The organism is Pseudobacillus sp. 179-B 2D1 NHS (assembly GCF_045370945.1).
In the GTDB taxonomy this organism is placed as follows: Bacteria; Bacillota; Bacilli; order Bacillales; family Domibacillaceae; genus Pseudobacillus.
The window spans coordinates 56,663-114,333 of record NZ_JBIQDP010000005.1 but is presented as its reverse complement, the minus strand read 5'-3'; the positions used below and the strand labels follow the sequence as shown (position 1 = coordinate 114,333).

The following is a 57,671-nucleotide window of genomic DNA, read 5'->3' as shown; positions in this document are numbered from 1 at the left end:
AGCGGTCGATTATGCGTTGTTTGGAATTTTCTTTGGAGCCGGCCAAGTTTGTTCTGCCGGAAGCCGCATTCTCGTGGAAGAGAGCGTTCACGATCAATTTGTTGAGAGATTTATCAAGCGGGCAAAAAGAATTAAAGTAGGGCCTGGTCTTGAAGAAGGATCAGAAATGGGAGCTATCGTTTCGGAGGAGCAAATGGAAAGCATTTTGAAGTATATTGAGATTGGCAAACAGGAAGGAGCGACGCTAGCTTTAGGCGGAAAGCGCCTGACTGAAAATGGCCTTGATAAAGGTTACTTTATTGAACCTACTGTTTTCACAAATGTCACTTCGAATATGCGCGTTGTCCAAGAGGAAATTTTCGGGCCAGTCGTCGTGATCCAAAAGTTCAAAGATGAGGCCGAAGCGATTCAATTGGCCAATGACTCTGATTTTGGTCTTGCAGGCGGCGTATTTTCACAAGACGGGGCAAAAGCATTACGGGTGATTAAAAAGGTTCGCTCTGGTATTACTTGGATTAACGCTTATCACCCAACCTATGTAGAAGCGCCTTGGGGAGGCTACAAGCAAAGCGGGATTGGCCGCAGTCTCGGAAAGTACGGACTTGAGGATTTCCAGGAAATTAAGCAAATTAATATTAACCTGGCTGTTGAGCCAGTAGGCTGGTTTTCAAATTAATAGAAGATAGTAGAAAGGAGCTGCTTCAGAGGCCGGTCAGTAACCGGTTGTCTGGCAGCTCCTTTTCGAATGTTTACAATTTGAAGTTATATAATGCTGCGATTTCCTGACGGTACTTATCAAATGTCTTGATGCCTTGAAAGTTTGAAAGCATTCCCTGGATCACGGGAATTCGCGGGTTCACTTTAGCTGCTTCTGCTGCCAGTACTTCCAATGACACATCCAAGCCGTTTTTATCATCCATGTTCTCTAATTCTTTCTTCATTGCTTGCAAGATCGTGTGAAGGGTACCGTTGCTTGGCAAAAAGATCGCTTTTGTTTTATTCAGCAAATCAGTGACTGTTTGTTCGGAAAGGAGAGGAAGATCAGTAGAAAGCCCCTCTGCCAAGCTATCCATTCTTCTCATAATGTACTCAGCAATTTCCTGAAAGTTAAAGCTGTCTGCATCCACTAATATGACCTTTATATAAGAGTGGAAAATCCCGTCCAGCATCGTAGATAAGTCCCAAACAAACGGTTCGAGCTTTTCGCCATAAATAGAAAGCAAGCCCTCCCGATAAAACATTTGAGATTCCATATGCATGCGGAAAAGCAGTTCTTTCACGGTATCATTTAAAGGGATCGCCTGTTCACGAGCCTGCATAATGATAAATTCTTTATGCTCGCTTAATGCTCCGATTAATTCTTTTAATTGATATACAAATTTTTCTCGCGGCGACAAGGCTTGATCTTCATATAGAGAGAGCCTTTTTTCAATAATATTAAAGTAATATTGAAGGGTGGAATAGAGCAAATCATCCTTGGATTTAAAATATAAATAAAAAGCTCCTTTTGATATGCCGGCTTCATCAGCAATTTCCTGAATGGACGTTGCGGCGAATCCTTTTGCAGCGAAGAGCTTAATAGCAGTCTCGATAACTAATTTTTCTTTCTCCTTCAACGGGCTCCCTCTTTCACTGTTATTTCAGGCTGTTCTTATGAAAAGCAGACTTTATCTACACTCAATAGTAGTTATAGTTATTATGCTTATTTTCACGGTTTTGTAAAACTTTTTTCAACTTTTATAAAAAAAAAGTAAAAGCAATTGACTTGTGACTGACTGGTCAGTTACATTTAAACAGTCAAATTATATAGTAAAGAAAAGTCCGAAGTCAATAAGAAAAAATAAGGAGAAAAAGCATGCAAAAAATCATTCAGTTTTCCTTGAAAAATAAGTTTGCTGTCTGGCTAATGACCATTATTGTGGCAGTTGCAGGGTTATATGCCGGAATGAACATGAAGCTAGAGACGATACCGGATATTAACACACCGCTCGTTTCTGTTACCACCATCTATCCTGGCGCTACGCCAGAACAGGTAGCTGAAAAAATATCAGAACCTATCGAAAAGAGAGTACAAAATATGGATGGGGTTACAAATGTAAGCTCATCATCTTTCCAAAATGCTTCTTCTATACAGATCGAGTATGATTTCGATAAAGATATGGAAAAAGCACAAGCTGAAGTACAGGAAGAACTGAGTAAGATAGAACTTCCTGAGGGTGTGGATGATCCCGATGTATCCCGTCTGAGTATTAATGCATTTCCAATTATGTCGCTAAGCCTTTCCAACAGTAAGCAGTCATTGGCCGAGCTGACAAAAACAATGGAAGATACAATTTTGCCAGAAATTGAGGGGATCGAGGGAGTATCAGCTGTTCAAGTTTCAGGTAGTCAAGTGTATGAAGTAGACATCAAGTTTGATAATGAAAAGATGAAGAAATACGGACTTGATGAGGAAACTGTTAAAAACCTGATTAAAGGCTCTAGCGTGACTATGCCGCTCGGTCTTTATACGTTTAAAGATGCGGAGAAATCCGTTGTAGTGGATGGAGAAATTGCCAATCTGAAAGATTTAAAAGCAATGAAAATACCAGCAATGCCAGCTGGAGCTGGCGGCGGACAGCCACAAGGTGCAGCTGCAGCCAACCCGGCACCGGGAGCAGCAATCCCAACAGTGGAACTTCAGGACATTGCCGATGTGAAGTTAAATGGCAAAGCAGATTCAATATCTAAGACAAATGGTGAAACATCCATCGGTATGCAAATTGTTAAGGCTGCTGATGCGAATACAGTGGATGTAGTAAATGCAGTAAAAGATAAGTTGGATGACCTGGAGAAAGAAATAGATGGCCTACAGGCGACGCCGATTTTCGACCAAGGAAAACCAATCGAACAATCCGTAGAAACGATGTTAAGCAAAGCCATATTTGGAGCCTTCTTTGCTGTTATTATTATTTTGCTGTTCCTGCGTAATTTCCGTACGACAGTGATCTCAGTCGTTTCGATTCCTTTATCCTTGCTGATTGCCATTTTGTTGTTGAAGCAAATGGATATCACGCTGAATATGATGACACTTGGTGCCATGACCGTAGCGATCGGCCGGGTTATTGATGATTCTATTGTTGTCATTGAGAACATTTTCCGCCGCATGTCTCTGAAAGACGAAAAATTGCGCGGCAAGGAACTCATTGTGGCTGCTACGAAGCAAATGTTCATTCCTATTGCTTCTTCGACGATTGTTACGATTGCTGTTTTCTTGCCACTCGGTCTTGTGAAAGGGCCAGTCGGAGAAATGTTCCTGCCATTTGCTTTAACCATTGTTTTTGCTTTGCTTGCTTCTTTATTGATTGCCATTACGATCGTGCCAATGATGGCCCATTCTTTGTTCAAGAAGGAATTAGAAGGTAGCGCCAATCATAAAGAAGAAAAGCCGGGAAGATTGGCTGCCTTTTATAAAAAGGTGCTTAACTGGTCTCTAAATCATAAGATTATTACATCAGCTGTAGCGGTCCTGCTGTTAATCGGCAGTCTGGCGCTAGTACCGGTCATCGGTGTTAGCTTTCTTCCGTCCGAGGAAGAAAAAATGGTGATAGCAACGTATAAACCAGAACCTGGACAGACGCTTGCGGATGTAGAAAAGATCGCCGGAAAGGCAGAAGGTATGCTGCAAGATCGCGATGGGGTGAAAACGTACCAATTTTCTGTTGGTGGGGAAAACCCGATGAACCCGGGAGATTCTAATTCAGCGATGTTCTTCATTGAATATGATCCCGATACAAAAGGGTTTGATAAAGAAAAAGAAGCGGTTATCGATGATCTTCAAGAATTGACATCTAAAGGGGAATGGGCGAGCCAAGACTTCTCGGGAATGGGCTCAAGCAATGCTATGACTCTCCTTGTCTATGGTGAGGAAGCAAAAGATATTGAGCCAGTTGTTACAAAGCTAGAGAAGGTTCTTCAGGAGAATAAATCGTTAACAAATGTCAAAACAAGCTTATCTGATACGTATGATGAATACACGCTCGCTATGGATCAGGAAAAGCTGAGTCAGCTTGGTCTAACGGCCGCACAAATTGGCATGGAGCTCTCAGGTGCAGGACAGAATCAAGTATTGACTACCATTAAAGAAAATGGAAAAGAAGTCAATGTATATGTTGAATCAGAAAAAGAAGATTATAAAACAATTAATGATTTAACCAAGAAGACTGTTCAGTCACCACTTGGCATGGAAGTGCCGATCAAGGAAATCGCAAAAGTAAAAGAAGGCAGCACTTCTGATACGATTACCCGTCGCAATGGCCGCATTTATGCACAGGTAAGCGGGGAGATCACTTCCAAGGATGTAGCTAAAGTGTCAGCTGATGTCCAAAAAGAAGTGGATAAAATTAAATTGCCTTCCAATGTTGAGATTTCAATGGGCGGAGTAACAGAAGATATCGCTGATTCATTTAAGCAGCTCGGTCTAGCCATGCTTGCCGCTATAGCGATTGTCTATTTAATTCTTGTTATCACATTTGGTGGAGGGCTTGCTCCATTCGCCATCCTATTCTCCTTGCCATTCACAATTATTGGCGGTCTTGTCGGTCTGTTGATCGCTGGCGAAACATTGAGTGTCTCAGCTATGATTGGTGCCTTAATGTTGATTGGCATCGTCGTAACAAATGCGATTGTACTTATTGACCGTGTGATTCACAAAGAGCAGGAAGGCTTATCTACACGAGAAGCGTTATTGGAGGCTGGCGGCACACGGCTGCGTCCAATTCTCATGACAGCCATTGCAACAATTGGTGCTCTCGCTCCGCTTGCGGTTGGACTCGAAGGAAGCGGACTGATTTCTAAAGGACTTGGTGTTACTGTTATCGGCGGATTAACAAGCTCTACGCTGTTAACTCTGCTCATTGTACCGATTGTATATGAAAGCTTGATGAAGATTAAGAATCGGAAAAAGAAGATCTAAACAACAAAAAAGCCCGCAATTGGGCTTTTTTGTTTTTCGGAAAAGATTCTTTGCTGCTAATAAGAAATTATTAAGAAGATACTATGCCTGGGAAGTGATTGGATGCTGAAAAACTGCTGGGAGTGAAAAGCTATCTTTGGTACGAACAAACAGCTGATCTTTTGTCGTGTAGGCCTGTTTGCGCAGTTTGCTGTCTTCTAGATCAGGAGTGAAATAAAAAGAAATCTCGGTTGTATTTTCACCTGCTAGCTTGCTTATAATTTCTTCTATATTAAATGCTTTTTTGCTGATCAAGTCATAAATTTTTAATTGCTGTCCTTGCTTTTCAAAAATGGCTATCATGTCTTTCTCCGGCAAGTAATAAATATGTTCCGGAAAGATGTTCATGCAATGAAACATGAACAGGTCTTCTGCTTGTACCGTTCCAAAAACTTGCGAAACCGGCACGCGTTCTGCTGCAAATTGATAAATGAAATTCAAGTCTTTAGAGTTTGTCCCATCGAGTTGCTTCATAGAAACGGGATTCTGTCCCGTTGGGAACCATTCCATGGAAAACTGGTAATCAGTTGTTCGGATAAATCCAAATTTCGGATAATAATCCAATACCGTTTTATTTGCAAACAAATAGATAAAGTCACATTGTTCCTCGTATTCTTGCAAAACCCGGTTCATCAATTTAGCTGAAAGACCGTTATTTCGATGATCAGGATGAGTCATGACAGTGCCGATTTGAATGGCACTTTTTTTCTTTCCTTCAATGATTGTATCCAGTACATTAACAGACACATTAGCAATAATTTGATTGCCTAAAGCATAGGAAAATGGAATATAACGATGGCCCCAGTAGCCTTTTTCATACCAGCTTTTTAATTCAAGGCCGAACACGGAGTACGCAAGCTTAAAGAAGCTGTTTCTCCATCCTTCATTTTCTTTGTAATCTTTTGCAAATTGAATATCCATTCGCGACATCTCCTCTTTTTGTCAATGTATGTTAAACATGAACAAAGGGTAAGATCAAGCCTCCAATAGAACCAGCCAGCACCACAATCCATGGGGGCAGCTTCCAATAAGCTAGCATGCTAAAGAGAATAGCTGCCAAAGCAAAATCACTAGGTTTTAAAATAGCGCTTGTCCAAATAGGATCATAAAGAGCGGCAGTTAGAATACCGACAACAGCAGCATTCACTCCCATAAGAGCGCCCTGGACGTGTTGGTTGCGGCGCAGGGAATCCCAAAAAGGCAAAGACCCCAAAATAAGCAGAAAGGCCGGCAGGAAAATAGCAAATGTCGCGAGCAGACCGCCTTTCCAGCCGCTGATCACAGTCCCAATATAGGCAGCAAAAGTAAACAGTGGACCGGGAACTGCTTGGGTTGCTCCATATCCGGTTAGAAATTGGGCCTCGCTTAGCCACCCGCCGGGAACGAATTCTCTCTCAAGTAAAGGCAGAACAACGTGCCCTCCACCAAATACTAACGAGCCGGCCCGATAAAAGCTGTCCATCATAGCGAGCCAATTCCATGGGAGAGCTTCCCGCAACAGGGGCAAAGCGATTAACAAACCTAAAAAAAGGCTAAGGCAAATGGCTCCGAACCTGCGGGATAGAGGAAAGGACAACGGTGTCAGTTGATCACAGGAGCTTGATTGTTTATACAGTAGGTAACCTGCTAGCGCACTGATTAAAATAAGGAGGATTTGGGCAAAAACTGTCTGCCAAAGCAGAGTGACGGTTAAAGAGAACAATAAGATAGTTTTTCTATACAAATCAGGTGACAGCTTTGCGGCCATTCCAGCAACAGCATGGGCAACTACTGCTACAGCAACTAATTTTAAGCCATGAACCCAGCCGGCATTTTTAATCTCCGAATTCTGAAGAACAAGAGCGAAGAGTATCAATGCAAGGACAGAAGGGAGGGTAAAGCCGATAAAAGCCACGATGCCTCCTGGTATACCTGCACGTATGACGCCAATGCCGATGCCAACTTGGCTACTTGCTGGGCCAGGAAGAAATTGGCACAATGCTACCAAATCGGCGTAATCTTTTTCATTGAGCCACTTTCTGCGTCGTACATATTCCTCATGGAAATAGCCTAAATGGGCAATGGGCCCACCAAATGAAGTGAATCCCAGCCGCAGAGAGACGAGCAAGATGTTTAGCAGTCCGGGTTCATTGGATTTTTCGTTAATTATAGTCAATTAATCTAACTCCTTTATGCTAGTCTCCAATTTCTTTAAACAGTTCATATGCCTTTTTTCGCGCTTCCTTTAAAGTGGTTAATCCCTTTGCAGATGTTGTATAATACTTACGGATTTTCCCTTCAACGAGACGGTCTTCCCGGGTTAGAAGGCCGTCACGTTCCATGGAGTGAAGGATGGGATAGAGGGTACCCGGGCTGATTGTGTAGCCATGTTCCCGTAATTCCTCTACCATCCAGGCACCAAAAACCGGGTGTTCCTTCGCATGATGTAAAATGTGAATGTGAATAAAACCTAAAAATAATTTTCTTAGTATTTTTTCCTCCACTTAAGGGTACCTCCTTTTGCCGCTTGCTAATTACGAAAAGCGATATCGAAAGTTATAATTGATTGTAATGTCTTCCTTCGAATAAATCTATGACATGCCAAGATTTTTACAAAATATTTACAAACCTGAAAGGCGAGAAAGCAGTAGAGAGGATGAAATCAAGCCTGCTTTCTTGTGTAGAATAGTCAGAGAGGAAGGAGCTAGGACCCGGTATCTTGAAGGAAATCAAATTCCTTGTTTTGACCTAATTTATAAGATATAACGGTAGGGAAGTAACAATAATTTCCGTACACCTTCAAGAGAGTTTTACAGGTATAATGGATAGTATGATTACTGGCAAAAAGAAAGCTGACAGCAGTTTTATTTATAAATAAAAGGTTGGAAGGAGACTTCGTGAATGACACGGGATCGTGTAACAAAGACACAAATCAATGTGGACGGTATTGATTTTAAATGGGATGTTGAAAATGGAGTTTTCGATTACAGCGGTGGCGATGCTGTTCTTTTCTGGATTACGAGCGCCATGAAAGTATTTTTTGATACAATTGAAGAGGTGTCCGGAGAGGAAGCTGCACAAGTTGTACTTGAAGCGACTGGTTTTCGCCAAGGGCTTGTTGTCAGCGAATACTTTAAAAAGATGCAATTAACGATCGAGCAAGTAGCAGAGGTTCTTCCTATTACATATGCTTCGGCTGGATGGGGAAAGTTGACTGTCGATCGCCTTTGTGAAGCGGAGAAGTTGGCTAATCTGCAAATTAAAAATAGCTGGGAATACAGAATCAATATAGAGCAAGGGAAAACGGAACCTGGGTGCTTTATTCCTGGTCATTTTTCTGGCCTCTTATCTGGTTTATTTGATACAAATATGACTTATCGTGTGATAAAAAGTGAAATCAAAGACGATGAGACATGTGAATTTGAATTTTTCCCTGCACAGCACTCTATGGATCAAAATATTCACACGTTAGCGAGAAGAAAAGAAGCGGAAGAGATTCAAAAGCTAGAGGCTGTAGTTGAAGAGAGAACGAGAGAGCTAAATGAATTAGTGAAGGAGATTTCTTCGCCGATTATTCCAGTGCTAGAAGACATTGTTGTTGTGCCGTTGCTTGGAAAATATGATGAAGCGCGTTCGCAGGAATTAATCGAAAAAACATTAACAAATCTTCCAAAGCATAAGGCACAGTACCTGGTTCTTGATTTGACAGGTTTGGAAAAAGATGTAAGTGGAATAACGGTAGATTTTATTGGGAAATTGAGCGCAGGGGCCTCACTCATCGGTACAGAGACCATTCTTGTCGGTATATCACCTGAGATCAGTATGGCTATCGCTTCGTCTAACTCCCATTTGTCTTCCTTTAATTGTTTCCGCAGTTTGCAGCATGGTATTTTATTCGCTTTATCGCAGCAAGGCAGACAGATTATTTAATTGAGAAAATTTGTTAGCTTTAAGAGAAGAAAGATTCTCTTAAAGCTTTTTTTTTAGTTAAATAGGCCTTAGAACTTTGAAATAATCAAGCCAAAACAGTAAAAACTCCCCATGGTTTCCATCTTGTTCTATTTAGAATGATTCTTTATCATGAATAGAGGAAGATAAATCTAAGAAAAAGCAACTTGTATAGAGGGGAGAACATAATGAAAAAGAAGATTAGTATATTGGCACTCGTGTTTGCTATTATGCTTGCTTTGGCCGGCTGCGGCGGATCAGATGCCAAAGAAGCAAGCGGAGGAGGAGCTGGCGAAAGCAAGGTAGCTGAAGTTACTATTGAAAAAGCTGAATATATATTAGCAGGAGATGACGGAGAATCCGAAGGCGAGGAAACCGGTTTGCTCGCTGTTGATTTAAAAGTAAAGAATAAATCGAAGTCTACTATTAATGTATCCTCATACGATGGCGTATACCTGTATGATGGGGATGAGCAGTTAAGCCCAGAGAAAAGTGTATATGCGCGCGGAATAGACCTTAAAGACGGAGGAAGCAGTGATATTGGTGCGGGCAAAGTAAAAACCATTCCTTTTTACTTTAATGTTGAAAAAGACAAAAAGTATGAAATTGGTGTAAAACCGCGTCTATCCGAACCAGGAGAAGAAGCGGATGAAATTATGCTTGGCCTTGACACAAAGAAATATGCAGAAAGTTTTGATGAAATTCAAGATCCTGCTAAAGCATTAACTGCTTACATCGATGTTATTTACCTTGGAAAAGACAACAGTGATTATGAAAAGCTAGTAACCGCTGATAAGGAAGATGTTCAGGAAACAGCTAAAAGCAAATTTAAAAAGCAGTTGGATCTTTCTTTGCCAGATATGGTAACCGATGCGGATATTGATAAGTACTATAGCAGTTATAAGACTGTTCTGGGAGAAAAAGCAGAAGTGCAGACTAAAACAACGGCAAAAGCAGGTGATAAGGCCGTTGTAAAGCTCGACTATTCTACGGTTTCAACAGATGATCTTTACGATAAGCTCTACAACTATCAAAAAGAGTACCGGGAAAATACAGGCGGCTATGACACAGAGAAAGAAAAGCAATACGCACTTTCCAAGTTCGATACAGTTGTTCAATCCCTGGAAGTTGCTAAGAGTCAAAACGGAGCAGAAATTAGCATGATCAAAAAAGACGGAAAATGGACAGTGAATACTTCTGACCACTATTCTGACTACCTTGTACAGGCGTTTGCTGAAGGAAGAGCTTACTAGACAGGAGAGAAAGCTATGAATAAAAAAAGCTTGATTATTATTCCGGCTGTGATCCTACTTCTTGTCATCGGCGGCTTGTTTTTTGCTTTGAAGCAGGCAACTGCACCAGAAAAAGCGGTCGAAACATTAAAGAAAGCTGTTGCAAACGATGATCCGGCTCTGCTGCAAGATATGATTGTACCAGATAATAAGCAGGCTTCTGTAAACAAAACATCCGTTCAGGCGCTTATTACCTATTTAAAAGAAAATAGCAGCAGCTACGACGTGATTAAAGAGGGACTTGATGAACAAATCCAAGAGGATGATTATACAACAACCACTCAACAAGTTACCTTGACAGAGGACGGAAAGAAGTGGGGAATGTTCCCTCAATACAAATTGAAGGTGAAGACGGCTGCTATTAAAGTTACCGGTCAAAATGAAGACGATCGAATCAGCCTGGCTGCCGGCAAGTCGAACCAAGCAATTAAGAAGCAAAAAGACAATAACTACGGCCCTGTTATCCCTGGGACGTACAATTTAAAAGTTAAATTGATGAATGAACTTGGCACCTTTGAGAAAAAAGAGAAGAAGGACGTATGGGGCAGCCCGGAAGTCAGTGTGGTTATTGACAGCAACGCGTTGGCAAGCTCTGATAGAGGCATCCAAAAAGATGTCATCAAGGCAATGGATGTTTTTAATAATGATATCGCTGTATACCAAACGTCTGGCTTTAATAAAAGTAAGCTGACAAACGTGACAGATACTATTCTTGAAGGGTCTTTTACACTTCAGGAGAGTTTTAAAGCAGTACAAGGATATATTGATGAAATTCATGCGCAATATAATGGTGCTGTCGTTAATATGGATGACTTCTCTGTTCATTATTTTGATGGGCGCTGGTCGGCTGATGTAACGGCCCTCATCGCTTATCATAACAAAGTAAAGTACCGTGACATTCAGCAATTTGAGGATACTTCTTTCAAGGCCGTTAATACGTATTCATTGTCCTACGATCGAGCACAGAAAAAATGGTTGATTGACGACGTGAAAAATCGTGAGCCAGTTGGGAAAGAAGAAGAGTATTGGAAGAACAAACAAGAAGTAAAGGTAAGTAATCCGCCACTTCTGAAATGGAAGCGTGAAGGCGTAACAGGAACAGATATTGTCTTATAGAAAAAGAGGCTGCCTTGAAAAAATTTTCAAGGCAGCCTTTTTTCTTTCGTAAAGAAAGTAAGTGAAAGTCCCTCCGTAGTTATGATTTTCTCGATTTCTTTGAATCCACAATGCTTGTATAGTTGGACAGCAGGAGAATTATCGGTTCCGGTAGAGACGAGGATATCTTTTTTACCGGCCGCTAACTGCTCCACATGATGAAGAAGCGAACGGGCCACTCCTTGCCTGAAAAAATGAGGGTGAACCATCAGACGATGAATATGAAGCTTTGCCACTGTAGTTTTAAAAGACACAGCTCCGGCCAGTTGACCGTTGATGAATCCGCCATAAAAAGTTTCTCCGCATTGCTGCAGCGAGGCTGCTGTCTCTCTCAAAGGAGGAAGGTCCCAGAATTTGATGAGTTCTGCTTCTGCTTCATAGGCAGGTATTTGGATAGTCCATACTTTTTCAGCTATCTCCGAATCTTCGATATTCAGCTGCTGAATAGATAATCCATTATTTTTCTTTTTCATCTGCATGGCCTCCCGATACATTACTTTCCATGTCCTCACAAATGGAATCAATATGGCTTTTTAGCACATTGATAAGCCGTTCCCGACTGGTTCTATTCGGATCCAGCATAGCATGAAGAGCTAGCCCGTCAACGAGCGCATAGAGTTTTTCTGTTTCTATGCTGACATCCAGTCCTTCCTTCAATAGCTTTGATTCACGCAAGTAGTGAATCATCCGGCTGATGCCATTAAAAATGCCATCGTGCAAGACGTTAAAATCTGCTTCTTTATGACGGTTATAGGCAATAAAGGCAAACCAGATTTCCATTTCTGCCATCGTTTCTTTAGTGATTGGAACAAGCTCTATCAGGATCTTCAACATCATTTCTTTTGGCGGCAAATCCTCTACTACAATTTGATTAATTCTTGCCTCTGCCTGCTCTTTAACGAGTTCCATGGCATAAATGAGCAACTCATTTTGCGTAGAGAAATAATGGCGCAGGGCCCCGAGGGAGAGTCCAGCTTCTTTAGCGATGTTTCGCACAGTCGCCCCCTCCATTCCCTGCTCCAGAATGACTCGCCATGTGGCTTCAGCAATATGTTTTTTTCGTTTGTCGTGATCAACTAGTTTTGGCATAACTATATCTTATCAGGAAAAAAAGATTCAAGCAATTTTATAATACAGTTGTATTATAAAAAAAGAGGTGTTACAATTATTTTAAATAATACAATTGTATTAAAAAGAGAGGGGTTATGGTGTGATTGTTGGGCTGATTATTGCCTGTGAAGTCGCATTTTGGCTAGTCATTATAATGGGACTGACAGCTCGTTACTTGTTCAAACGGAAAAAACTTGGGCTGCTATTATTAGCCTTAACACCTTTAATTGACTTAATTTTAGTGGTGGCTACTGGGGTGGATTTAATGAGAGGTGCAACGGCTACTCAGGCACACGCACTTGCAGCTGTGTATATTGGTGTCTCCATTGGATTTGGAAAAAGCATGATTCAGTGGGCAGATGAGAGGTTTTTGTATTACGTAGTAAAACAAGGATCAAAACCAGCAAAAAGATATGGAATGGAATATGCCAAACATTATTTCTCAGGATGGCTTCGGCATGTAGCAGCCTACTTAATTGGTGCAGCCTTGTTAGTAGGATTGGTTTTTCTGGTTGGAGACCCTTCTAGAACAGAAGCGTTAAGCGGCATATTGCAAATATGGTCACTTGTATTAGGGATCGACTTTTTAATTGCTATCAGTCACTTTATTTGGCCGAAAAGAGCAAAAGCATAAGAGAAACATTGATCGCCGGCTGTATTTTGCAGCCGGCTAATTTATTGTGTAACGAAACAAAGACAAGATTTCTAATTTTCAATTTTATTGTGTTGCCTATATGGTACAATATGGACAAGATTTTTTAAAGGAGACATAGCAGGATATGCCCTTTTCAGTTCGATTATCCATATTAGTTATAGGTTTCCTCTTGCTTTCGAGTTATTCCCTCCATTTCGCTTCGGCTAGTTTACTTCACCATCCTGCCAGCCAGGTAGATCAGCGGCCCGTCAAAAAAGTGTATCGGATTGCAGGAGAAAAAAATCTGCCTCCTTTCTCTTATATCAATAAAAAAGGAAAGTTTACTGGCTTCAGTGTAGAGCTCTTTCGCTCTATTTCTGAAGAAGCAGGAGTAGAGTTTCGATTTTATCCAATGAACTTTTATGAAGCGGAACAGGCGCTGAAAGCGGGTAAAGTAGATGCCATTATGGGGATGAGATATTCCGCCGAGCAGAGCGAGCGTTTTCAATTTTCGGAGTCCTATTTTACGATGACAGATGTTCTTGTTGTACCGAAGGAAGCAACCACAGAGATCAAAAACTTAACAGATTTGCGGGAAAAAACGATTGTTATGCAGGAAGAGCCGGCGTCATTTGATCTATTGCTGAATATAAGAAGAGTGGAATTTCAACTAGCATTTAATCCAAAAGATGCATTTAATTTCTTGCTGCTAAAAAGAGCAGATACCTTTTTAACAAACAAATGGACGGCAGAGTTTTATTTAAAGCAATCAGGTGAACAGGATCAATATCGAGTGCTTGAACATATCGGCGTGCCTTCTGATTTTGCGGCGGCCGTCCGTCCGGGAGAAACAGAACTTTTTTCGCTCATCAATCACTCATTGATGAACATGCAGGAGAACGGGGATTATCAAACTTTATATTCACAGTGGTTTGGTCTATATCCTGACGGTCAATTGAAAGAAATGCGCAATTGGATTATTGCCTTGCTGATTCTCAGCAGTTGTGCTGTAGCCGTTCTGATTTTTACTTATTTATGGAACAAGCGGCTGCAAAAAGAAGTAGCCAGGCGAACAGCGGCCTTGGCAGCAGCAAATGATCAATTAGAAGTCCAGCAGCGCGCTATTTCCGAAGCTTATGCTTTCAAGACCCAAATTATTCATCATATGTATTATGGGATTTTAACATTTGATGATTCCCTGCAGCTGACAAGCTTGAATGAACGGGCAAAAGCTATGCTCGGTCTTCAAGAGAAAGAATATGTCGAAACAGAGGATATTTTTGGGCAGCCGCAAATTGCCGATATTCTTCAGCATTACAAATATTTCGAGGATAATCAGGACAAACAGTTATTTTCAGAAGAACTAGTATTTGAAGCCGATGGAAACAAGCGGTTTATTTTATTCCGTCTCATTCCATTATATGAAGAAAGCGGAAAGAAAAACGGCTGCCTGTTGACATTAGCTGATCGGTCAGAGGCAAAGATGTTGGAGGAGAAGCTCGCAACCCAGGAGAAAATGCGGGCGCTCGGACAGCTTGTTGCGGGGGTGGCTCATGAAATTCGCAATCCGCTTACTTCCATGAAAACCTTTATTGATCTTTTGCCAAAGAAGTATGAAGATCAGTCATTTCGCCAAGAGCTTGTTAAATACGTACCGGAAGCGTTAAAGCGGATGAATACCATTGTTGAATCACTTCTTGATTATGCGCGGCCTAAGCACCCGCAAAAACAAAGGTTGCCGGCTGCTGCTTTTATCCAATCTGTGGTGGCAATCATTGAACCAACATTGAAAAAAAGCCATGTGCATTTGAAATTAATGATGGAACCGGAAGTGGAAATTATTTGTGATCCTGATCAGTTAAAACAAGTGCTGCTGAATTTACTGTTAAATGCATTGGATGCTATGGATAAGGTACCGAAGAAGCAGCTAACGGTAAAGATTCAAAGAATGGAGGCCATGGGAGTGATTCAAGTAGCAGATACTGGAATTGGCATGGATCAACATAGCGTTTCTCATATCTTTGAGCCTTTTTATACGACAAAGCCGCATGGAGTCGGGCTCGGATTAGCCCTATGCTATCAATGGATCAAAGAAAATAACGGTGATATGCAAGTGGAGACGGAGAAGGAGAGGGGGACGACTTTTACCGTTACACTGCCTGCCGCACAGAAAGAAGGGGAGAAAGAATGAAGCCTGTTGTCTTAATCCTGGATGATGAGCCGGCGATCGGGGCATCGCTGCGATTCGCACTTGAAAATCAATATGAAGTGATGGCAGCTACAAGAGTAGAGAATGCAATGGACGTGTTGCAGAAAAATCAGGTGCAGGTAATGCTATTGGATTGGCGGCTTGGGGAAGCGGACGGTCTGCACGTATTGGCTGAAGTGAAAAAGACTTACCCGCATATATCCGTTATTATGATGACGGCTTATGGCACAATTGAATCGTCTGTTGAAGCCATTAAGCAGGGAGCTTATCATTATATTACAAAGCCGCTCGATATTGATGAGCTGCATTTATTGATTGAAAAAGCGCTTGAACATCAGACGTTGTACAGCAAAATCCGGGAATTGAATGAAACCATTGAGAAGATTAAAGGCTATGATCAGATGATTGGCGAGAGCCCAGCAATGAGGGATATTTTTTCAATGATTGAGCGAGTGAAGGATATTGACTCAAGCGTTCTTATTTTTGGAGAAAGTGGGACAGGAAAAGAACTTGTGGCTAGGGCTTTACATAGACAGGGAAAAAGAAAGGACGGCCCATTTGTTTCGGTAAATTGCGCAGCCATCCCGGAGTCCTTGCTGGAGAGTGAACTGTTTGGCTATGCGAAAGGGGCATTTACTGGGGCGGTGGGCAGCCAGGAGGGAAAAATAGCCGCTGCGGATAACGGCACACTATTTCTTGATGAAATCGGCGACATGCCCGCCTCCTTACAGGCTAAAATGCTGCGCGTACTGCAAGAAAAGGAATTTACGCCGCTTGGCTCTACAGAAGTGAAAAAAGTAAATGTGCGGATCATTAGCGCAACAAATAAAAACCTCTCACAAATGGTGTCAGAAGGCTCTTTTCGAGAAGACTTGTTTTTCAGACTGAACGTCATACCGATCGAACTGCCATTATTAAGCGAGAGAAAAGAAGATTTGCCAGTGCTTATTCCCTATTTTCTCAGAAAGTATGCGGAAGAAATGCAGCGGCCGCTTCCATCCCTGTCAGAAGAAGCGTGGAATAGGTTGTTGGCTTATGATTATCCGGGGAATATTAGGCAATTGAGCAATATCCTTGAGTATGCTGTAGCGATGACAAAAGGAAGAGTCATTTCGGAAACTGATTTGCCGATTGCCATCCGTTCTGAAAATGAGACAGTGAAGCCGACGGTTAATTTTTCTCCTTCTATCATCCCTGTTCCTTTGGGTGCTACGATGAAAGAAGCCGAGAAAATGATTATTGAGTCTTCGCTGAAGCATTGCCATGGAAGTAGAAAAGAAACGGCAAAAATGCTTGGTATTAGTGAGCGCAGTCTGCGCAACAAGCTTCAGATTTACAGGGAAGAAAGTACATAAGAGAAAAAAATGCCGGTTAGGAATATTTTGCCGTTCCTAACCGGCATTTTTTGCCGCTTCTTAAAACAAACAGCTAATTTAACTGAATTTTAAAAATGGTATGAATGTTGCATTATGAAGAGTAGAACAGACAAAGGGGTGAGAAAATGAAATATCGTACAGGATTTATTTTACTTTTAGTTACCGTTCTTATAATGATGGCCGCCTGTAGCAATTCTGCTTCTTCGAAAGATGAGAAGGCAGAAGGGACAGGCAAGGCAGCCGGACCGCTGGCGGGGCAGCCGGTAACGATTTTAACTGGTGGAACATCAGGGATTTATTTTCAACTCGGCAATGCGCTTGCCAAGATTTATGGAGAAGAACTTGGCGCCCAGACAAGTGCCCAAACTACGGGAGCTTCAGCAGAAAACACAGCTAAGCTTTCGAGAAAGAAAGCAGAACTAGGCTTTGCCATGGCTGATACAGTAACAGATGCTTATCTGGGAGAAGGGAACTTTGCTAAAGCAGGAGCGCTTTCGAATGTTCGAGCTGTCGCTTCGCTCTACCCTAACTACATGCAAATTGTAGCTCCTAAAAAGCTCGGCATTAAGACTCTTAAAGATTTAAAAGGAAAAGATCTTGCTGTTGGTGCTCTTGGAAGCGGTACCGAAATTATGGCCAAGCGGATTTTGGAAGAAGCAGGCATCACTTACGATGATGTAAATGCAGACTTTTTATCCTTCTCTGAAGGAATTGAGGGCATCAAAAACGGAACGACGGATGTCGCTTTTCTATCTTCCGGTTACCCAAACTCAGGCATTATGGAGCTGGCCGCCACAGATGAAGTAGAAATCATCCCAGTGCCGAAAAAGATTACGGAAAGCCTTCAAAAAAAATACCCAGCCTTTGAAATCGGCAGTATACCCGCCAATACGTATAAAGGCGTAAAAAAAGATAGGGAGACAGTAAAAGTAAATAACCTACTAATCACTCACAAAGATTTGCCTGATGAAGAGGTTTATTTGTTAACAAAAACATTGTTTGAAAGTCTTGATCAACTCCAAAATGCCCATAGCTCAGCTAAGCATATCGAATTGGAAAAAGCAGCTGAGAAACTGCCGTTGCCGCTGCATCCAGGAGCGGAGAGATACTTTAAAGAGCAAGGTGTTTTGCAATAAGGAATAAGGGAGGGACATATAAATGGCAAACGCAACAAAAGAGATTCCTGAGACAGTAGAAGGCCAGGAGGAGATTCTGCAAAAGTATGACAGTGAATCACGATTCCGGAAAATTGATCATGGTTTTTGGCGTTGGGCTGTCTTTGCACTGAGCGTTGGTCTTGCCGGTTATCATTTGTATACTGCTTATTTTGGACCGCTTGATGCACTTCGCCATCGCTCGCTGCACACAGCCGTAATCGCCGCACTTGTGTTTATTTTATATCCTGCCTTTTACAAAAAGGGAACAAACAAAGTGACTCCAGTTGATGTCATTTGGATGGTTGCTGCGCTGGCGACTGGCGGTTATATGATTATCGATTATCAGGGAATTGCTGAAAGAATGTCGATTTATATGCCGAGCGGGGTGGATATTGCTTTTGGATTGCTCACGATCGCTGTGGTGATTGAAGGGGGCCGCCGTGTAGCTGGAAATGCTTTAACGATCTTAACAGCATTATTTCTGGCTTATGCCTTTTTCGGCCAGTACTTTCCTGACTTACTCAAGCACTCGGGAAAAGATCTAGAAGATATCGTGACCTATATGTATCTGTCAACAGAAGGAATTTATGGCATTGCTATTTCTGTATCTGCGTCTTATATTATTCTCTTTATTTTGTTCGGGGCTTTTTTAAACCGTTCAGGAATGGGGCAGTTTTTCACTGATATTTCGCTTAGTGTAGCGGGGCACACATCCGGCGGCCCGGCAAAGGTAGCCGTTGTTTCAAGCGGGCTACTTGGCTCAATTAATGGTAGTGCACTGGCAAATGTAGTAACGACAGGAGCTTTTACAATTCCGCTCATGAAACGCGTTGGCTATAAGCCGGAATTTGCTGGTGCGGTGGAAGCCACTGCTTCTGTCGGTGGGCAAATTATTCCACCGGTCATGGGAGCGACCGCGTTTATTATGGCAGAAACGCTGGGTATGCCGTACAACCAGATTGCCCTTGCTGCCATTTTGCCGGCTTTTCTCTATTATCTTGGCATTATTTGCATCGTTCATTTCCGGGCAAAAAAATTGGGCCTTCGCGGCATGTCTAAAGAAGAACTCCCGAACCTATGGCAAGTATTCAAAAAAGGCGGCCATCTGCTCATTCCGATTATTGTGCTGATCGGGATGTTGATTGCCGGAAAAACCCCGCTATATGCTGCTTTTTATGCGATTGTTCTTTCGATCGTTGTCAGCTGGTTTAATAAAGAAACACGGATGGGGATAAAGGAAATTCTAGGAGCGATGGAGGACGGTGTCCGGTCGGCGCTTGGTGTGGCAATGTCGTGTGCCATGGTTGGTTTAATCGTTGGCGTAAGCACGCTGACTGGACTAGGACCGAAGCTGACCCAATCCATCCTTGTTCTTGGTCAAGGAGAAATGTTCCTGACACTCATTTTCACAATGATTGCCTGTATTGTTATGGGAATGGGGCTCCCATCTATTCCGACATATATTATTACAGCTACAATGGCTGCACCGGCCTTGCTTGAACTGGGTGTTGCACCATTCGTTACTCATATGTTCGTCTTTTATTTCGGTATTTTAGCTAACGTAACGCCACCGGTTGCTCTTGCGGCATTTGCGGGAGCAGGTATCGCTGGTGCCAGCCCGAATAAGACAGGTTTTGAAGCACTGCGGCTTGCCTTGTCAGGGTTTATCATTCCTTATATCTTTGTATTTTCACCTGTTATCCTTATGCAGGATGTCACCAGCCCGCTTGAAGTTGTTTGGGTAACTGTGACAGCAATCATCGGTATTCTCGGGTTGAGTGCCGCATTGGAAAGATATTTAATCGCGGACTTGCCGCTGCCACTTGCTGCTTTATGCTTTATCGGCTCGATCACTTTGATTATTCCAGGCATCTGGACGGATGTGGTTGGACTAGGCATACTGGCCCTTGTGCTGATTCAGCAGTTCATCGCCCGTTCTAAAATTCGTTCCGATATACCAACTTCCAAAATTGTTTAAAGATATTCCGCTCGCGAAACAATAGAATGTATCCATAATAAAACCGCTGTAAGTATTCCTTACAGCGGTTTTATTATGGATACAAGTTGAGGGTTAAAAAGTCTGAGTTTTTCAGCTATGCTAAAAGCAGTTTTTATTTTTTTTAGATAGGAGTTCAGCTATTGAATAAGAAAAAAAAGTATTGGATCATGTTCATTTTAGGAGTGTCTCTATTCATAGGTGCGATGTTGCTGTCATTTCATTTACCAAGTTCTAAAAAAGAGACGGCAAAGGTAACTTCACAGAAAGCCGAAAAGGTGAAGACGGTGGAAAGCGGGGGGAGCGATCTTTTGAAAAAACCCGGTCAAAAAGTGAGGGAGAAAGATTGGGCGACCCTTGAATTAAGAGATTATTTCAATGTAAAAAAAGAATATGTTGTTGACCGTATGCACATTTACGTTAAGGAAGTTAAGCTGATTAAAATGATGGATATGGAAGACGAGGAAAAAGAGTATTTAGGCTATTTTAATAATAAAACAAGGAATGATTTGCTAAGAGAAGGAAACAAGTATGCAGACTGGGACGAGCTTAATGAAGCAGTGAAGCAGTCTGGGTGGAAAGTTAAAGAAAAGGTGTATTACATGGAGATTTCTTATAACGTGACTAATCAGTATGGAAAGGAGGTCCAATTTTTCAGCTTTCTGGATGTGCGGTTTGGTGGAGAAACATTTTTCGTGCCAAGGAGAAGCTTTATCGCGAGTGATGATACATTTGTAGGCGAAAGCAGCTTTTCAAGGGTCGACTACCGCAAGGGGGAAAAAAGAGAGGGGAAAATTGGTCTGCTGCTGAGAAAACTGCCTAAGCAGATGGAAACCATACAATTTTCAACAGATGATGTGCTGGATGGGGAAACTCATGAGTTGATAAGTCATGGAAAAACCTTTCAGATTGATTTAAAGTAACCAAGCAAAGGAAGTCTTAAAGAATTCTTGAGTAGGCAGGCAGCGGATGGGTATATATTAATCATAAAAGGAAGAGGATGCATGATCGCTTAGCAGGTGCTCAGCCACTCGCTGCTGGTTGAGGGTCTAATGATAAGTATAAGCTGGAAAGGAGAAATGCATCATGCAAATACCGGAGTGGCTTGCGGAGCTCGGGAAAAAGAGAATTTACCCTTATCCTGTTGAAGGATTCGTTTACGGCAAGGGCCCTGAAAAACCGAAGCTAATGCTTGTCGGAGAGGCGCCGGGAGAGACAGAAATCCATAACGGCATTCCTTTCAGCGGCAGGGCCGGCAAGGAATTAATGAAGTTCTTGGAGAGGGCTGGAGTCTCCAGAGAAGAAGTGTACATAACTAGTGCAGTTAGAAGCCGTCCATACAAGTGGGGGGAGAAGCGAACACGAACAGGTGAAATAGTTAGGAGAAAGTATAATCGTGCGCCAACCTCCGCAGAGATTTTAGCTCATGCGCCTTTGCTTGATTATGAAATTGAACATGTCAAGTCGCCTGTCATTGTGGCTCTCGGCAACATCGGTTTGAAACGGTTATGCGGACCTGATGTAAAAGTAACCGAAGCGCACGGCCGGTTCATTAAGCAGCCTGTCAGACGGCTGAAGAACGTGGAAAGCAATGAATATGAATGGACAGAAAAGGAATATGTTATTTTTCCAACATTCCATCCAGCTTCCATCTTCTACAACCGTCGTCTGCTAGAGCTTATACATGAAGATATGGACAAGCTCGGAGGATACCTGAAAAACCTTGGCAATGACTCCCTTTTATATACGAATGCGACGGTGAACGACAAGGCCGATGAGAACAAGAACCATTAAAGAGCCTAGAGCTGTACGACTGGCTATATTTCCGTAGTCGGCAAGGACAAGTGTAATTGTGCCGTATAGAAATGGACCGACCATAGCGGAAATCTTGCCGGAAAAAGCAAACAAGCCAAAAAATTGTCCTCTTTTTTCTTCTGGGGTGTGTTCAATAATGAATGTTCTTGATGTTACCCAAACGGCTCCGAGAGATACGCCAAACAGACTGCCAGCAGCCCAGAACATCGCTTCATTGACAGCAAATGTGCCAATGAACAAAGCGGCGAGCAAAATTATCCCAACGACGTTTACGGCTTTTTTTGCTCCAAGGGCTTTCGTAATATAGCCAAATAGAAAAGAACCAATAATGCTCGCAATGGTGGAAACGAGATAGAGCAGAATGAATTGACCTGAAGAAAAGCCAACAATCGCTTTGGCATAAACAGCCATCATGGCAATCGCTGTAGCGATGGCATCATTCAAGAAAAAATAGACAATCATAAATAGAAAGATGATTCGGTGAGCTTTCATTTCTTTAAATGTAGACATTACTTCCTGATAGCCGCTAATAAATGACTTTTTTTCTGTGGAAGTCGGCAGTCTTGTTTCCCGTCCGGCGAGCATAAGCGGCAGGGAAAAGAGAAGAAATAAAATCGCTGTTGGAATAAACGCTCGGTGAAAATGGCCATCACCAATGAATGGATAAATAGCAAGTCCGGCCAGGGTGCCGATATAGCCAACAGCTACTCCGAAGCCCGATAACAGTGGGATCTCTTCTTTCGTTCCCAAGTCGGCCAGCATTGTGTCATAAAAGATCAAGCTGGAGTGATAAAAAAACTTTGCTGCTACAAACAAAAGAACAACAAAAATGAGGGCCGCCGGCAGGCCGAATAATTCCTGTTGTGAATGAGTGGAAGCCGCAAGCCCCATACCTATCGTGCAGGCTACGCAAATGAGTGTGAACGGGATAATATAACGTTTTTTCTTTCCTGTCCGGTCAATGAGGACACCAAAAAGCGGAGAAAATAACACGAGCAGCAAGCTGGCCGCTGCGTTCGCATAAGAAATAAAAGTGCTGGCTATCTGGTTAAGCTGATCGTTGCCGCCGATGGTTTCCTGAAGGTAAAAAGGAAAGAAGATCGTAATGATATTGGAAGAAAAAATCGTATTGGCAAAATCATAAAGTGCCCATGATAAAATCGGCAGGGAAAAGTACAATCCCCATAATGGCCGTTTTGTTGCTGTTTCACTTCGTTCTATTTGAGCCATCATCCCACCCTCTTTTTTACAGTTTCCTTTATTGTAGTTGAAGCTTATCCAAAAATAGCAAGAACTTTGTCGAATACAAAAAGAGTTTTATTAAAAATAATGAGGGAAAAGAGTTTTATATACATGAGAGGAGGGAAATCGATGGCCAATAATGACCATAACCATCTCAACGAAAAAGAAAGAAAGAAGCAGGAAGAACAGCAGCAGGAAAATGAATTTAGAAATCAAGCACGCTAGCCCGATCAGCAAAATCGTTTAAAAGACCAAGAAAACATGAGAAAGTAAAACAGAAAAAGCTGTCTTGGACAGCTTTTTTGCTTGCAACGAAGAGGAAGACAATAAAGAATAAACTCAGTAAGCCAATCAATTTAATTAAATTTAGAAAGTTAACGAGAAATTTCAGTTGATTTGCGTTAAAATAGGAGCGTGAAGTGAAAGCAGGACCTAAAGGTGCTGCTCCCTATTATTTATATAAGTGAGGAGTTAAATAATGAGTAAAGTGCTTATTTTCGGACACAAAAATCCGGACACAGATTCTATTTGTTCTGCGATTGCGTATGCGGCTTTGAAAAAAGAATTAGGAGTAGAGGCAGAGCCTGTTCGTCTTGGTGAACTGAATGGCGAAACAGAATATGCATTAAATCAATTTAATGCCGAGCTTCCAAGACTAATTGACAAAGCAGCTCCAGAAGCAGCGCACGTTATTTTAGTAGACCATAATGAGCGACAGCAAAGTGTAGACGATATTAATGATGTGCGTATACTCGAAGTAATCGACCATCATCGAATCGCGAATTTCGAAACGAGTGACCCGTTGTACTATCGCGCTGAACCAGTAGGCTGTACAGCTACTATTTTAAATAAAATGTATAAAGAAAACGGCGTCGCTGTTCAAAAAGACATCGCGGGCTTGATGCTATCTGCGATTATTTCCGACTCGCTTTTATTCAAATCTCCGACATGCACAGAGGAAGATGTAAAAGCTGCTCAAGAACTGGCAAGCATTGCAGGTGTTGATGCTGAGGAGTATGGGCTTGCTATGTTAAAGGCAGGTGCTGATTTAAGAAGCAAGTCAACAGAAGAGTTGGTCTCACTTGATTCCAAAGTATTTGCGATGGGAGACTATCAAGTAGAAGTTGCACAGGTAAATGCTATTGATGTATTGGATGTATTGGCACGCAAAGAAGACATCGAAGCGGCTTTAGAGCGCACAATTGCAGAAAAAGGCCTCGATTTATTTTTATTCGTGATCACAGATATTTTAAACAGCAACTCCGTCGCAATTGTAGCGGGTAAAGAGGCAGCAGTTGTGGAAAAAGCATACAACACACCGATTTCTGATGACAGAACGATCATCCTTGAAGGTGTGGTATCACGAAAAAAACAAATTATTCCAGTTTTAACGGATATTTTTCAGGGTATGACAAAATAATAAAGACAGAAGCATGACCGAGCTGAGGCTTGTGTCATGCTTTTTTTTGAAAAGAAAAATTAGATAGAAGATTAAAATTATTTAGAAATAATAAAATTGGATTGACAACTTAAGTTAAACGCAATATGATTAAGTAGTTTCACTTTTTCGAAATAATTTATGCCTATTAAATTTTTTGATAATACTGCAAATATAAACTGGGCATGAGAAGGAAGGAGATCTTAAATTGGATAGCAATCAAAAGAAGAAGATTGCCGAAAGTGTACCTCAGACTGGCTTTTTTGGTCATCCTAAAGGTTTATCCACTTTGTTCTTTACGGAGTTTTGGGAGCGTTTTTCATATTATGGAATGAAAGCGATTCTGCTTTATTATATGTATTACGAAGTTTCTAAAGGCGGGTTAGGTCTTGATCAAGGCACGGCGGCCGCTGTTATGGCAGTTTATGGCTCACTCGTTTATATGTCTGGAATTATCGGAGGATGGCTTGCTGACCGCCTGCTCGGTACATCGAAAACCGTCTTTTATGGCGGTGTGCTTATCATGCTTGGACACATTGCCCTTGCTTTCCCGGGTGGTGTAACCGCTTTATTCATTTCTATGGGATTGATTGTTATTGGTACGGGCCTTTTGAAACCTAATGTATCAAGCATTGTCGGAGATATTTATGCTGATGAAGGTGCGCGCCGTGATTCTGGTTTTAGCATTTTCTACATGGGAATTAACGCTGGAGCGCTGATCGCTCCATTAATCGTTGGTACAGTTGGTCAGGAGTATAATTTTCATTTGGGCTTTAGCCTTGCAGCTATCGGAATGTTCTTAGGCTTGGTTGTATTCGCTGTAACAAAAAAGACCAGACTTGGTTTGGCCGGTACTTATGTACCTAACCCGCTGACGGGAGAAGAAAAAAAGAAAGTCTTTATTCAAATCGGTATTGGCACCTTAGTGATCGTTATTTTAGGTGCAATTGGAATGACAACTGGCTTATTAACTATTGACCGTTTTATTTTGCTTGTTAGTATTTTAGGAATTATTATTCCGGCTGCTTATTTCATTATGATGTACCGCAGTCCGAAAACATCAGAAATAGAGCGTTCTCGTCTTCTTGCTTACATTCCTTTATTCATAGCGGCTACTATGTTTTGGGCGATCCAGGAACAAGGATCTATTATCCTGGCAAGATATGCCGATGAACGGACGCAGTTGGACTTTGCAGGAATGCATTTACAATCTTCTTGGTTCCAAACATTAAACCCATTATTTATCGTTGCATTTGCACCTGTTTTTGCTTGGCTGTGGGTCAAGCTAGGCAAACGCCAGCCGTCTACACCAAAGAAATTCTCGCTTGGTCTGCTGTTTGCTGGGTTATCATTCCTTGTAATGATCATACCGGCCTATGTAAATGGAACAGAAACACTAGTTCATCCAATGTGGCTTGTACTTAGTTTCTTCCTTGTTGTTATTGGCGAGCTTTGCTTATCGCCTGTTGGGCTTTCGGCAACAACTAAACTGGCGCCAGCTGCTTTCTCAGCCCAAACAATGAGTTTATGGTTCTTAACAAGTGCATCTGCCCAAGCAATCAATGCACAAATCGTTCGTTTATATAAACCAGAAACAGAAATTATCTATTTTGGTGCCATCGGTGCTGCTTCTATCGTTCTTGGATTGATTCTTTATCTCATATCCAAGAAAATTCATACGATGATGAAAGGCGTTAACTAAAACGTTAACACCATTGCTTCAATTGATAGAAAAGCCATTTGCTAGTTTGACTAGCAAATGGCTTTTTTTGTCTCTCTTTTGCTATAGTAGAAGCAGAAAAGCGTGACAATGAGGTGGGAAAATGACAGAAAAACTATTTTATGAAGATGCGTATATTCAGTCTTTTACTGCAAATGTTCTAGAGGAGGGCGTAGATGAAGCAGGCCGAAGATTTGCTGTTCTGGACAGCACAGCTTTTTATCCGGAGGGTGGCGGCCAGCCGTGCGATACAGGAAAGATAAATGGCATAAGGGTAACGGACGTTCAATCTGTTAACGGAGTCATTCGCCATTATCTTGAAGAGGAGCTTGGAATGTCGCGCGAGAAGGTAAATGGAGAAATCAATTGGGAACGCCGTTACGATCATATGCAGCAGCATGCGGGCCAGCATATTTTATCGGCTGCGTTTGAGGAATTATTTGGAATTTGCACAACAAGTTTTCACCTGGGGGAAAAAACAGTAACGATAGATTTAGATACGGACTCTTTGACAGAGGAAGTGCTTAAGAAGGCGGAAAAGAAAGCTAATGAAATTATTTTAGAAAACCGTGCAATTGAAACGAAGTGGATAACCTTTGGGGAGGCTTCTCGCTATCCGTTAAGAAAGGAATTAGCTGTGACGGGGAATATTCGACTCGTTATCATTCCGGACTTTGATTATAATGGCTGCGGGGGAACACATCCACGCAGCACAGGTGAGGTGGTGGCGATTAAGCTGTTGAAATGGGAAAGGCAGCGCAAGCACGTTCGTTTGGAATTTGTTTGCGGCGGGCGGGTGCTAAAGCAGCTTGGAGAAAAGCAAGCAGTGATCCGAGAGCTTTCCCGTCTGTTGAACAGCCCTCAGGACAAGATGACTGGGGCAGCCCGTCAGTTGCTTGAAGAGAAAAAGGCATTACAAGCCGCACTTGACGAAGCGAAGGATCAACTGCTTGAGCATGAAGTAAAGGTGTTGCTGCAAAAAGCAATACATAAGGAAGGATATAAGCTGCTCGTTCAAGTATTTCGGAATCGCACAATACAGGAGCTTCAAAAAATGGCGCGGCTAGCAATTGAAAAGGATGCGGGAGTTGTCGCAGCCTTTGTAGCAGAAAATGAAAACAAGCTCCAGCTTACCGCGGCTAGTGGGAATGAAACGACGAATATTGATTTAAAAAAAGCGGCTTCTTTCATTTTCCCGCTTATTGAGGGGAAAGGCGGCGGCCAGCCTCACTTTATTCAAGGTGGCGGTCAACGCACTATGCCTGGCGAGGAATTAGCTAAAGCTTTTGAAGAGATCTTGGCCTCTGCGTCTCTTCAAATGGATAAAAAGTATTAGTTTATTAGAAGAGGGAGCAACAGGTTGAGCAGGAAGTTTATTGAAACTTTTTGCTCTTTTTTTCGTAAAGAAAATAAACAGAACGGAGGGGGATTATGGATAAAGAAAAAGCGAAACAAATAGCGAGCCGGTTTGCTGTGGATTATGAGCAGCTGGTGAAGGCAGTTAGTTGGGGAGTCGATAAACGCCAGCTACTGTCCATTGTTGCCCAATATGCAGCCGCCGGACGGACATTTTCAGCGAAGGAATTTTTGCAGCTTTCTGATCATATTAAAGCAAACTCGGGATGGTTGTCCGGATTGAAAGGTTCTTTTAACTATTCAATGACTGCTTTATTATCGACCGGTTTTGATGACCCATATAGTGGGTTTGAAAAGATGCAGCACAGCTATCAGTTGCTCGTGGATCATGGCTTTCGGAAAACAGCATTTACATACATTGCAGCCATTACGTTAGTTTCTATTACAGAAGATACAGAGGAAAGAACACGGACTGCCGTACAGGCAAAACAAATTCATAAAAAAATGAAAAAGAACCATTATTTCTTAACTTCTCAGGATGATTATCCGCTCTCTATTCTCCTGGCCCGGCAAGATCAGGGTGAATTGATAGATAAGATTGAATTTTACTATTCCAAATTAAGCGAAGGACCGTTCTGGAAGGGAAATGATTTGCAGCTGCTGTCCCACATTCTTGCACAAAGCAACAGTAATGACTGGGAATCGCTTGTTGAAAGAACATTTCGCTGGTTTGAAGAATTTCGTAGCCGTGGATTAAAAGTGAAAGGTCTTCATTACCCATTGATCGGCCTGTTGGCTTTGACAGCTTCTCCTCAGGAATTGATAGAAGAAGTATTGATATTAGCGGAGACGCTTAATCAGGAAAAGCTCTTTAAATGGTACAGAGACATAGGGCTTCTGATTGCCGGCCAAATCGTCGTGCGGGAAAAAATCTCCGAGGATCAAGCGGCCTTTACAAGTTTCGCAGTTTCCATTGAAGCAGTACTACAGGCCCAGCAAGCAGCGATGATTGCTGTTATGTCAGCTGGGGCGGCCGCTGCTGCTTCTTCCGGCGAATAAAAAATTAATTGACAGAAAAGTTAATCACCTGTAAGATAAGGGTATTGAATGAATAGTAAGCGGGCATGGAAAGTCACTTCTATAAAGACTTCCTCTTTATGATCAAGTGAAATGGCCATTCTGCTGTAATATACGTAGAAACTGTCAAATCTGTTCTAGTCTCAAGAAAAGGAGACAAGGGCGCAGATTAAGCCAGTGATATCTTCTGCTATGGGGATATTGCTGGCTTTTTTCGTTTCACTTTCCATCATAAAAATACGAGGAGGAAAAGAAACATGTGTAAAAAAACTGGTTGTGGAAAATGTAAAAACTGTCCAATGTTAGCTGCTGTCCAAGAAAGAAATGCACAAAAGAAACTAGCTGTTTTAAAAAGTGAGTCTAAATAATTGTATCCAATATGATTTGAAGTAGTCACTCCTGTTTAAGGGGTGACTATTATTTGTGTCCTTTTAATGTTGTTTTAATAGCGTTTATAAAAATATTCTTGCAATTCTATATTTTTTATGATAAATTTTTTGTATCCAATATCCAATATGGATGAGGTTAATCTTTCTTATCAGGGGGTCTATCTATGAGTTTTCAGCCCTCGAAGGACAAAACGACTGTCGTCAGTTATGTAACTAAAAACTTAAGACAGGCGATTTTAAATGGAACATTCGAGAAGGGAGAGAGGCTGATCCAGGAAGACTGGGCAAATACTTTGAATGTTAGCCGGATGCCGATCCGAGAAGCGCTAGCCCAGCTTCAAACCGAAGGTCTGGTGAAGCTTGTTCCACATAAAGGGGCAATCGTCACTCCGATTACAAAAGAAGATATTGAAGAAATTTATCATTTAAGATCTTATTTAGAAGGGCTTGCTGTTGAGAAATCTCTTCCTTTTTTAACGGAGGAAGATAAACAGGAGTTAAAAGAAATAGTAGAAAAAATGGAAGCGTTGCAATTGTCAGATGAAACAAATGATACCTATATTGCTTTAAATGAAAGCTTCCATAAGTTGCTGCAAAAGGGCTGCCCTTGGCCAAGGCTAACAAAGGCTGTAGAGAATTTGGGGATTTCTCCGATTGCTCCGAGTCTGCTGGCGGATTATTACTCGGAAACGCAGAAAGAGCACCGGTTTATCTATGAAGCAGCTGTCAGAAATGATCCTGCCGAGCTGCGAGCTGCAGTAGAGTATCACCTTTTGCGAACAAAAAATAATTTAATTTCTTATATGGCTGACTTAGAGTCGGCTGATGAACATCTATCCAAACAATAAAATCTATAAAATAGAGAAACGATGAAGGAGAAGATAACATGTACGACTTCGCTATTGTTGGCGGTGGGATCGTTGGATTGTCTACCGCAAAAGCGCTATATGAACGGTATCCAAATGCAAAGGTACTTTTAGTTGAAAAAGAAGCCGAGCTGGCAGCCCACCAAACGGGCCATAACAGCGGAGTAATCCACTCGGGCATTTATTATAAACCGGGAAGCTACAAGGCGCGCTTTGCTCGTCAAGGAAGCAAATCCATGACTGAGTTTTGTAAGAAGTATGATATTGAACATGACATTTGCGGAAAAGTGATCGTGGCAACGAAGGACGAAGAGCTGCCTCTTTTGGATAATCTGTATGAACGTGGCCTGCAAAATCAACTGGATGTAAAAAAGATTAGCAAAGAAGAGCTGAAAGAAATCGAGCCTCATGTAAACGGAAAGGCTGCCATTAAAGTAGCGGCGGCTGGTATTGTGAACTATAAGCAAGTAACAGAAAAATTTGCGGAAATTGTTCGCGAACAAGGTGCCGACATCCGTTTAAATACGAAGGTTGAAAACATTGGTGAATCCAATGATGGCATTACGATCGAAACGAATAAAGGCACATTCAGAGCGAGGTTTTTAATTAACTGTGCTGGTCTTCACAGCGATCGGGTGACGAAGCTTGCTGGTTACAAAACGGATGTAAAAATTATTCCATTCCGTGGAGAGTACTATAAGCTGATCCCTGAAAAAAGACACTTGGTAAAAAATTTAATTTACCCCGTACCAAATCCAAAATTCCCTTTCCTTGGTGTTCACTTTACACGGATGATTGGCGGAGAGGTAGATGCAGGTCCGAATGCTGTTCTTAGTTTTAAACGCGAAGGATATAAATTATCCGACTTTAATTTAAAAGACTTTGCTGAAGTCATGGGTTATCCGGGCTTCTGGAAGCTGGCAAGCAAGTTTATGGGTGAAGGGCTGGAAGAAATGGCGCGCTCTGTCAGCAAGGCAAAATTTGTAGCGAGTCTTCAAGAGCTCATTCCAGAAATTCAAGCAGAGGACTTGGTGCCAGGACCAGCAGGTGTTCGAGCCCAAGCGGTTAAAACGGACGGCGGCTTTGTCGACGATTTCCATATGATTAACGGAGAAAATAGCATCCATGTTTGCAATGCGCCATCACCGGCTGCCACAGCTTCGATTGAAATTGGCAAAGAGATTGTCAGCCAGATTACTGAACAACATCATTTAACAAGCGCAATTAGTTCGTAAGCGGAAAGGGGAATTTTTTATGATTAACTCAAAAGTAATGTTTATTGCAGGACACGCACGTCTGCCGCAAGGGATGGCAGCGAAGAGTGTGTTTGATACATTAACAATCACCGCAGAAGTTGACACCAAGTATGGAGTGATCATTGAAGCTTCCTGTACGCTGGCAACGGAACATGGCAGGGAATTTATCGGGCAACTGTTGAAGGGAGTCAGTCTGAAAGACGGGATCGAGGAGCCGCTAAAGCAGCTACAGCAATATTATAAAGGCAAAGCTGCTAATGCACTCGCTGCTGCCTTGAATGATTTACACCTTCATTATCAGCAAATAGCGAAAAATTCGAAATAAATAATTAAATATATTGACAATTATGTGTCGGTCACATACAATGATGTTAACTAGAATTAAATATTTGCCTTTTGAAAATAGCCTTTTCAAAAAACGCGAATATTACTATAGAACGATGTTTGAGTGGAAAATAAAATACCAAACTGAAATATTTACTGTGACTCCAATTCCATGGAGCAATGAAGTAATTATTAGCCAGTTTACTATCCTTGGACGCAAAGGGTGTAAACTGGCTTTTTTTATTTCCTACCCAGACAAAAACATTATTTTTCTACAAATAGGAGGAATTATTAATGAGTACTTTAGAAAAACAAGGCAAGAAATTCATTCAGAAAACAGCAGCTTATGAGGTGAAATCTCATCCGCAAAGCGATCGTTTATACCACATTGAGCTTGAACCTAAAGTGATCAGAGAATTTTTGGCAAAAGTAAAAGAAGAGGAAGTGTCTGTTCAGCATTTGGAGTATACTCCTTACGCACGACTTATCGTTGCTGATTACTTGCTTCAATTGACAGGAAAAGAGTTTCAAGACATTTTGAGAGGGATTGTTCATGACCGCGAAACAGGTGGTTTCACAATTGGTCTGCAAGGAGAAACGCTTGATACAGATGATTATGTAATTTTCTCTACAGCGATGACTCATATTGTTGGAACACCGAATTTCGACTCCATGACAGGTAAATATTATGCCAGATTTACTGTAGCTCATACAGACAACAGTGATTCTTACCTTCGTCAAGCCTACCGTCTGTTCACATTGCATACGGATGGAACATTCGTTGATGAGCCAACTGACTGGTTGTTAATGATGAAAATGAAGGAAGAAAATGCAGTGGGAGGAGAGTCGCGTTTACTGCACCTTGACGACTGGAAAGAGCTTGAGAAATTCTCAACTCATCCACTTGCTACTTATAAATTCACATACAAAGCGCCAAGCAGCAAAAACGTCAGCCAGGAAGTACAGCGCGCTACGTTCTTCAATGATAACAACAAGCCTTGCATTTGCTTTATCGACCAATTTGCTTATCCGGAAACAATTGATGAAGCGAAGTATTTAAAAGAGCTTTCTGATTCCATGGAAAGTGATGAAAGTGTTATTGAGCTAAAACTTCCAGTTGGTGACCTTGTTATGCTGAATAACTTGTTCTGGCTACATGGCCGTGCAGCATTCGAAGTGAATCCGGAATTAAATCGCGAACTTCTTCGTCAACGTGGTAGATTTGCAGAAATTTAATTAACTCTTATTGAAGAGAAAGAGGAGGTGGCTATTAGGCTGCCTTCTCTTTTTATTATTTAGAAAAAGTATTGGTATGTAAAACGGAATGATTTATGCACTTTTGAATAGGGTGATTGTAATTTGAGAAATAAAACGAGTTTTCGTTTTACTGTTATTTCATAATCATACATTTATTTACATGGGTGATTTGTATTAAATGAACTGTTAACACCTCTGTTATCCGCTTTCTTTTAGTTTTCAAAAAAATATAATATTTTTTGTTGTTTTTTGTACTTTTGGCATGAAAATTGTATAAATATTTTAATAATTAACATTTTAAGCGGTTACAACAGGAGGAATGATATATGCAGGAAAAGGTTCAATTAAAGAGATCATTAGGTCTATGGGCAATAGTTATGTTAGGTGTCGGTTATATGACGCCTATGGTAGCGTTTGATACATTTGGAATTGTATCAGAGGAAACGGGCGGACATGTGCCGGCTTCCTACGTGATTGCTCTAGTTGGAATGCTATTTACAGCTGCCAGCTACGGAAAAATGGTTAGAGTTTACCCGGTAGCCGGTTCAGCTTATACGTATACACAAAAAACAATTAGTAAAAAGCTCGGCTTTTTTGTCGGTTGGGCTGCTTTGCTTGATTACTTGTTTTTGCCGATGGTGAATGCGCTTTTAACAAAGATTTACCTGTCAGCGCTATTTCCGCAAGTTCCTGGCTGGATGTGGGTAGTTGGATTTGTAGTGGTCGTAACGGCTGCGAACTTATTTAGTGTAAACCTGGCAGCTAATTTTAATAATTTTCTTGTGTTATTTCAATTCTTAGTCATTGCTATTTTTGTCATACTGGTTATCAAAGGGCTTGGAAATGGAGAAGGAGCAGGAACTGTCTTTTCGTTTATTCCATTTGCTGAAGAGGGCATGTCAGTTGGTCCGCTTATAGCAGGAGCCACAGTTCTATGTTTTTCTTTTCTTGGGTTTGATGCGGTTACCACATTATCAGAGGAAACACCTGATGCTGTAAAAACAATCCCGAAAGCTATCTTTTTAACTGCACTTGTAGGCGGCGTGCTTTTTATTACCGTTTCTTACTTCACGCAAATGTTTTTCCCTGATGTTTCTCGTTTCTCTGATCCGGAAGCTGCTTCACCTGAAATTGCTTTATACGTAGGAGGCAAGCTATTTCAGGCATTTTTCCTAGCAGGGACGCTGACAGGAACGCTCGCATCAGGTTTGGCTTCTCATACGAGTGTGTCGCGGTTATTGTATGTAATGGGGCGGGATAACGTTATTCCTTCAAAGTTTTTTGGATACATCCACCCAAAATGGCGGACACCTGCATTGAATGTTGTGTTGGTAGGTTTTATTTCATTAATCGCTATTTTTCTTGATTTAGAGACAGCCACCTCTTTAATTAACTTTGGGGCACTCATCGCCTTTACGTTTGTTAATTTGGCTGTTATTGCTCACTATGTAATTAGAAAGAAAAGATATAAGAATCCGAAAGACTTTATTAACTATTTAGTGTTCCCAGTTATCGGTGCAAGCATCGTAGTAGTCTTATGGATAAACTTGAATATTCATTCTCTTATTCTTGGAGTTATCTGGTCAGTTATTGGAATGCTGTATTTAATGTATATTACAAACTGGTTCCGTTCGCCTGTTCCACAAATGCATATGGAAGAAGTACACGAATTGTAAATTAGAAGATGAAGCCGGAATCGCTGGTGCAAATGTTATTGCCAGCAGATCCCGGCTTTTTTTGTTAGTTTAAAAGGTTTCTTTATGCGAAAAATAATAGGCTATGCAAATAAGCATAAAGCAGCAATGTAAAAAGAAAATTAGGAAGCTTCTAGAAGCCCGTCTCTTCAAGGGGAACAAGATTTTAAATTTTTTGAAGTTTTGGCACGGAAATTGCTTCTATAATAAGCAACAAATAAAAATGAGGTGTTATAAATTGGGTACGAATGTACAGACAGCAGAGACTAAGACAACAGCAGGACAGCATCATAAAGATAATCCGCAAGAGGAATTTAAGTTAATTCTAAAAGAAGCGGTAGAAATTCTTGGTTACTCTGAGGAAGTATTTGAATTTTTAAAAGAGCCGATGAGATTTTTGGAGGTTAATATCCCTGTCAAAATGGATAATGGCGAGACAAAAATTTTCAAAGGCTATCGTGCTCAGCATAATGATGCAAACGGACCGACAAAAGGCGGCATCCGCTTTCATCCGGACGTGACAGCAGATGAAGTAAAAGCATTGGCTGGCTGGATGAGCTTAAAATGCGGAATTACCGGACTTCCTTATGGAGGAGCTAAAGGCGGGATCATCTGCGAACCACGTAGCATGAGCGCAGGTGAGCTGGAGCGGTTAAGCCGTGGATATGTCCGGGCGGTGAGTCAGCTTGTCGGACCGACAAAGGATATTCCAGCACCTGATATGTATACAAATTCACAGATTATGGCATGGATGCTCGATGAATATGATCATATTAGAGAATTCGATTCACCAGGATTTATTACTGGGAAGCCGCTTGTTTTAGGTGGCTCAGAAGGACGCGAAACAGCGACTTCAAAAGGCGTTCTATATACACTGCAAATGGTCAGTGAATTAAAGAACATGCCGCTTGAAGGAATGAAAGTAATCGTACAAGGGTTTGGAAACGTTGGGGGTTACCTCGCGTACTACCTGCATGAATTAGGAGTGAAGGTAGTTGGAATTTCAGATGCTCTTGGTGCGATTTATGAACCTGAAGGTCTTGATATTCCGGACCTGCTTGGACGCCGTGATTCCTTTGGCATTGTTACTGGCCAGTTTGAAAATATAATTACAAATGAAGAGCTAATTGAGCAGGAATGTGACGTGCTTATTCCGGCGGCAGTTGGCGGAGTCATCACTACAGAGAACGCTGACAGACTGAAATGTAAGTTTATCGTTGAAGCGGCTAACGGACCAACAACAAAAGAAGCGATTCAAATGCTTGATGAGCGTGGCGTTTTAGTTGTTCCTGATATTCTTGCCAATTCCGGCGGAGTCATCGTTTCTTATTTTGAATGGTGTCAGAACAACCAAGGTTACTATTGGACAAAAGAGCTAGTAGAAGAAAGATTGAAAGAGAAAATTCATGCGAGCTTCTTGAACGTTCAGAATACTGCCGAACAATTTGGCATTAACATGAAAACTGCTGCTTATGTTGAAGGGATCCGCAAAATCGCTGAAGCTTCAGGATTGCGCGGCTGGATTAAGCTTTAATTAGCAGGCAGCCGTAAAGAGAGAATATAAGGGATGAGGTGGTTAAATCAGGGGATTCCGTCTAAGCATACAAAGCAAAATGATCGGGAAATCATTGGCAAAAGGCAGGCAAATGGGAAAAGCGACGACGGAATAAAAGCTGATTTGGCCCGGGGAGGGTAAAAATAATTTTGAAAGCGGTTGTCCCACTTATATAAGGAAAAGGAGATGAGTACCATTGTTTGAAGAATTGATTACCAGCCCGTATAACGGAGTAGTTCAGCAAGTTCTTGTGAAGGAAAACGTAAGAATCTATGAATGGGAGCCGCTATTTATAATTAAGAACGAAAAAGGAGAAATGCTTCCAGTTAAAGTGGGTGTCAGCGGAGAGATTCAATCGCTCGAAGTCCAAGAAGGGGACAAAGTCATTCCCGGCATGGTACTCGCTTACGTGAAGGAAGAATTAGTAGTAAGTGCTTGTGATTGATGAATAATCTAGTAGAGGAAGATGGTGTTTCCATCTTCTTTTTCTATTATTCTGTAAAAAGTTTGCTAAAATAATAGAAAGGGGACAGCTGAGAGGGGGATCGAAAATGTTTACGATTGATGAAAACAAATTAAATCCGATTGTTTCTATTCCGGTGGAAGATCAAGCGGATAACAGCTTCATAGACATTAGTGCAATCAAAGAACCATTTGTATTTATGAGTGAACATGGCAAGCTTACTTCTTACGTTCATTTAAAGAGTAACCGTCTGGCGCATAAAAGAGAAGTGACCTTCCAAACGCTGTTGTCTCAGTCCATTCCGATCGAACAAATCTATCATGTGAACAAAATTATTTCATTGCCTGTTATTTTTCAGGTGATCGGTGAGACGTTAACGATCATCAATGATGAAGAAGGGTCGCCGATTGGTTATTTAAAACGGGAAGAACTGCTGGCTGAGCTATTTAAACAAGAGGAGCAGGGAGTCAATTTATTTAAAACGCTGCTTACCTCTATTCCAATGGGAATGTTTGTAGTAGACAGAGAAAAGAAGATCATCAACTGCAACGATGCCGGGTTAAAAATGATAAAGTCGACTGCTGAAAAGGTGATGAATAAACCTGCAGAGTCTGTATTTGAGCGAGAGCATATTGAAAGTGTGTTTGCGACCGGAAAAACAATTTTAAACCAGGTGCAGCTGACAGATGAAATGGGCGTCCTTCTCGACTATTGTCCAATTTCAACCCAGGATCAGAAAATTGAAGGAATGCTAATTGTCGTTCAGGACATTCCTACCATTGAAGATATGGCAATGGAAATTGAAGATATTAAAAATCTTAATACGGATTTAAATGCTATTTTATCTACTATTTATGATGAACTGCTCGTGGTGAACAGCAAAGGTGAGCTCATCCGTTACAGTGAAAATGTAATCAGTGGATTTTGGGATACAGATTTACAAGACATGCTTGGGAAAAGCCTTCTTGAACTAGAGAAGAAAGGGATGTTCAGTCCTTCCGTGACGAGGCTAGTCATGGAAAAAAAGAAAAAAGTATCGATTGTTCAGGAAGCAAGAAGCGGCAGAAAGGTGCTGGCAGTCGGCAATCCTGTTTTTAATGAAAAGGGAGAGATTGATCGCATTATTATCGCTTCTCGGGATATTACAGAAACTTCTCGATTAAAAGATGAATTAAAAGAAATGAAAAAGATTTCTGAGAAATATAAGAAAGAGCTTGATACGTTTAAAAATCAAGATCGAACGCTAAAAAAACTAATGTATCGCAGCCCGAAAATGGAAAAGATTATTCTCCAGGTAAAGAAGATAGCCGAGTTTTCTTCTACCGTATTAATAACAGGAGAATCCGGGGTCGGGAAAGAAGTAATTGCCCAGGCGATTCATCAACTTGGACGTCGCTCAGAAAAGCCATTCTTGAAGCTAAACTGCGGGGCCATCCCGGAAAACTTGCTTGAAAGCGAACTGTTTGGCTATAAAAAGGGAGCCTTTACTGGCGCCGACAAAGAAGGCAAGGACGGATACTTTAAAATGGCTGATCAAGGCGTGCTTTTCCTCGATGAGATCGGTGAAATGCCCCTTCATTTGCAGGTCAAATTGCTGCGCGTATTACAGGAGCAGGAAGTTATCCCAGTCGGCAGTACCGTCGCTGAGAAAGTGGATGTGCAAATTATTGCGGCCACCAACAAGAAGCTTGAACAAATGGTAGAACAAGGAACGTTCCGGGAAGACTTATTTTACCGACTGAATGTTATCCCGCTTCATATTCCTCCTCTGAGAGAGAGAACAGAGGATATTTCAGTACTTGCTTTTCATTTTCTCCAGCAGCTTAATGAAAAGTATGATAAAAGTTTTTATTTAACACCTGATGCCATCAACGTGCTTGAATTCTATTCGTGGCCGGGAAATGTGCGTGAACTGCAAAACATTATTGAGCGGCTCGTCGTTTCTGCTGATGATCAGGCGATAGATGCTGAATTTGTCAGCCAGTTTTTATCGCTCGGTTATGATTTTAAAAAGGCACGGCCAATTATTACAAGGGTCGTTCCGCTGCAGGAGGCGCTTGAAGATGTGGAAGAGCAGCTGATTGTACTCGCCATGAAGCAATATAAAACAACGACAAAGGCAGCTAAGGCGCTTGGAGTAAGTCAGTCATCCGTGAGCCGTAAATATCAGAAGATTATGAGCAGCAGAAAATCTGACAATGAAGCGTCTCTTTATTAATTGCAAGCTGTTCAAAAGCTAGTGACTCACTGCTTTTGAACAGCTTTTTTTATATGTGGCAAAAATGTGTCTAAAAATGCTTATTTTCATCAATTTATTCATAAATTCATACATTATGCTAAATTGCATAAGAGCGATAAAACTCCTAATTTTTGTATGGAATAAAAAGCTTGATAGCACGCAGTTTTCAAAAATATTTTAAATATTTCAACTTGGCACGATAATTGCATTATATAAAGCAAACGGAGAATAGGAGGATGAAAAGCATGTTAGAAACGCAGGCTGTAAAAACTCTTGATTTGAAAATGTACATTAATGGGGAATGGACAAACTCCAGTGACAATAAAACACGTGAAGTATTCAATCCAGCTACTGGTGAAGTAATCGCTCATGCGGCTGAAGGTACTGTCGCAGACGCCAGAGCAGCTATTGCTGCTGCCAGGGAAGCATTTGAAAGCGGTGTCTGGTCAGATCTTCCGACTGTTGAACGCGCTGCATACTTATTGAAAATTGCAGACAAAATCGACGAAAAAGCAGAAGAGCTGACAGCACTAGAAACAATGAATAATGGTAAGCCACTTCGCGAAGCAGAAGGTGACATGGCAGATGCTGCAGCTTGTTTCCGTTACTATGCTGGTATGATCACTCAACCGGACGGCGAAACGTACCATGTAGCGGACCCAATGCAAGCGATGGTTGTGAGAGAGCCAGTTGGCGTATGCGGATTAATTGTTCCTTGGAATTACCCAATGCTTATGAGTGTTTGGAAAATTGCTCCGGCGTTAGCAGCAGGAAACACAGTTGTTTATAAACCTTCTGAAGTAACACCGGTTACACCGACAAAATTAATGGAAATTATCGAAGAAGTAGGCGTGCCAAAAGGCGTTATCAATATGGTACACGGCGCGGGCCCTGTTGTTGGAAATGAAATTGCTTCTCATAAGGATGTAGACATGGTGTCTTTCACTGGCGGTACAAAAACAGGAAAACACATCATGAAAACAGCTGCCGATACGATGAAGAAAGTTTCCTTGGAACTTGGCGGAAAATCACCAAATATCATTTTTGCTGATGCTGATTTTGAAGTGGCAGTAGATTACGCATTGTTCGGTATTTATTGCGGGTCCGGCCAAGTATGTTCATCCGGTTCAAGAATTCTTGTAGAAGAAAGCATTTACGATAAATTCATCGAGCGTTTCACAGAGCGCGCGAAACAAATTCAAGTGGGCAATGGAGCAGACCCAGAAACAGAAATGGGACCGCTTGTCAGCCAGCAGCACATGGAAAAAGTATTAAGCTACATTGAAATCGGTAAAGAAGAAGGAGCTCGCTTGCTATTCGGTGGAGAGCGTTTGACAGAGAACGGACTGGATAAAGGCTTCTTCGTAGCTCCAACAGCGTTTGCTGATACAACACAAGACATGAGAATCGTTCAAGAAGAAATTTTTGGGCCGGTAGTAGCGATTCAAAAATTCAAAGATGAAGCAGAAGCTATCCGCTTAGCCAACGATACGGATTATGGTTTAGCAGGTGCTGTATTTACTATTGATGGAGCGAAAGCACTTCGTGTGATCAAGAAATTGCGTGCGGGTATTACATGGATCAACTCCTACCATCCAACTTACAACGAAGCTCCTTGGGGCGGTTATAAGCAAAGTGGTATCGGCCGCAGCTTAGGAACATACGGATTGGATGAATTCCAAGAAATTAAACAAATCAACATCAACTTAGAAGTAGAACCAGTAGGCTGGTTTAAAAACTAATCAAAAATTGCAGGAGTGGAGATATAAATGAGTACAAAAACAGAATTGAAAAACAACGAGCAAATGGCACAAGTGAACGATTATATTAAACAAGTACTTGATATGATCGAAAAACAAGAGGTAACAGCAGAAGAAGCACAATGGGTAACAAAAGAAACAGTTGATAACTTCCGTGACCACGTCAACCCAGGCTTCCTTGCTTATCGTAAAACAGTAACAGAAGGTGGACAATTCGCAGCAGTTGAATGGTCTGACGAAGGTTCTTGTTTTACTGATATCAACGGCAAGAAGTACATTGACTGTCTTGGCGGCTTCGGTATTTATAACGTTGGCCATCGCCATCCAAAAGTTGTTAAAGCTGTAACAGATCAATTAAACCGTCAAGCTCTTCACAGCCAGGATTTACTTGATCCGCTTCGTGCGATGCTTGCTAAAATTTTAGCAGACATTACACCTGGCGATTTGCAATATTCTTTCTTTACAAACAGTGGAACAGAAAGCGTTGAAGCAGCATTGAAGTTGGCAAAAATGTACAGCGACCGCTCTACGATCATTTCAACAACACGCTCTTTCCACGGAAAAAGCTTAGGATCGCTTTCCGGTACTGCTAAAGGGGTATTCCGTAAGCCATTCCTTCCATTGATTCCTGGATTCCGTCATGTGCCATACGGTGACATCGACATGATGAGAAAGACGTTTGAATCTTGTGCCCTTGTTGGCGAAGATGTAGGCGCAGTAATCTTGGAACCAATTCAAGGTGAAGGTGGTATCATTATTCCTCCTGCCGGTTACTTGAAACAAGTAAGAGAATTGTGTGACGAGTATGATGTTGTCTTAATTTTTGATGAAGTACAAACTGGTATGGGTCGTACAGGAAAAATGTTCGCAGCTGAGTTATACGAAGTAACGCCTGACATCATCTGTCTTGCAAAAGCATTCGGCGGCGGTGTAATGCCAGCTGGAGCAGTTGTTGCAAACGAAAAAGTATTCAAAAACTTATTCGACAACCCATTCATGCATACAACAACATTCGGTGGTAACCCACTTGCTTGTGCGGCAGCGATCGCTACAATTGGCGTACTAATCGAAGAAAATCTTCCAGAAAGAGCAGCTGAAGTCGGCGAGTACTTCTTGAAAGGCTTGAAAGAAGCTGCTGCTGAGCATGGAGATAAAGTGTTAGAAATTCGCGGCCAAGGCTTAATGATCGGTATCGAGTTCCATAAAGATGAAATCGGCTATGAAGTATCAAAAGGCATGTTTGACCATGGCATCCTTGTAGCTGGTACACTAGTTAACTCAAAAACTATCCGTATCGAGCCGCCATTGACAATTAGCTATGAAGAAGTAGACACAGTAATCAATACATTTAAAGAAGTATTGGCTCAAGTAGCTGTACAATAAAAAAGAACCCCCCGGTCCTTGTACCGGGGGATTTCTTTTGATCTTAAATGAAGCATATATAGATGATCATCTATCAAAGTCATTAAAAATATATATTTCACTTTATTTGAAATCCGATATACGATAAATATATTAATTTTTATAAAGAGAGGTGGCTTTCTCGTTTGTTGAGTTCATTACTTGTAGTAACTTCTGATTTATTACGTATGGAGAATGCTAGTTTGACAAGTGCTGTTACCAGCTGAATAGTTATATGAAATTATTCATTAGATAGTTTGGATTCACGCTCGCATTAAGTTCTTTAGAAATTTGAACTACTTGCTGAAGAAAATGCTCAGTAGTTGCACTTCTAAATCTGCCTCTTAAAGTAATAAGCTCTAAACTGGATGTTAAAGAGGGAGATTCAATATCTTTAAATACAGGTAATCCCCCGCTGAATGGAAGGTATTTGTAAGAATTCGGTAAAAAGGTTACACCAACTCCTTTGCTGGCCAGAATTACCATAGGTAGCCCTTGGGTTCCCCAATACTTTACTTTTGGGGTAAATCCTACTTGTTTACACATCTTAATGATGTAGTCAGACAAGCCAGAGCCGGTAGTAGTAGTGTTTAGCAAAAAGTTCTCTTCAGCAAAATCTTTTAAATGCAGTCGGTCTTTTCTAGCAAAAGGGTGTTCGCTGTGAAGGCAAGCTACTATAGGTTCAGTAATAATAGAATATGTCTCAAAAATTTCTTCTGAAAAAGTAGTTCGAACAATAGCTGCATCCAACTGATTAGACAGCAATTGCTCTGATATATATTTAGTGTTTCCTTCAATGACATGGACTGTAACATTAGGAGCAGTCTTTTGCATATTTTCAACTATTTTCGGGATAATAATCAAATTTGCCGCTGTGGAACAGCCTACTTTGATTTCCCCGCGCATTCCTCTAGAAGCTTCATTTACTTCAACGAGCATATCGTCGACTGAGGTAATAACATTTTTGGCTCTTTTATAGAGTAGATTTCCTACATCAGTGAGTATCAGCCTTTTGTTTTCTCTTTTAAAAAGCAAAACACCCAGCTCCTCCTCAAGCTTCTTAATCATAATGCTTAAAGAGGGCTGAGAAATATTTAACTTTAGAGCAGCAGCAGAAACTCCTTGAGCTTCCACAACTGCCACAAAGTATCTAAGCCGGTTAATATCCATAGTAAGATTTATTTCTCCTTTCCCAAATAGCATAAATAATGGGCGATCGTACCGCTGCTTAAGAGAATTCTCTCACAAGCATATCTATATAAGCATTGTCTGGATATGCTTATGAAAATTGCAAGTAAGCCAATTTATATCAATAGTTATCAGAATAATTATAACATTTAATCTATTTTTAAGCTTTTAATTAGATTGGGCTGGAAGAGCAAATAAGGACTTTCCGCATAAAGAAAAATCAGGTGGTGAAACAAACAAAATATGAACATTTACCGAGAAAAGATCGAGCAATATATAGACAAAAATCAAGAACAATTAATAGAACACATACGCAATGTTGTGAAAATAAAGAGTGTCATTGGCGATGAGGAAGAAATGCAAGAATATATGAAGAGAATTTATCAAGAAATTGGATTGGAAATACATGAAGTGACTCCTAATTATCACAAGCTTGCAAACCATGAAGCGTTTGTTGATTCTGGCATTCCGTTTGAAAAACGAAAAAATATCATCGGTTTGTATAATGGGACAGGTGATGGAAGATCACTTACATTACACGGCCACGTAGATGTTGTTTCACCCAACCCTTTAGAAAAGTGGACGAAGCCACCCTGGGATGGAAAGATAGAAGGAAATAAGCTTTACGGGCGTGGATCGGCGGACATGAAGGGCGGATTGATTGCTAATTGGTTCGCTTTAAAAACACTGATAGATTTGAACATACAGTTAAAAGGAACGGTTCAGCTTCATAGTGTGATTGAAGAAGAAGCAGGAGGCGGAGGCGGAGCGCTTGCGTGTTTAGAGGCCGGATATATAACAGACGGTTATATTTCAACGGAACCCCACAATTTAAATGTAACGATAGCACATGCTGGAATTTTGTATTTCAGAATAAAGGTCATTGGCAAGACGGCTCATGCAGGCTTAGCCCACGAAGGCGTGAACGCTATAGGCAAGATATACAAAATTTATGATGCTATGGAGGCACTTAACCAGAAAAGAGCGAAGGAAATACATTTTGAGCTGTTTAATAAAGGCTCCGGCCAGTCGGTTCATTTGAATCAGGGAACACTTCATGCAGGCGATTGGGTTTCCAATGTAGCGGGACACGCAGTCTTAGAGTGTCGGATTGGGTTTATTCCTGGTGAGAGCCGGAAAGACATTAAAAAGCTAATACATGAAACGATCGAGAAAGTGATGAGAGAGGATGAATGGATGCAGCAGAATCCACCCGAAATCGAATGGTTTGGCTGGTCAACAGAGCCTTGGTATCAAGACCCGGAGGATGAGTTTGTCCAATCATTTGTCCAGACAGCTTCTAGCATTTTAGGGAAGCCAACGAAAATCATTGGCCGGGCCTCCGGGAACGATGCCCGTTTTACTCAGTATTACAACAAGCCGGGCATATGCTTTGGACCAAGGGGGAGTAACATACATGGTCCGGATGAATTTGTTGAATTGGATAGTGTCGTTAAAGTTGCTAAAGTGTTGGCGAATTATATTGTTGAATGGACGAGCAGCCCTCAGCTAAAAAAAGCCGACCAAAAGCCAGTTTTAAAGTAGAGCGTTTTTTGTATTAAAAAGCATGCAGAAAATTGAGATAGCAAAGAGGCGGAGGGATAAATAATGGTTCAGCAAACTGATTCGAAACAATATGACGCTATTATCGTTGGAGGGGGATTTACAGGTTTAGTTGCAGCCCGTGAGCTTAGTATGCTGGGACACAGTGTCACTTTGCTTGAAGGGCGGGATCGTTTAGGAGGGCGTACTTGGACTGATCACCAATTAGGAAGCAATCTCGAAATGGGCGGAACTTACGTTCACTGGTACCAACCTCATGTATGGACTGAGCTGACCCGTTACGGCCTTGAAGTGTACCAAGCTCCATCTGCTCAGAAAGCGTATTGGATTACGGGGGAGAAGGTACACTCAGGAACTCCTCAAGAGTTGAACTCTATAGTAAAAGAAAGCTTTGAGCGTTTGATGAGCCAAGCGAACAAACATCTTCCTCTTCCTCACAGTCCCTTACAATCTTCTTCTTTGCGAGAGTTAGATGGAAAATCAGTGATGGAATACCTGGAGAGTTTTACTCTAGCACAGGAGGAATATGACTTTTTAAGCAGCTTGTTAGCAACTGATTTTAATGGGTCACCGGAAGAGGGAGCCCTTACCCAGATGTTTCGCTGGTGGGCTTTTGCCAATGGAAATCGTTATGTCTTTGCTGATACGGTCTCAAGATTCAAAATAAAAACAGGAACCCGCTCACTTATCAATTCGATCGCAGCTGATATTGATGCAGACATACAGCTATCTGTAGCTGTTGCTTCTATAGACCACACAGGTGATTATGTGGAAGTTCATACAGAAGATGGCCAGTGTTATGAGGCGAGAGCGGTTATTGTTACTGCTCCATTAGCGACATTAGATAACATTCAATTTAGACCGGAACTATCGAAAGAAAAACAAGCTTTTATAAACGAAAAGCAAGTCTCAAAAGGAGTTAAAGTCTGGGCACGCGTGAGAGGAGAGATGGAACCTTTTGTTGCTTATGCCCCTTCAGAGTATCCTCTTAACTCCGTTCATCTGGATCATACAGTTGAAGGTGACAGCATTGTAGTTGGATTCGGCCCTAATGCTGATCGCTTAGATCCTAATGATCGATATGCAATAGAGAAGGCATTGCAATGCTGGCTCCCTGATATAGAAGTGGTTGAAAGCGCGGGCCATAATTGGGCAGCGGACGAATTCTCCCGGGAAACCTGGTCGATGCTGAAGCCAAACCAATTAACCTCTTATATTGAAGAAATGAGACGCCGGGAAAACGGGGTATTTTTAGCAGGTGCAGCCTATGCAAATGGATGGGGAGGATTTATTGATGGAGCGATTGAAAGCGGCATTACTACAAGCAGAAGAGTAAGTAAATATATTGCTGCAAGCAAAGCTTGTCCATCCTACAATTTGTAAAGCTGATAAACCGGCAGAAACTTCTCTGAAGATCAGGCCTTTTATTTTTTTTAAAATCCTCCATTATTTCATATTAATGAAATTTAACGGAAAAGGGGTAGCGGTTAATGTCAAAGTCTAAATTGGAATCAGAAATAACTGTTCATAATATTGGATACGAAGATATAGATGAGGTGGTAAACCTGTCCCAGGTAGTATTTGGACCGAGAATAGCATATAGGCGGGAGCAATTGGAAAGCCAATTGGAGATTTTCCCTGAAGGGCAAACCTGTATTAAATATAAAGAAAAAATCGTAGGCTCTTGTTCAAGTGTGATTGTTAACTTTGATGAATATGGAGTGCAGCATTCCTTTAAAGAAATATCAGATGAAGGATTTATTCAAAATCATAATCCGAATGGGATAAATTTATATGGAATTGACGTTACCGTTCACCCCGATTACCGTCAAATGAAGATTGGAAGGCGATTATACGAAACACGCAGAAATATTTGTCGGCAGTTTAATCTAAGAAGTATTATGTTTGGAGGCCGAATTCCTCACTATTACAAATACGCTGATAAAATGCCTGTAGATAAATATGTTGAATGCGTGATCCAAGGAAGTATTTACGATCCTGTACTCACATTCCAGCTGAGAAATGGCTTTACTGTAAAAACCATCATGAAAAATTATATTCCTGAAGACGAGGCTTCTTTAAAGTATGGAATATTAATGGAATGGTTAAATGACCATTATACTCCGCGTAATTAAGTTTCCCAAATAACAATTATTCATGAGAAATGAAAACGTTTCCGTGTATGGGAGGGAGTGCAGTATGAATACGAATGAGAGTAAATTGAAAAGGACACTTAAATTAAGGCATATTTTAGTTCTTGGGCTTGCCTACATGTCACCTTTTGCAGTTTTTGATACGTTTGGTATCATTTCTGAACTGACAAATGGCCACGTTCCTGCATCCTATGTGCTTGTTATGATTGCAGTATTGTTCACCGTTTTCAGCTATAGCAAAATGGCCAAGATATATCCTTCCTCCGGCTCGGCGTACACTTATACAAGACGAACAATAAATTCTGGTCTTGGTTTTCTTGTAGGATGGGCGGTTTTGCTTGATTATCTTTTTCTGCCTATGATCAATGCAATGTTTACCGGTATCTACCTTTCGGCTGTGTTTCCAACTGTTCCTTCATGGATTTGGGTTCTTGGAATGGTTATTTTAATTACGACGATGAATATTGCTGGTGTGAAGATCGCGGTTTCTGCTAATACACTTATGGTAATTTTCCAAGCGTTAATCGCTGCTATTTTTATTTTTCTGACAGCACGTTCTATTATTGTAGGGAATATCGGGTACTTTTCGTTTAATCCTTTCTATTCAGAAGCAATAAATTTCTCCACCGTCTTTGCAGGAGCATCGATTTTAATGTTATCGTTTCTAGGATTTGATGCTGTTACTACATTGTCAGAGGAAGCAGTCAAACCAAAAACAGATATTCCCCGAGCCATCTTTCTGGTCGCTTTTCTTGGAGGCATTTTCTTTTTGGCAGTTTCCTACTTTATGCAGAGCTTATTTCCTAGTGTAGGGGCATTGGTGCAAATTTCTCCTGACATAGAGGAAGCCTCTCCAAATATTGCTCTTTATATAGGTGGAAGTCTTTTTCAGGCTATTTTTCTTTCTGGGGCACTTACAGCCTGTATTGCATCCGGTCTGGCTGGACAAACGAGCGCCTCGCGTTTACTGTATGCGATGGGACGGGACGGCATTTTATTTAAAAGAGTTTTTGCTTATATCCACCCCAAGCTGGCAACACCGGTCTTAAATATTGTTTTAACGGGAATTTTAGCGTCTTCAGCATTGTTTCTCAGCTTACACACAGCCACATCGTTAATTAACTTTGGAGCTTTTACGGCTTTTGCATTCGTAAACTTGTCTGTTGTTTTTTACTATTTCAAAAGAAATAAAAGTCATACTATGCGCTCTGTGTTTAGTCATGTTGCTGTTCCTTTTATTGGCTTTTCACTTAATGCTTATTTGTGGTACAAACTGGATACCGCTGCTATGACACTCGGATTATCCTGGATGGCAGTCGGATTTATTTACCTTTTAAGTGCGACTAAATTCTTTACAAAAGCTCCACCGGAATTTAATTTTGATGAATCGGCGGCTGGCTGATGGGATTAATGAAGCATAAAGAAATAGGCAGTTAGGATAAAAATACTTCAAGCCCTTCTCATTTGTGTTCAATTGTTGGCACTTTTGCCCAGCAGGCTTTTTGTACTTGACTCTAAATTAAGTAAAAAGTGTCAGTATCAAGGTGCATAAAAGCATTCTTGATACTGACACTTTTTTTAAGAAGTAAATTTCAATCCGGCTACACCCAGCATAATAAATAGAAGCGAGAGAAGTTGAAATTTATTCAATTTCTCTTTAAACCAAATAATGCTGACGAGAGTAATACCGACTGTACCAATACCGGTCCAGACAGCGTAAGCAATCCCTGCAGAAAGATCTGTCATCGCTCTTGATAAACAATAGAAGGAGAAGATAAAGCCAATCACCATGACAGCAATCGGCCACTTTCTCTTTGTGCCATTTACATATTTCATTGCAATCGTTGCAATGACTTCTTCAAAGCCAGCTAGAACTAAAAAGACCCAACTCATTGATATTCACCTCGACTTTGGTCTTTCTGTGTTGATGTGGATAATTTCATACCCGCTACTCCCGAAAGCAGCAAGACAACGAATATTAACTGGATGAGGGAGAACGGTTCTCCTAAATAAATTCCCATAAAATACGTGCCTGCTGTACCAATGCCGACAAAGACAGTGTAGGCAGCGGCCAGCGGGATCGTTTTATATGAACGGATGAGCAGAAGGAAGCTAGTAGCAATCAGCACGGTGATGACTGCCCAATCCGTTAGAGAATCGGCATGCTTCAAACCTGTCGCCCATACGATTTCCAATAGACCTGCAATTAATACAATAAACCAACTCAATGTAAGCACCTCAGTTATGAATGAATGTCATTCATTTTTTGTTAAAAATTGAAACGCTTGGAAAAGCGTTTCGATACTTAGCGGGAAAGGGAGCGCTGTAGAAAAGAAAAGGTTTCCTCTTTACAGGCGGCTAAATCTCTTTTTTCTTCAGCGATATAAAAGCGCTCGGCAGCATTCTCAATTAAGTTAATAATAAGACGAGCCGTCCAATTGATATCAATGTCAGCAATGATTTCTCCCTTGCTGGCGGCTGACTGTAAAACTTCCTCTAGCCAATCATAGTAGGGAGTATAGATTGTTTCCCATTTTTCCATTGAATGCACAATGGCAAGGCCAGAGTAGCACAAAATAATAACCTCTTTGTAAGACTTCGTTAACTCAAACGTTTCATCGATAAGTGTTCGCATAATCTGCCAAAAGCCATTTATTTGTTTTGTTTCACTCTTAATTTTCTCTAGTGTCAAACTGAGCAAATCCTCTGCGATGGCAGGAATTAAATCTTTTTTTGAAGGAAAGTACAAATAAAACGTTCCCTGAGCAACGCCTGCCCGTTTAACAATGTCAGTAATTGAGGTTTGGTCGAGCCCTTTTTCAGAAATTACCTCGATCGCTGCCTGAAGAATTTTATTGTATTTGCCATCACTTTTTACCCGCATAGTAAATCCTCCAATAATAATGACTGAATATCATTCATTTTACAGTAATTTCTTATTGCTGTCAAGGCGTTGAAAAGTATAATTTTTGCTTGAGATTTCGTATATATACATTATAATGAGAAACTAGGTGTAAACTTACAGTTTTATAAAAGTAAACTTCATTTACTGAAAGTTTACTAAATATAAACAAAATCGAGGATTAAGAGGATGGAAATTGGGAAGAAAATTAAAAATTTAAGGTTGAAAAAGGGATTGACACAAGAAGAACTTGGAGAAAGAACAGATTTGAGCAAGGGGTATATTTCCCAATTGGAACGGGATTTAAGCTCACCTTCCATAGAAACACTCTTTCACTTGCTGGAAGTGTTAGGATGCTCTCCGAAAGACTTTTTTGATGAGGATAAGCGAGAACAGAAGGTTGTCTATGGAGAAGAAGATCAAACAGAGTATCTTGATGAGGAAAGAGGATATGAAATCCAGTGGCTGGTGCCTGAATCGAATGAAAAAGAGATGGAGCCGATTAAGCTGATTCTTCAAAAAGATGGAGAATTTAAGCGATTCGAACCATCACTGGCCGAAACATTTGGTTACGTGATGAGTGGCCGCATCAAAGTGCTGCTAGGCAATCAGGAATATGTAGCCGAAGCAGGAGAAGCGATTTATTTCCATTCATCCGAAGAGCATCAGATTATTAATGATTTTGATGGCCCATCTGAACTCATTATGACAGTGACAAAGTCTTACTTATAACAGAAAAGGGAGGGTATTATGGAAAAAGAAGTCATTATTCGCTTTGATAATGTAACGAAGCGCTATGATAACGATGCAGTTGTGTTGGATCGTGTAAGTTTTGAAATTGAGCGGGGGAAGTTTTATACACTTCTCGGGCCTTCCGGTTGTGGAAAGACAACGATTCTTCGGTTAATTGCCGGCTTTACGGAAGCATCAGAAGGAGACATTTATTTTAATGGCAAAAGGATTAATCAAGTACCTGCGAACAAGCGGCAAGTGAATACGGTTTTTCAAGACTATGCCCTTTTTCCGCACCTAAATGTCTATGAGAATGTTGCTTTCGGGCTGCGTATAAAAAAAGTCAAAAAAGATGAAGTGGATCGCAGAGTAAAAGAAGCCCTTCGTTTTGTCAATTTAAGCGGTTATGAGAATAGAGAAATTACAGAAATGTCCGGTGGGCAGCGACAACGGGTGGCCATTGCTCGGGCCATTGTAAACGAGCCAGAGGTTATTTTGCTGGACGAGCCGCTGTCTGCATTGGATTTAAAGCTGCGCACAGAAATGCAATATGAGCTGCGTGATTTGCAACAGCGTCTAGGCATCACTTTTATTTTCGTTACGCATGATCAAGAAGAAGCCCTGGCTATGTCCGACGAAATATTTGTTCTCCATGAAGGACAAATCCAGCAAAGCGGTACACCGACAGATATTTATGATGAGCCGATTAATCGCTTTGTAGCCGATTTTATTGGAGAGTCTAATATCGTGCCTGGCAAAATGATCAAAGATTTTGAAGTGGAATTTGCAGGGAAAGTATTTGAATGTGTCGATCAGGGATTGAACCCAAATGAATCGGTGGAAATAGTGATCCGTCCGGAAGACTTGGAGATTACTTCATGGAATGAAGGTAAAATTCAGGTCAAGGTAGATTCTCAGCTGTTCCGTGGTGTTCACTATGAAATGCTTTGTTATGATGAAGCGCAGAATGAGTGGCTTGTTCACTCAACGAAGAAGGCAGTGGTAGGCGACAAAATCGGACTTAGTTTTGAACCGGAAGCTATTCATGTTATGCGCCTCGGCGAAACAGAAGAAGAATTCGACAAGCGATTAGAATCATATCAAGAGGCCGGTCATGAATAATAAGACGCGACTGGTTTATTTGCTGCCATATATACTTTGGATCGGCCTGTTTGTCGTTACGCCTATTTTGCTCGTTATCTACTATTCTTTTTTTGATTTACACGGAAACTTTACCTTTGCCAATTATGAAAAGCTATTTACCTTTGTTTATATAAAGATGATTGCCAGCTCGTTCTGGTATGCATTTTTAATTACGTTGTTTTGTTTGATTATTGCTTATCCAGCGGCTTACTTTATTACGAAAACAAAATATAAGCAACTGCTTCTGTTACTTGTCATTTTGCCGTCGTGGATTAACTTGCTACTGAAGGCCTATGCTTTTCTTGGCATCTTTAGCACGTATGGAGCTGCAAATAATTTTCTTGAGCTAATCGGCATTGGCGCACATCAGATTTTATTTACTGATTTTAGCTTTGTATTTGTCTCAGTCTATATTTTCATTCCATTTATGCTGCTGCCTATTTTTAATGCGCTCGATAAGCTGAATCCTGCTTTGATAGATGCTTCGCGTGATCTTGGAGCTTCTGCATGGACAACGTTTCGGAAGGTCATATTCCCGCTTACGCTCAGTGGTGTAAAGTCAGGGGTGCAGGCTGTATTCATTCCGGCTCTATCCCTATTTATGATTACCCGTCTAATTGCCGGCAACCGAGTGATCACGCTCGGCACAGCGATTGAACAGCATTTTCTTGTCACACAGGACTGGGGAATGGGATCAGCCATTGCTGTATTTTTGATTATAACGATGGTCGTCATTATGGTTGTGACCGGAGCAAGAAAGCGGGGGATTCAGTAAAATGAAAAAAAAGACTGCTTGGCCAAGAGTCTATTTGGCTTTTATCTTTATCGTTTTATACGCCCCTATTTTCTATTTAATGTTTTATTCATTTAATAGCGGCGGTACAATGAATAATTTCGAAGGATTTACACTGGATTGGTATAAGGAGCTCTTTGGTGATAAAAGACTGCTTATTATTGTGTTAAATACGATAATTATCGCTCTTTTGTCTGCAGCTATTTCCACAATAGTCGGGGTGATTGGAGCTCTCGCGATTGTATATATGAGACAGAGGACGGTAAAACAAGCACTTTTATCCCTGAATAACGTCCTCATTGTTAGTCCTGATGTTATTATCGGTGCATCGTTTTTGATTCTATTTACAATGGTAGGAATTAAGTTAGGTTTTGCATCTGTGCTGTTATCGCATATTGCCTTTTCCATTCCGATCGTAGTCATTATGGTGCTTCCTAAACTGGAGGAGATGAGCAGCTCTTTAATTGATGCTGCGCGTGATTTAGGAGCGGGGCATTGGGATGTATTGTCAAAGGTTATTCTGCCATATATTTCACCAGGCATTTTTGCTGGTTTTTTCATGGCACTCACATACTCTCTTGATGACTTTGCTGTCACCTTTTTCGTTACCGGGAATGGCTTCAGCACATTATCCGTTGAAATTTATTCATTAGCTCGTCGAGGTATTTCTTTAAATATTAATGCGTTGTCCACGCTATTATTCTTGTTTACGATCATACTTGTGGCCGGTTATTACTTTATTATGCAGCGAAACAGCCGAACGGCTGGGGCGGGGGTGCGAAAATGAATAAGTTAATACGCGCATTCATAGTTATATTTGCTATCGCTTTTTTATTGATGTACGCTGTTTCGGCACTGAATGGATCAGACAAGAAGGTAGCGGGCAATACATTAACGATCTACAATTGGGGGGATTACATCGACCCCAAACTGATTACTCAGTTTGAAAAAGAAACCGGTGTTAAAGTAATCTATGAAACGTTTGATTCCAACGAAGCGATGATGACCAAAATTGAGCAGGGCGGCACTGCTTACGATATCGCGGTACCTTCTGAGTATGCAATTGACAAAATGAAAAAGGCAGACCAGCTGCTTCCGCTCGATCATTCGAAACTGCCAAACTTAAAATATATTGATCAACGATTCATGGATCTTCCGTTTGATCACGGCAACAAATATTCGATCCCTTATTTTTGGGGAACAGTCGGCATCATTTACAATAAAGATTTGTTGAAAGGAAAAGAGATCAAAGCGTGGAATGATCTGTGGAGCCCGGAGCTGCGCAACAATATTTTGCTTGTTGATGGAGCCCGTGAGGTAATGGGCATGGGGCTCAATTCCCTTCATTATTCATTGAACGATAAGAACAAGCATCATCTAATTGAAGCGAAGAAAAAGCTTGATCAATTGACGCCTAATATTAAAGCGATCATCGGTGATGAAATCCGTCTGCTGATGGAAAATGATGAAGCGGCCGTTGGGGTTGTCTGGTCGGGAACTGCTTCGGAAATTATGTGGGAAAAGGATAATCTGGAATATGTGGTACCAGAGGAAGGGTCCAATCTTTGGTTTGATAACATGGTCATCCCAAAAACAGCCAAAAACCTGAAAGCAGCCCACCAATTTATCAACTTTATGCTTGATCCGAAAGTCGCTGCGCAAAACGCAGAATATGTAGGCTATTCTACGCCGAATCAAAAGGCTCTTCAGCACATGCCGAAGGATGTCGTTAATGACAAACGTTTCTATCCAAGCCCGGAACAAACGGAGCATCTAGAAGTGTACGAAAACTTGGGAGCCGATATGCTGGCTTACTACAACGAGCTGTATCTTGAATTTAAAATGCATAAAAAATAATAAAAAGCGTCCGAATGCTGTTTCGGACGCTTTTTTGCTGTCCAGCTTCAGGCGCTATCAGCTCGAGGACACAGCCCGTCCGTCTAGAAGGTCAAGAGCAACCTTCTAGCTGGCCCGTCTTGTGCTTGTCGCTGATAAGCAAGCGCCTTCCGCTTTTCTTGTCCAGCTCCGCCTCCTTAGGACTCGAGGTCATATGCCAGCCTGACTGTGTGGCTGAAGAACGCCACTTCGTCATCCTGCCATATACTTGTCGTCCCAGGACAGTCGTCTCCGCTTTTCTTGTCCAGCTCCGCCTCCTTGGGACTCGAGGTCATACGCCAGCCTGACTGTGTGGCTGAAGAACGCCACTTCGTCATCCTGTCATATGCTTGTCGTCCCAGGACAGTCGTCTCCGCTTTTCTTGCCCAGCTCCGCCTCCTTGGGACTCGAGGTCATATGCCAGCCTGACTGTGTGGCTGAAGAACGCCACTTCGTCATCCTGTCATATGCTTGTCGCCCCAGGACAGTCGTCTCCGCTTTTCATTGTCTCGGTCTTAAGGATGAGGGAAAGTTCCATCCGAAGCTCGTTATAGGAAAAGGGAAAGCGAGGTAAGATGAAATCAAGATATCGAAGGGAGGAAAAAATAATGAAAAAGGTGATGCTGTTTTGTATAGGAGGGCTTGCAGCTATGGTGGCCATTGCGAGTGCCGGTCCGGTTCTTGGCCTCGTAGCATGTGCAGCCATTATGTATGTGGCATGGAAACAGTACAGACAAGCACATTCCAAAGGGGTCAAAATTTTTTGGGGAGCAGCGGGAATTATCGCGTTCCTGGCAGCGGTCGGCAATGTGCCCGCTTTGCTTGGCGTCGCAGCTTTAGGTGTCCTGTATGTTGTGTATAAAAAATGGCAGGAAGAGGATGAAGACTTTGTTGCAGCAGCAAAAGAAGAAGATCCATTCGTCAATTTCGAAAAACAATGGAGCCAACTAAAAAATAAATAAGGAGAGATTAAGATGACAGGAATCTTTGCGAAAATTAAACGGACTGTAGAGGCAGAATTGTTCGACATCGTAGAAAAGAAAGAGCAGAAAAATCCAATTGCTATGTTAAATCAGTATTTGCGTGAAGCACAGAAAGAGACCGAAAAAGCAATGAAATTGTTAGAACGGCAACAATTATTGAAAAAAGAATTTGAACGCGAATGGCAGGATGCTGTTCGTATGCAGGATAAGCGCTTGAAACAGGCTGCACTCGCTGCTGAAGCAGGGGAAAAGCAGTTGGAAGAGTTCGCTGTAAGAGAAGCAGAGATATACAAAGAGAGAGCGGCTCGTTTGCAGCACTCCGTTTCTATCGCGGACGAACAAATCATAAAGCTTGAACGTCAGACAGAAGAAATGAAGCATAAATTGAAAGATATGAATGTGCGCCGCCTTGAATTAATGGGCCGGGAAAATGCAGCAAGAGCTCATTACAGCATGAGTAAAGTGTTGGATGAAGGATCAGGGAATAATCATCCGTTTGGCCGGTTTGAAGAGCTGGAGCAATATATTGATGAGTTGGAAGGCAAGGCGAGCAAGAAGTATGAAACGACATTAATGGACGCCCGTCTTGCAGAGCTGGAAAGACAATTTTATCAGCAAGAAAAGAACACACAGCAAGCATAAAACATGCTATGATTAACAATTGAAGAGAGTGAAACAAACCCGTGATTGCGGGTTTGTTTCGCATTGCAGCGTTGCTAATTCGAGGAAGGAGGAAAAAGAATGTCACCATTTAAAAGAACAGATATGCTTACTATGTTTTTACTTGCTGCTTTGATCATCATTTTAATTGAGGCGACATTTTTCCATAATGATTTTGTGTTTTCCCTCTTCTTCGGAGCAGCAATGATTTACTTTGGGAGAAAATGGAACAAAAGCTGGTTTGGTAAGCTATTGTTTTGGTTTGGCGTATTTTTATCAATCATGATGATTCTTAGCATGAGCAGTTTACGGATGCTTGTTCTTGCTGGTTTGATTTATATGCTGTACCGCTTCTTCCAATCGAAAAAAGAACCGGTACGCTTTTCTCTATCACCCGATACTGTGAGAGAGATGCCGATGGAGCCCGGTGAATCGATTAAGCACTCTTTTCTAAAAAATAAGTTGTTTTCTGTTCAATCTACACCGGAGCATTCATATGAATGGAAGGACATCCATATTCAAGGGGTGCTCGGCGATATTACTGTTGATGTAAGCAATACAGTGCTACCAAAGGGAACGGCGGTTATTTCCGTCAGGCAAATGATCGGAAAGGTGAAAGTAGATATACCTTATGAAGTCCCCGTTCGTATGCGCTTCGCAACCGTTATAGGAAATGCTCATTTGTTCCAGCGTTTTCCCGTTCCTCTTTGGAATGATACGCTATATTTTGAAGATGAACATCATAGCGAGCAGGAAGGGGCAGAAACAACAATTATTCTTCTCATTTCCACGGTTATTGGCGATGTGGAGGTGAATCGGGTGTGAATATTTTTGCTAAGCAGATTCGTCAAGTTTTTTTAGCTGTTCTTTTTGTGGCAGGAGTGATCATTGCCGCTTTTGAAACGAGCTTTCCGCATCCGACATGGCGGGCTTACTTTGAACAGAAGTTATTTGAGCTTCCTCTTGCTGTATTTATAGCGGCGGCCATAGTAGGGACAGCTTTCCTATTTGGTGCATTATACGGATGGGGACAATGGACATCTTTAAAAACACTTGATCGAAGAATTGACTCCCTCATTTCTGGTAAAGACAAAGAGGAGAAAGACAGCATGCTGCCAGCCGACTTTTCGAACATTGAGCAAAAGTTTCAACAGCTTGAGCGTGTCATCATTGAACAGAAACAAGCAGCCCGACGTCTCGCTAGAGAAAAAGCAGAGAGCCAGGAAACGCTCATCCAGGAAATGGTTTCGCAGGAGCGGCAGCGGCTTGCAAGAGAACTGCACGATTCGGTTTCCCAGCAATTGTTTGCGGCTTCCATGATGATGTCGGCCATTAATGAAAATCGTGAATCTGCACCGTCCATAGAAACGAAGCAGTTAGCTATGGTAGAGGAAATGATTCAGCAGTCGCAATTAGAAATGCGAGCGCTTCTTTTGCATTTACGGCCTGTACCATTAAACGGCAAGTCTTTAAAAGAGGGGATTGACGATCTCCTCGTTGAATTAACGCAAAAGGTTCCGTTAGCTATTCATTGGACGACAGAAGAAATCTGCATGGACCGGGCAATGGAGGACCATCTATTTCGGATTGTGCAGGAATCGATTTCTAATACGCTGCGCCATGCCAAGGCTAATCGGTTGGACGTACTGAATGTGTGGCGTGATGGTTTCATTATTTTGCGGATTAGTGATGACGGAGTTGGTTTTGATCAGGAACAGACAAAAATGGGGTCCTATGGATTGCAGAATATGCATGAACGCGCAATTGAGATTGGCGGAACATTAAAAATTATTTCATTGCCTTCCCAGGGGACGAAGCTGGAGGTTAAAGTTCCGTTTGCAAAACAGCACTCAGATCAAACACAAATGGAAAAATCAGAAGAAAAGGTGGAAACGAACGAATGATAAGAGTTCTTCTCGTTGATGATCATGAAATGGTGCGCATTGGCGTGTCTGCCTATTTAATGGCCCAGCCGGAT

General features: G+C 41.4%; 52 protein-coding genes (2 of these 52 running past the window's edge). 41 read left to right on the top strand and 11 right to left on the bottom strand.

What is annotated here, in order from left to right:
- Positions 1–676, top strand: the end of a protein-coding gene (locus ACH0BF_RS07070) for an aldehyde dehydrogenase family protein (RefSeq protein ID WP_406909227.1). 797 nt of this gene lie to the left of the window's left edge; only the last 676 of its 1,473 coding nucleotides appear in the window; its start codon lies off the left edge, out of view; its stop codon occupies positions 674–676.
- Positions 677–749: 73 nt separating this feature from the next.
- Here the strand turns inward: ACH0BF_RS07070 and ACH0BF_RS07065 are convergent, their stop codons facing one another.
- Complete coding sequence (locus ACH0BF_RS07065; protein WP_120035997.1) at positions 750–1,616, bottom strand: TetR/AcrR family transcriptional regulator; 867 nt, start codon at positions 1,614–1,616, stop codon at positions 750–752.
- A 239-nt stretch (positions 1,617–1,855) separates the two neighbouring features.
- Between ACH0BF_RS07065 and ACH0BF_RS07060 the strand changes: the two genes are divergently transcribed.
- The gene (locus ACH0BF_RS07060; RefSeq protein WP_406909149.1) at positions 1,856–4,954 is read left to right on the top strand and encodes an efflux RND transporter permease subunit; all 3,099 of its coding nucleotides are present in this window, start codon (positions 1,856–1,858) and stop codon (positions 4,952–4,954) included.
- 81 nt (positions 4,955–5,035) lie between these two features.
- Here the strand turns inward: ACH0BF_RS07060 and ACH0BF_RS07055 are convergent, their stop codons facing one another.
- Genes ACH0BF_RS07055 through ACH0BF_RS07045 form a run of 3 tightly spaced genes read right to left on the bottom strand, consistent with a single transcriptional unit; the run spans position 5,036 to position 7,476 of the window.
- A complete protein-coding gene (locus ACH0BF_RS07055) occupies positions 5,036–5,914 on the bottom strand; it encodes a GNAT family N-acetyltransferase (protein WP_406909148.1) in 879 nt (292 codons plus the stop codon).
- Between the two features lie 31 nt (positions 5,915–5,945).
- On the bottom strand, positions 5,946–7,139 hold the full coding sequence (locus tag ACH0BF_RS07050; RefSeq protein ID WP_406909225.1) for a chromate transporter: 1,194 nt from the start codon (positions 7,137–7,139) through the stop codon (positions 5,946–5,948).
- Between the two features lie 28 nt (positions 7,140–7,167).
- On the bottom strand, positions 7,168–7,476 hold the full coding sequence (locus tag ACH0BF_RS07045; protein WP_120036001.1) for a PadR family transcriptional regulator: 309 nt from the start codon (positions 7,474–7,476) through the stop codon (positions 7,168–7,170).
- Positions 7,477–7,873: 397 nt separating this feature from the next.
- On the opposite strand from ACH0BF_RS07045, the gene ACH0BF_RS07040 reads away from it, so the two are divergent.
- The 3 genes from ACH0BF_RS07040 to ACH0BF_RS07030 all read left to right on the top strand — a co-directional run bounded on the left by ACH0BF_RS07040 (position 7,874) and on the right by ACH0BF_RS07030 (position 11,328).
- Positions 7,874–8,902 carry an STAS domain-containing protein gene (locus ACH0BF_RS07040; protein ID WP_120036002.1) on the top strand — a complete coding sequence of 343 codons (1,029 nt, stop codon included), beginning with the start codon at positions 7,874–7,876 and terminating at the stop codon, positions 8,900–8,902.
- A gap of 206 nt (positions 8,903–9,108) precedes the next feature.
- A complete protein-coding gene (locus ACH0BF_RS07035; protein WP_406909147.1) occupies positions 9,109–10,173 on the top strand; it encodes a DUF5105 domain-containing protein in 1,065 nt (354 codons plus the stop codon).
- Between the two features lie 15 nt (positions 10,174–10,188).
- On the top strand, positions 10,189–11,328 hold the full coding sequence (locus ACH0BF_RS07030; protein WP_406909146.1) for a TcaA second domain-containing protein: 1,140 nt from the start codon (positions 10,189–10,191) through the stop codon (positions 11,326–11,328).
- Between the two features lie 26 nt (positions 11,329–11,354).
- On the opposite strand, the gene ACH0BF_RS07025 is transcribed toward ACH0BF_RS07030, so the two are convergent.
- Together ACH0BF_RS07025 and ACH0BF_RS07020 are read right to left on the bottom strand one after the other, a co-directional pair.
- Positions 11,355–11,840 (bottom strand): GNAT family N-acetyltransferase, encoded by a 486-nt coding sequence (locus tag ACH0BF_RS07025; RefSeq protein WP_340851418.1) that lies wholly within the window; start codon positions 11,838–11,840, stop codon positions 11,355–11,357.
- A complete protein-coding gene (locus ACH0BF_RS07020; RefSeq protein WP_340851414.1) occupies positions 11,824–12,456 on the bottom strand; it encodes a TetR/AcrR family transcriptional regulator in 633 nt (210 codons plus the stop codon). Before ACH0BF_RS07020 ends, ACH0BF_RS07025 begins: the two co-directional genes overlap by 17 nt.
- A gap of 175 nt (positions 12,457–12,631) precedes the next feature.
- On the opposite strand from ACH0BF_RS07020, the gene ACH0BF_RS07015 reads away from it, so the two are divergent.
- The 7 genes from ACH0BF_RS07015 to ACH0BF_RS06985 all read left to right on the top strand — a co-directional run bounded on the left by ACH0BF_RS07015 (position 12,632) and on the right by ACH0BF_RS06985 (position 21,643).
- Positions 12,632–13,111 (top strand): hypothetical protein, encoded by a 480-nt coding sequence (locus ACH0BF_RS07015; RefSeq protein ID WP_340856287.1) that lies wholly within the window; start codon positions 12,632–12,634, stop codon positions 13,109–13,111.
- A 145-nt stretch (positions 13,112–13,256) separates the two neighbouring features.
- Complete coding sequence (locus ACH0BF_RS07010) at positions 13,257–15,302, top strand: transporter substrate-binding domain-containing protein (protein ID WP_406909145.1); 2,046 nt, start codon at positions 13,257–13,259, stop codon at positions 15,300–15,302.
- Positions 15,299–16,675 carry a sigma-54-dependent transcriptional regulator gene (locus ACH0BF_RS07005; protein WP_340851408.1) on the top strand — a complete coding sequence of 459 codons (1,377 nt, stop codon included), beginning with the start codon at positions 15,299–15,301 and terminating at the stop codon, positions 16,673–16,675. The genes ACH0BF_RS07010 and ACH0BF_RS07005 overlap by 4 nt, the downstream gene beginning before the upstream one ends.
- 146 nt (positions 16,676–16,821) lie before the next feature.
- Positions 16,822–17,832: a TAXI family TRAP transporter solute-binding subunit gene (locus ACH0BF_RS07000; RefSeq protein ID WP_340851407.1), complete on the top strand. Its 1,011-nt coding sequence runs from the start codon at positions 16,822–16,824 to the stop codon at positions 17,830–17,832.
- 22 nt (positions 17,833–17,854) lie between these two features.
- The gene (locus ACH0BF_RS06995) at positions 17,855–19,831 is read left to right on the top strand and encodes a TRAP transporter permease (protein WP_340851406.1); all 1,977 of its coding nucleotides are present in this window, start codon (positions 17,855–17,857) and stop codon (positions 19,829–19,831) included.
- Positions 19,832–19,992: 161 nt separating this feature from the next.
- Positions 19,993–20,772 (top strand): hypothetical protein, encoded by a 780-nt coding sequence (locus ACH0BF_RS06990; RefSeq protein WP_406909144.1) that lies wholly within the window; start codon positions 19,993–19,995, stop codon positions 20,770–20,772.
- A gap of 163 nt (positions 20,773–20,935) precedes the next feature.
- Positions 20,936–21,643 carry a uracil-DNA glycosylase gene (locus ACH0BF_RS06985; RefSeq protein ID WP_340851402.1) on the top strand — a complete coding sequence of 236 codons (708 nt, stop codon included), beginning with the start codon at positions 20,936–20,938 and terminating at the stop codon, positions 21,641–21,643.
- On the opposite strand, the gene ACH0BF_RS06980 is transcribed toward ACH0BF_RS06985, so the two are convergent.
- The gene (locus ACH0BF_RS06980; RefSeq protein ID WP_406909143.1) at positions 21,590–22,897 is read right to left on the bottom strand and encodes an MFS transporter; all 1,308 of its coding nucleotides are present in this window, start codon (positions 22,895–22,897) and stop codon (positions 21,590–21,592) included. The genes ACH0BF_RS06985 and ACH0BF_RS06980 overlap by 54 nt on opposite strands.
- A gap of 487 nt (positions 22,898–23,384) precedes the next feature.
- On the opposite strand from ACH0BF_RS06980, the gene ACH0BF_RS06975 reads away from it, so the two are divergent.
- The 15 genes from ACH0BF_RS06975 (at position 23,385) to ACH0BF_RS06905 (ending at position 41,683) form a co-directional block, all read left to right on the top strand.
- Positions 23,385–24,326 carry a manganese-dependent inorganic pyrophosphatase gene (locus ACH0BF_RS06975; RefSeq protein WP_120036014.1) on the top strand — a complete coding sequence of 314 codons (942 nt, stop codon included), beginning with the start codon at positions 23,385–23,387 and terminating at the stop codon, positions 24,324–24,326.
- Positions 24,327–24,552: 226 nt separating this feature from the next.
- Positions 24,553–26,046: a peptide MFS transporter gene (locus tag ACH0BF_RS06970; RefSeq protein WP_120036015.1), complete on the top strand. Its 1,494-nt coding sequence runs from the start codon at positions 24,553–24,555 to the stop codon at positions 26,044–26,046.
- A gap of 121 nt (positions 26,047–26,167) precedes the next feature.
- Positions 26,168–27,400, top strand: coding sequence for an alanyl-tRNA editing protein (locus ACH0BF_RS06965; RefSeq protein ID WP_340851400.1), 1,233 nt, complete (start codon positions 26,168–26,170; stop codon positions 27,398–27,400).
- A gap of 95 nt (positions 27,401–27,495) precedes the next feature.
- A complete protein-coding gene (locus tag ACH0BF_RS06960) occupies positions 27,496–28,479 on the top strand; it encodes a DUF4003 family protein (protein WP_406909141.1) in 984 nt (327 codons plus the stop codon).
- Between the two features lie 571 nt (positions 28,480–29,050).
- Positions 29,051–29,734: a GntR family transcriptional regulator gene (locus ACH0BF_RS06955; protein ID WP_120036018.1), complete on the top strand. Its 684-nt coding sequence runs from the start codon at positions 29,051–29,053 to the stop codon at positions 29,732–29,734.
- Positions 29,735–29,772: 38 nt separating this feature from the next.
- Complete coding sequence (gene lhgO, locus ACH0BF_RS06950) at positions 29,773–30,987, top strand: L-2-hydroxyglutarate oxidase (RefSeq protein ID WP_120036019.1); 1,215 nt, start codon at positions 29,773–29,775, stop codon at positions 30,985–30,987.
- 19 nt (positions 30,988–31,006) lie between these two features.
- Positions 31,007–31,333 carry a DUF3870 domain-containing protein gene (locus ACH0BF_RS06945; protein ID WP_182917071.1) on the top strand — a complete coding sequence of 109 codons (327 nt, stop codon included), beginning with the start codon at positions 31,007–31,009 and terminating at the stop codon, positions 31,331–31,333.
- 293 nt (positions 31,334–31,626) lie between these two features.
- A complete protein-coding gene (glaH, locus tag ACH0BF_RS06940) occupies positions 31,627–32,568 on the top strand; it encodes a glutarate dioxygenase GlaH (protein ID WP_120036020.1) in 942 nt (313 codons plus the stop codon).
- Positions 32,569–32,915: 347 nt separating this feature from the next.
- A complete protein-coding gene (locus tag ACH0BF_RS06935) occupies positions 32,916–34,265 on the top strand; it encodes an APC family permease (protein WP_340851397.1) in 1,350 nt (449 codons plus the stop codon).
- 256 nt (positions 34,266–34,521) lie between these two features.
- A complete protein-coding gene (locus ACH0BF_RS06930) occupies positions 34,522–35,817 on the top strand; it encodes a Glu/Leu/Phe/Val family dehydrogenase (protein ID WP_406909140.1) in 1,296 nt (431 codons plus the stop codon).
- Positions 35,818–35,850: 33 nt separating this feature from the next.
- The gene (locus ACH0BF_RS06925; protein ID WP_406909139.1) at positions 35,851–35,979 is read left to right on the top strand and encodes a hypothetical protein; all 129 of its coding nucleotides are present in this window, start codon (positions 35,851–35,853) and stop codon (positions 35,977–35,979) included.
- A 55-nt stretch (positions 35,980–36,034) separates the two neighbouring features.
- Positions 36,035–36,283 (top strand): biotin/lipoyl-containing protein, encoded by a 249-nt coding sequence (locus ACH0BF_RS06920; protein ID WP_120036022.1) that lies wholly within the window; start codon positions 36,035–36,037, stop codon positions 36,281–36,283.
- A gap of 106 nt (positions 36,284–36,389) precedes the next feature.
- Positions 36,390–38,519, top strand: coding sequence for a sigma 54-interacting transcriptional regulator (locus ACH0BF_RS06915; RefSeq protein ID WP_340851395.1), 2,130 nt, complete (start codon positions 36,390–36,392; stop codon positions 38,517–38,519).
- A 266-nt stretch (positions 38,520–38,785) separates the two neighbouring features.
- Positions 38,786–40,282, top strand: coding sequence for an aldehyde dehydrogenase family protein (locus tag ACH0BF_RS06910; RefSeq protein WP_340851394.1), 1,497 nt, complete (start codon positions 38,786–38,788; stop codon positions 40,280–40,282).
- 27 nt (positions 40,283–40,309) lie between these two features.
- Positions 40,310–41,683, top strand: a complete 1,374-nt coding sequence (locus ACH0BF_RS06905) for a putrescine aminotransferase (RefSeq protein ID WP_120036024.1) — start codon at positions 40,310–40,312, stop codon at positions 41,681–41,683.
- Positions 41,684–41,932: 249 nt separating this feature from the next.
- On the opposite strand, the gene ACH0BF_RS06900 is transcribed toward ACH0BF_RS06905, so the two are convergent.
- Entirely contained in the window at positions 41,933–42,871 is a 939-nt protein-coding gene (locus ACH0BF_RS06900; RefSeq protein WP_182917072.1) for a LysR family transcriptional regulator, read from the bottom strand.
- Between the two features lie 261 nt (positions 42,872–43,132).
- Here ACH0BF_RS06900 and ACH0BF_RS06895 point away from each other — a divergent pair, with 261 nt between their 5' ends.
- The 4 genes from ACH0BF_RS06895 (at position 43,133) to ACH0BF_RS06880 (ending at position 48,007) form a co-directional block, all read left to right on the top strand.
- Complete coding sequence (locus ACH0BF_RS06895) at positions 43,133–44,434, top strand: ArgE/DapE family deacylase (RefSeq protein WP_120036026.1); 1,302 nt, start codon at positions 43,133–43,135, stop codon at positions 44,432–44,434.
- A 63-nt stretch (positions 44,435–44,497) separates the two neighbouring features.
- On the top strand, positions 44,498–45,835 hold the full coding sequence (locus ACH0BF_RS06890) for a flavin monoamine oxidase family protein (protein ID WP_406909137.1): 1,338 nt from the start codon (positions 44,498–44,500) through the stop codon (positions 45,833–45,835).
- A 107-nt stretch (positions 45,836–45,942) separates the two neighbouring features.
- Positions 45,943–46,587: a GNAT family N-acetyltransferase gene (locus ACH0BF_RS06885; protein WP_340851388.1), complete on the top strand. Its 645-nt coding sequence runs from the start codon at positions 45,943–45,945 to the stop codon at positions 46,585–46,587.
- A 64-nt stretch (positions 46,588–46,651) separates the two neighbouring features.
- Complete coding sequence (locus ACH0BF_RS06880; protein ID WP_406909136.1) at positions 46,652–48,007, top strand: APC family permease; 1,356 nt, start codon at positions 46,652–46,654, stop codon at positions 48,005–48,007.
- 176 nt (positions 48,008–48,183) lie between these two features.
- Here ACH0BF_RS06880 and ACH0BF_RS06875 read toward each other — a convergent pair whose 3' ends face one another.
- The 3 genes from ACH0BF_RS06875 to ACH0BF_RS06865 form a co-directional block, all read right to left on the bottom strand.
- Positions 48,184–48,498 (bottom strand): DMT family transporter, encoded by a 315-nt coding sequence (locus ACH0BF_RS06875; RefSeq protein ID WP_406909135.1) that lies wholly within the window; start codon positions 48,496–48,498, stop codon positions 48,184–48,186.
- Positions 48,495–48,833, bottom strand: coding sequence for a DMT family transporter (locus tag ACH0BF_RS06870; protein WP_120036031.1), 339 nt, complete (start codon positions 48,831–48,833; stop codon positions 48,495–48,497). Before ACH0BF_RS06870 ends, ACH0BF_RS06875 begins: the two co-directional genes overlap by 4 nt.
- Before the next feature lie 77 nt (positions 48,834–48,910).
- The gene (locus ACH0BF_RS06865) at positions 48,911–49,489 is read right to left on the bottom strand and encodes a TetR/AcrR family transcriptional regulator (RefSeq protein ID WP_340851381.1); all 579 of its coding nucleotides are present in this window, start codon (positions 49,487–49,489) and stop codon (positions 48,911–48,913) included.
- Positions 49,490–49,696: 207 nt separating this feature from the next.
- Between ACH0BF_RS06865 and ACH0BF_RS06860 the strand changes: the two genes are divergently transcribed.
- From ACH0BF_RS06860 to ACH0BF_RS06815, 10 genes are all read left to right on the top strand, one after another.
- Positions 49,697–50,239, top strand: coding sequence for a helix-turn-helix domain-containing protein (locus ACH0BF_RS06860; RefSeq protein ID WP_120036033.1), 543 nt, complete (start codon positions 49,697–49,699; stop codon positions 50,237–50,239).
- Between the two features lie 18 nt (positions 50,240–50,257).
- Entirely contained in the window at positions 50,258–51,361 is a 1,104-nt protein-coding gene (locus ACH0BF_RS06855) for an ABC transporter ATP-binding protein (RefSeq protein ID WP_120036034.1), read from the top strand.
- A complete protein-coding gene (locus ACH0BF_RS06850; protein ID WP_120036035.1) occupies positions 51,354–52,157 on the top strand; it encodes an ABC transporter permease in 804 nt (267 codons plus the stop codon). The genes ACH0BF_RS06855 and ACH0BF_RS06850 overlap by 8 nt, the downstream gene beginning before the upstream one ends.
- 1 nt (position 52,158) lies before the next feature.
- A complete protein-coding gene (locus ACH0BF_RS06845) occupies positions 52,159–52,962 on the top strand; it encodes an ABC transporter permease (RefSeq protein WP_120036036.1) in 804 nt (267 codons plus the stop codon).
- Entirely contained in the window at positions 52,959–54,032 is a 1,074-nt protein-coding gene (locus tag ACH0BF_RS06840) for an ABC transporter substrate-binding protein (RefSeq protein WP_406909133.1), read from the top strand. The genes ACH0BF_RS06845 and ACH0BF_RS06840 overlap by 4 nt, the downstream gene beginning before the upstream one ends.
- Before the next feature lie 626 nt (positions 54,033–54,658).
- Positions 54,659–55,012, top strand: a complete 354-nt coding sequence (locus ACH0BF_RS06835) for a lmo0954 family membrane protein (RefSeq protein WP_120036037.1) — start codon at positions 54,659–54,661, stop codon at positions 55,010–55,012.
- Between the two features lie 12 nt (positions 55,013–55,024).
- Positions 55,025–55,675 carry a PspA/IM30 family protein gene (locus tag ACH0BF_RS06830; RefSeq protein ID WP_340851374.1) on the top strand — a complete coding sequence of 217 codons (651 nt, stop codon included), beginning with the start codon at positions 55,025–55,027 and terminating at the stop codon, positions 55,673–55,675.
- Between the two features lie 99 nt (positions 55,676–55,774).
- Positions 55,775–56,518 carry a cell wall-active antibiotics response protein LiaF gene (gene liaF / locus ACH0BF_RS06825; protein WP_406909131.1) on the top strand — a complete coding sequence of 248 codons (744 nt, stop codon included), beginning with the start codon at positions 55,775–55,777 and terminating at the stop codon, positions 56,516–56,518.
- Complete coding sequence (locus ACH0BF_RS06820) at positions 56,515–57,597, top strand: sensor histidine kinase (protein WP_340851371.1); 1,083 nt, start codon at positions 56,515–56,517, stop codon at positions 57,595–57,597. The genes liaF and ACH0BF_RS06820 overlap by 4 nt, the downstream gene beginning before the upstream one ends.
- Positions 57,594–57,671, top strand: partial view of a response regulator transcription factor gene (locus tag ACH0BF_RS06815; RefSeq protein ID WP_120036040.1) — the start only. The gene runs 555 nt beyond the window's last position; 78 of the gene's 633 nt are visible here — the first part of the coding sequence; the start codon lies at positions 57,594–57,596; the stop codon falls past the right edge of the window. The genes ACH0BF_RS06820 and ACH0BF_RS06815 overlap by 4 nt, the downstream gene beginning before the upstream one ends.

Excerpts from the sequence above, each read along its gene's own strand:
- ACH0BF_RS07000 (WP_340851407.1), top strand. The coding sequence starts at position 16,822 with ATGAAATATCGTACAGGATTTATTTTACTTTTAGTTACCGTTCTTATA.
- ACH0BF_RS06830 (WP_340851374.1), top strand. The coding sequence starts at position 55,025 with ATGACAGGAATCTTTGCGAAAATTAAACGGACTGTAGAGGCAGAATTG.
- ACH0BF_RS06925 (WP_406909139.1), top strand. The coding sequence starts at position 35,851 with ATGAGGTGGTTAAATCAGGGGATTCCGTCTAAGCATACAAAGCAAAAT.
- ACH0BF_RS06840 (WP_406909133.1), top strand. The coding sequence starts at position 52,959 with ATGAATAAGTTAATACGCGCATTCATAGTTATATTTGCTATCGCTTTT.
- ACH0BF_RS06855 (WP_120036034.1), top strand. The coding sequence starts at position 50,258 with ATGGAAAAAGAAGTCATTATTCGCTTTGATAATGTAACGAAGCGCTAT.
- ACH0BF_RS06860 (WP_120036033.1), top strand. The coding sequence starts at position 49,697 with ATGGAAATTGGGAAGAAAATTAAAAATTTAAGGTTGAAAAAGGGATTG.
- ACH0BF_RS06955 (WP_120036018.1), top strand. The coding sequence starts at position 29,051 with ATGAGTTTTCAGCCCTCGAAGGACAAAACGACTGTCGTCAGTTATGTA.
- ACH0BF_RS06835 (WP_120036037.1), top strand. The coding sequence starts at position 54,659 with ATGAAAAAGGTGATGCTGTTTTGTATAGGAGGGCTTGCAGCTATGGTG.
- ACH0BF_RS07015 (WP_340856287.1), top strand. The coding sequence starts at position 12,632 with ATGGGACTGACAGCTCGTTACTTGTTCAAACGGAAAAAACTTGGGCTG.
- lhgO (WP_120036019.1), top strand. The coding sequence starts at position 29,773 with ATGTACGACTTCGCTATTGTTGGCGGTGGGATCGTTGGATTGTCTACC.
- ACH0BF_RS06965 (WP_340851400.1), top strand. The coding sequence starts at position 26,168 with ATGACAGAAAAACTATTTTATGAAGATGCGTATATTCAGTCTTTTACT.
- ACH0BF_RS07020 (WP_340851414.1), bottom strand. The coding sequence starts at position 12,456 with ATGCCAAAACTAGTTGATCACGACAAACGAAAAAAACATATTGCTGAA.
- ACH0BF_RS06935 (WP_340851397.1), top strand. The coding sequence starts at position 32,916 with ATGCAGGAAAAGGTTCAATTAAAGAGATCATTAGGTCTATGGGCAATA.
- ACH0BF_RS06865 (WP_340851381.1), bottom strand. The coding sequence starts at position 49,489 with ATGCGGGTAAAAAGTGATGGCAAATACAATAAAATTCTTCAGGCAGCG.
- ACH0BF_RS07040 (WP_120036002.1), top strand. The coding sequence starts at position 7,874 with ATGACACGGGATCGTGTAACAAAGACACAAATCAATGTGGACGGTATT.
- ACH0BF_RS07035 (WP_406909147.1), top strand. The coding sequence starts at position 9,109 with ATGAAAAAGAAGATTAGTATATTGGCACTCGTGTTTGCTATTATGCTT.
- ACH0BF_RS06975 (WP_120036014.1), top strand. The coding sequence starts at position 23,385 with ATGAGTAAAGTGCTTATTTTCGGACACAAAAATCCGGACACAGATTCT.
- ACH0BF_RS06875 (WP_406909135.1), bottom strand. The coding sequence starts at position 48,498 with ATGAGTTGGGTCTTTTTAGTTCTAGCTGGCTTTGAAGAAGTCATTGCA.
- ACH0BF_RS07055 (WP_406909148.1), bottom strand. The coding sequence starts at position 5,914 with ATGGATATTCAATTTGCAAAAGATTACAAAGAAAATGAAGGATGGAGA.
- ACH0BF_RS06945 (WP_182917071.1), top strand. The coding sequence starts at position 31,007 with ATGATTAACTCAAAAGTAATGTTTATTGCAGGACACGCACGTCTGCCG.
- ACH0BF_RS06960 (WP_406909141.1), top strand. The coding sequence starts at position 27,496 with ATGGATAAAGAAAAAGCGAAACAAATAGCGAGCCGGTTTGCTGTGGAT.
- ACH0BF_RS06885 (WP_340851388.1), top strand. The coding sequence starts at position 45,943 with ATGTCAAAGTCTAAATTGGAATCAGAAATAACTGTTCATAATATTGGA.
- ACH0BF_RS06985 (WP_340851402.1), top strand. The coding sequence starts at position 20,936 with ATGCAAATACCGGAGTGGCTTGCGGAGCTCGGGAAAAAGAGAATTTAC.
- ACH0BF_RS07010 (WP_406909145.1), top strand. The coding sequence starts at position 13,257 with ATGCCCTTTTCAGTTCGATTATCCATATTAGTTATAGGTTTCCTCTTG.
- ACH0BF_RS06880 (WP_406909136.1), top strand. The coding sequence starts at position 46,652 with ATGAATACGAATGAGAGTAAATTGAAAAGGACACTTAAATTAAGGCAT.
- ACH0BF_RS06890 (WP_406909137.1), top strand. The coding sequence starts at position 44,498 with ATGGTTCAGCAAACTGATTCGAAACAATATGACGCTATTATCGTTGGA.
- ACH0BF_RS06980 (WP_406909143.1), bottom strand. The coding sequence starts at position 22,897 with ATGATGGCTCAAATAGAACGAAGTGAAACAGCAACAAAACGGCCATTA.
- ACH0BF_RS06850 (WP_120036035.1), top strand. The coding sequence starts at position 51,354 with ATGAATAATAAGACGCGACTGGTTTATTTGCTGCCATATATACTTTGG.
- ACH0BF_RS06995 (WP_340851406.1), top strand. The coding sequence starts at position 17,855 with ATGGCAAACGCAACAAAAGAGATTCCTGAGACAGTAGAAGGCCAGGAG.
- ACH0BF_RS06900 (WP_182917072.1), bottom strand. The coding sequence starts at position 42,871 with ATGGATATTAACCGGCTTAGATACTTTGTGGCAGTTGTGGAAGCTCAA.
- glaH (WP_120036020.1), top strand. The coding sequence starts at position 31,627 with ATGAGTACTTTAGAAAAACAAGGCAAGAAATTCATTCAGAAAACAGCA.
- ACH0BF_RS07025 (WP_340851418.1), bottom strand. The coding sequence starts at position 11,840 with ATGAAAAAGAAAAATAATGGATTATCTATTCAGCAGCTGAATATCGAA.
- ACH0BF_RS06845 (WP_120036036.1), top strand. The coding sequence starts at position 52,159 with ATGAAAAAAAAGACTGCTTGGCCAAGAGTCTATTTGGCTTTTATCTTT.
- ACH0BF_RS07030 (WP_406909146.1), top strand. The coding sequence starts at position 10,189 with ATGAATAAAAAAAGCTTGATTATTATTCCGGCTGTGATCCTACTTCTT.
- ACH0BF_RS07060 (WP_406909149.1), top strand. The coding sequence starts at position 1,856 with ATGCAAAAAATCATTCAGTTTTCCTTGAAAAATAAGTTTGCTGTCTGG.
- ACH0BF_RS06910 (WP_340851394.1), top strand. The coding sequence starts at position 38,786 with ATGTTAGAAACGCAGGCTGTAAAAACTCTTGATTTGAAAATGTACATT.
- ACH0BF_RS07005 (WP_340851408.1), top strand. The coding sequence starts at position 15,299 with ATGAAGCCTGTTGTCTTAATCCTGGATGATGAGCCGGCGATCGGGGCA.
- ACH0BF_RS06905 (WP_120036024.1), top strand. The coding sequence starts at position 40,310 with ATGAGTACAAAAACAGAATTGAAAAACAACGAGCAAATGGCACAAGTG.
- ACH0BF_RS06895 (WP_120036026.1), top strand. The coding sequence starts at position 43,133 with ATGAACATTTACCGAGAAAAGATCGAGCAATATATAGACAAAAATCAA.
- ACH0BF_RS06915 (WP_340851395.1), top strand. The coding sequence starts at position 36,390 with ATGTTTACGATTGATGAAAACAAATTAAATCCGATTGTTTCTATTCCG.
- liaF (WP_406909131.1), top strand. The coding sequence starts at position 55,775 with ATGTCACCATTTAAAAGAACAGATATGCTTACTATGTTTTTACTTGCT.